This window comes from Nocardia sp. NPDC058633 (genome assembly GCF_042717045.1).
Lineage (GTDB): Bacteria > Actinomycetota > Actinomycetes > Mycobacteriales > Mycobacteriaceae > Nocardia.
Genome location: NZ_JBHXRA010000029.1, coordinates 1 through 41,488, shown reverse-complemented (window position 1 = coordinate 41,488; position 41,488 = coordinate 1). Strand labels below are relative to the sequence as shown.

The following is a 41,488-nucleotide window of genomic DNA, read 5'->3' as shown; positions in this document are numbered from 1 at the left end:
GCATCACGGCGACCACCGACGGCATCACCACCCCGTGCACCGGATCGACGAGCAACTTCGCCGCCTTCTACTGCCCGGCGAACAAGACCATCTACATGCCGATCAGCCAGCTGCAGACCGACCAGTTCCGCGACAACTGGGTCGTGTACCTGTCGGTGTTCGCGCACGAGTACGGCCACCACGTGCAGGCCCAATCGGGGATCCTGCGCAAGGCCAACAGCGAGCGAGTCGACGCGGGCGCCCGCTCGGCCAAGGGCCTGGAACTCTCACGTCGAGTCGAGTTGCAGGCCAACTGCTTCGACGGCATGTTCATCGCCTCGTCCAAAGGCGGCGGCTCGCTGTCCTCGTCGCAGGTCACGGTCGCCACCAGGGATTCCTACGGCCGCGGTGACGGCCCGGGCGACATGCGCGACCACGGTACCGCCGAGCACGGCGGCCAGTGGTTCGAAGTCGGCCTCGACCGCAACCTCACAGCCCAGTGCAACACCTTCACGGTGCCCGCCGGTGACGTGAACTGAGACGGTGCTGCTGTGCCGCACCGGTAGCTGTCGCGGCAGACGGGGAGCCGACCCCGTTCGCGGTGCATTGTCCATGTCCGTGCGTGATCAGTTGTCAGGTGATTGATGTATCCCCCGCCTCCTCCGCAGCCGCCCTACGGCAGGCCCGGGCCGCCGCCGTACGGGGGACAGATGCCGCCATACGGCGGGCAGATGCCACCGTATGGTCGGCCCGCGATGCCACCGCCCTACGGCAGGCCGCTGCCGCCGCCGTACGGCTATGCGCCGCAGGGGTATCCGCCGCCGCGTCGGGGCGGGTCGGGTGTACTCGGCGCGGTGCTGACGGTGCTGACCGTGTTCGGAGTCGTCGGGTTGCTGGTGGCCGCAGTGGTGCTGTCCGACCAGACCTCGCCGGGTACGGTCGCGAAGACGACCCCGCCGAGTTTCACCTACAGCTCCAATGCGCCTGTGCCGACCACGAACCCGACGACCGCGCGGGCCACGACCACCGCGCGCACCACCGCGCCGACGACGACCAAACCCGCAGGGCCGCAACCTGTCATCGCCCTCGGTCAGCATCCGCTGTTCAACAACGACGACGCGGGTCTGTCCAACATGGACTGCGATCTGCCGCGCTGGTCGACCAACGCCGCGGTGGCCAAGGCCTTCTTCGCAGCGGCGCAGGCGTGCCTGGATCAGATGTGGCGGTCGAACCTGGCCGCCGCGAATCTGCCGTTCAAGAGTCCGGGTCTGGTTGTCGCCGAACAGCCTTCGCAACTGTCGTCGCCGTGCGGCGGTTCCACCAGCGACGCGTTCTATTGCAGCGCCTCGAGCACCATCTACATGTCGACGGCCGGGCTGGTCCTGAACAACACCCCGTATCCACCGATGGAAGCGCTCTCGGTGTACGCCCACGAATACGGCCACCACGTCCAGGGGCTCACCGGCCTGCTGCAGGCCTCCTCGAACCAGCGCCGCGAGCAGGGCACGATGTCGTCGGGCGGGCTGGAGACCTCACGCCGAATGGAGTTGCAGGCCAGCTGTTTCGGTGGCATGTACATCGGTTCGTCGGAGGCCGGCGGTTCGTGGACCTCGCAGGAGGGCTATGCCGCGGTCAAGCACAACTACAACCGCGGTGACGGCAACGGCCGCCACCGCGATCACGGAACGCCCGACCACAACGGCAATTGGTACAACCAGGGCTATTCGAAGAATCGCAATTTCGAATGCAATACCTGGTTGGCCCCGGCGAACGAGGTCAGCTAGTGCCGTAGTGGCCTTCGCCGAAGCGGCGCGGGGAGGAGCCGTGAACGCCCTCCGCATAGGCGGTTTCGGCGTGCAGGGCGAAGTCGATGCCCGCGGTCTCGTCTTCCTTGCTCACGCGGAAGCCGATGATCTTGTCGATGCCCTTGCCGAGCACCCACGAGACCGCGAAGGCGTAGGCCGCGACCACCAGCACGGCCACGAGCTGCTTGCCGAGCTGGGCGAAGCCGCCGCCGTAGAACAGGCCGTTCACCCCACCGGTCATCACCTGGGTGGCCAGCAGGCCGATCAGCACGGTGCCCACGATGCCGCCGACGAAGTGCACACCGACCACGTCGAGCGAATCGTCATAGCCCGCTTTGTGTTTCCAGCCGACCGCGAACGAACACACCACACCGGCGGCCAAGCCGACCAGCATCGCGCCGAAGGTGCTCACCACGCCGCAGGACGGGGTGATCGCGACCAGGCCTGCCACCGCACCAGAGGCCGCGCCGAAGGTGGTAGGCCTGCCGTCGCGGACCTGTTCGACGATGAGCCAGCCGAGCATGCCGAGGCTGCCCGCTACCAGGGTGTTCAGGAAAACCGCTGCCGCGGCACCGGTGGCGCCGAGCGCGGAGCCCGCGTTGAAACCGAACCAGCCGAACCACAGCAGACCGGCGCCGAGCAACACGAACGGCAGGTTGTGCGGGCGCATCGCGTCGATGTTGAACCCGATGCGCGGCCCGAGGACCAGCGCCAACGCCAAGGCCGAAGCGCCGGAAGCGATCTCGACCACGAGGCCGCCCGCGTAGTCGAGCGCGCCGAAATTCAGCAGCCAGCCGTCGGGTCCCCACACCCAGTGCGCGATCGGCGCGTACACCGCCAGCGTCCACAGCGGAACGAAGACCATCCAGCCCGCGAACTTGGCACGGTCGGCGATGGCGCCCGAGACCAGGGCGGCGGTGAGGATGGCGAAGGTGAGCTGGAAGGTGACGAACAGCAGCTCCGGAATGCTGCCGCGCACCGAGCTCGGGTCGATCCCGGCCAGCGCGAAGTGCTCCAGATCGCCGATCAGGCCGCCACCGGCGTCGTCGCCGAAGGCCAGGCTGTAGCCGGCGACCAGCCAGACCACGGTGACCAGCGGGATCGCGATGAAGCTCATCATCAGCATGTTGAGCACGCCGGTAGAGCGCACCATCCCGCCGTAGAAAACGGCCAGCGCGGGCGTCATCAACAGCACCATGGCGGTGGCCGCGAGTAGCCAAGCAGTGGCCGCCGGGTCGATCGTTGCGGGCACGGTAACTCCTTTCACGCGTGGATGCGTTGCGAGAAAGTTACCGAACACTCGCCGTGGGTGCCGGTGCTAGCCCCGGTTTTCCTTCGCCAGGGCCCGTGCGCCGCGCTTGCCGGGAACGGGCAGGTCATCGCCGTCCGCGAGCCATTCCGCGGTGGTGAGCCAGCGGCGCTGGGCATGCGCGTCGGCCACGTCGAAGAAAAGCCGGCGGCCGCGATCGTCGCGCGCGTCGCGGGCGAGCACCGCCCAGCTCGGCGGCTTGCCCCGATCGGCGGTGTGTTCCACGACGAAGCCGGCGACCAGCTTGCCGACCATGTTGACCGGCTTCTGCGAGACCCGATTACCGTATTTGGCGGTGTGCCAGCGCCGCGCCGGGCACAGCGACCCCGGGCTCGCGTTGGACGCGATCCAGCCCGCGCGCTGGGCCCGTTCGATCAGCCACAGGTGCTTGACCGCCGACGGTGCGATCTCGCCCACCCGCTCGGCGATGAGCTCGCAGACCTCGGCATCGGCGAGGATGTCGCGCCTGGTGGGCCCGATATCGTGCTCGGTCCAGTGCGCGGCGGCGAGGCGGGCGAGGATGCGACCGAACTCGTCGATGCTGCGCTGGGCGCGACGGCCCAGCCGCTCGATCCGCTCGGCCTCGCGGCGCATCTCGTTCTGCGCGGTGAGCGTGCGGATGGCCGCCATGGTCGGCACCTGCCCGCGCTGGAGCAGTTGCAGGATGGCGTCGGCGGTCGCCGGGTCGGCCGCGGCCGCGACGGGTAAGGAGTCGCGTTTGATATCGAAGTCTTGGGGGCTGATCGCCCGGCTCAGTAGCCCGACCGCGGCGTTGTCGCCTGCGAAGTCGGTGTGGGCGAGCCAGGCGGTTGCGATGTCATCACACGACAGCACGGTGAAACGTTCCTCCGGTCGATGCGGTGGGGGAGCGATCGGTGCGCGAAGGTTGTGCCCCGGTCGGGATGAGGGACCGGCCGGGGTCACCAACCTGATGAAGGTTTGGCCACCGAAGTTGCCGAGATCCACGGTAGCCAGCCGCTTGCGCCGCTGTCACGACCGTTCATGCTTTCGTTACATCCAGATAGAAGCCGTCAACCGGGGAATTGGTTTGGATTCCTGTGGTAGCCAGTATCAACCGACTGTTCGGTGGGAAATTCGCCGCGTGTAAAGCAGTCGATAGCTCGACCGTTGCGCCCAATGGAACGCTTTGCACCTACGCTCCAGACCGCGGAATTCAATGTGATTTGGATCACAGTAGTATCAAGACTTCACTACCTCGTACGCGTGCAGTGCCAGCCGCCGATAAACCCTGTCGGACGCTCTCGGTAGCCTGTGGGTCGTGGCTCTGTACCGGAAGTATCGACCGGCGACATTCGCAGAAGTAGTGGGTCAGGAGCACGTCACCGACCCGCTGAGTACAGCGCTGGATACCGGCCGGATCAGCCACGCGTACCTGTTCTCGGGGCCGCGTGGGTGCGGCAAGACCTCGTCCGCGCGCATCCTCGCGCGCTCGCTGAACTGTGTGGACGGGCCGACGTCCACGCCGTGCGGTACCTGCTCGTCGTGTGTGGCGCTCGGGCCCGGCGGGTCGGGCAACCTCGACGTCATCGAGCTCGACGCGGCCAGCCACGGCGGTGTCGACGACACCCGTGAGCTGCGTGATCGTGCCTTCTACGCGCCCGCCGAGTCGCGCTATCGCGTGTTCATCGTCGACGAGGCGCACATGGTCACCACCGCCGGCTTCAACGCGCTGCTCAAGATCGTCGAGGAGCCGCCGGCTCATCTGATCTTCATCTTCGCCACCACCGAGCCCGACAAGGTGCTGCCGACGATTCGTTCACGCACACACCACTATCCGTTCCGCCTGCTGCCGCCGGCCACCATGCGCGGACTGCTCGGCAAGATCTGCGAGCAGGAGCAGGTACCGGTGGAAGAGGCGGTGTACCCGCTGGTCATCCGAGCTGGTGGGGGCTCGCCGCGCGACAGCCTGAGCGTGCTCGACCAGCTGCTGGCCGGTGCCGGACCCGACGGTGTCACCTACCCGCGCGCGGTCTCGCTGCTCGGCGTCACCGATGTGGCCCTCATCGACGATGCCATCGACGCGCTGGCCGCCGATGACGGTGCCGCGCTGTTCAACACGGTCGATTCGGTGATGGAGGCCGGCCACGACCCGCGCCGCTTCGCCGTCGACCTGCTCGAACGCCTGCGCGACCTGATCCTGTTGCGCGCGGTCCCCGACGCCGCCGACCGCGGCCTTGTCTCCGGCCCCGGCGACGTCATGGAACGGATGCGCGACCAGGCCGAACGCCTCGGCCCCGCCACCCTCACCCGCTATGCCGAACTCCTGCACGAGGGCCTCGGCGAGATGCGCGGCGCCACGGCCCCGCGACTGCTTCTCGAAGTGATCTGCGCCCGCATGCTCCTGCCCTCGGTCTCCGACACCGAATCGGCGACCCTGCAACGACTGGAACGGCTCGAACGCGGATTCGCCGGCGGATCGCTCCCAGGTCCGGCCCGCCCTGGCCCGGCGGCCGGTGAGTCACCCGCGCAACGTCCCGCCCCGCCTTCGTCGAGCGGTGAAAGCCGCCGCCGTGGCGCGGAACTCCTCGCCGCCGCCCGCGCCGAGAAGGAAGCGGCAGCCGGCGGATCATCGGTACCGGAATCCGCGAGAGCCGTTGTCGCGGAACGGAATATCGCCGCCCCGACCGCGTCGCCTGCTCCCTCGACTGCCGCCCCGGTCGTGCCGCCGGCCGCAGCGGCCCCTGCCCCCACGACCGCCGCCCCGGTCGTGCCACCGGCCGCAGCGGCCCCTGCCCCCACGACCGCCGCCCCGGTCGTGCCACCGGCCGCAGCGGCGCCTGCCCCGATCGCGTCGCCAGCCCCCGCGACCGCCGCCCCGGTTGTGCCGACGGCTCCTGCGTCGACCGCGCTCTCGACGCCCGCTACTTCGGACGCGACCGCACCCTCGGCGGCCGCAGCGCCCGCCCCGCGCGGGCAATCCGCACCGCCGACGCATTCGGCTGAGTCCGAGTCGCTCGCCGAATCCACACCACCCGCGCCTGCCTCACCACCCACGCAGTCCGCCCCTGCCGTGCAGCCGGCACCGCCCTCGCCTGCCGCGCAATCCGTGCCCGCTACGCCTGCCGGGCAGTCCGCTGCACCTGCCGAGCGGTCCGTATCGCCTGCCGCACAGGCAGAACAGTCCGCCCCGCTTGCCGCACAGGTAGAACAGGCCGCATCGGCCTCGCCTGCCACGCCGCCCGCGGCCTCCGAACCTGCAGCGCACTCCGTACCGCCCGCTCAGTCCGCGCAGACTGCCGTGCACTCCGCACCACCCGCACCACCCGCGCACTCCGCGACCGCCTCTACGTCAGCTGATTCCGGACGAGGTGCCCTCACCACACCCTCGGAAGATGTTGCAAACGAATCGCTTACGGCGGAAATCTCGCCGACGGCGGATGGCAGCCTCGCGCAGTCCCACCTCGGCGCGCGAGCGCACAGCCCTGGCGCTGAGCGGCCTTCCGAGACGCCCGCCGAAGCCGAACCACACCGCCGCGGCGCCGCATCGACGGTGACGCCGGATGCGGTCGCGCCGCGAACGGGTTCGTCGTCCCAGCCCGAAGCCGAACCGGCGGCCGGTCAGGGTGCGGCTGTCCCTGCGCGGGCCGAGCAGGTCGGCGCGGCGAAGCCGACGGCACCGGCTGAGGATCTGGTCGGCATCGTCGATGCCGCGTGGCCGGAGATCAAGGGACGGGTGCGCGAGTTCGGGGCCACGTTGCAGGCGTTGTTGTCGGGTGCGGCGGTCTCGCGCGTCGAGGGTGACGTGATCGTGTTCGCGCATCAGAGCGCGCCGTTGGCCCAGCGGTTGTCCGATCCGCGCAATATCGACGCGGTGCGTTCGGCGGTGCGGGCGGTACTGGGACGTGAACTGGATGTGCGGTGGGAGACCGGCGCGCCCACGCCGCGCCCAGCGCCCGCGGCCAAGGCCGGGCCCGCGCGGGGGTCGGGACTGCCGGAGAGCAAGCCCGCGGGGCGACCGAAGTTCTCGCGGCCGAGTCAGGCGGGGGGCAACCAGTCGTCGAACCGCGCCAACCGCCCGGCCGACGACGACATTCCACCGCCGGATTTCCCCGACTTACCCGACGATCCCGGCCCGGACGAAGGGTCGGAGTCCCGGTCCGGCGCCGATTCCGCGCGTAGCGCCGCCGTTCTCGCTCCGCCCACTCCGGAGGAGGAACGGGAGATGCTGGCCGCCGCCGCGGTGCCGGTGGCTCCGGGCGACCGGCAGGACCCGGACGAGGTCGCTCTGGCATTGCTACGTGAACAGTTCGGAGCAAAGAGTCTGGATGGTTGACAGCCACCGTCCGCACCGCGTTAAGTTAACCGGAGTTCGCACACCACGGTAGTATGAACGGGTGGCCGGAAACACCGGAGGGGCATGGTTCTATGCTCCGCTGGTGCTTGCCGGGATTTGTACGGCGCCGAGGCGATCGGTCATGGCGTTCGTGCGGCCACCGCACCCCAAGGAAGGAAACACTCCGATATGACCACAGAGGCCTACATCTACGAGGCCATCCGCACTCCGCGCGGCCGCGGCAAGAAGAACGGCTCGCTGCACTCGGTCAAGCCGATCGATCTGACCGTTGGTCTGGTCCAGGAGCTGCGCAACCGCTTTCCGAACCTCGATGAGGACCGGATCTCGGACCTGATCCTCGGTGTGGTGACTCCCGTCGGTGACCAGGGCATGGACATCGCCCGCACCGCGGTCACCATCGCCGGTCTGCCCGACACCGTCGGCGGCTTCCAGCTCAACCGCTTCTGTGCTTCCGGCCTCGAGGCCGTGAACCTGGCTGCGCAGAAGGTCCGCTCGGGCTTCGACGATCTGGTGATCGCCGGTGGCGTCGAGTCGATGTCGCGCGTGCCGATGGGCTCCGACGGCGGCCCCTGGGCGCTGGACCCGGCCACCAACTACGACGGCTACTTCGTGCCCCAGGGCATCTCGGCCGACCTGATCGCCACCATCGAGGGCTTCACCCGCGATGACGTCGACGCCTACGCGGTGCGCTCGCAGGACCTGGCCGCCGCGGCGACCACCGGCGGCTACTTCGCCAAGTCGATCGTTCCGGTCAAGGACATCAACGGCCTGGTCGTGCTCGACAACGACGAGCACATGCGCCCCGGCACCACGGCCGCCGACCTCGGCAAGCTGAACCCCGCCTTCGCCGGCATCGGTGAGATGGGTGGCTTCGACGCCGTCGCGCTGCAGAAGTTCACCTACATCGAGAAGATCAACCACGTCCACCACGGTGGCAACAGCTCGGGCATCGTCGACGGCGCCGCCCTGCTGCTGATCGGCAACGAGGACGCGGGCAAGGCTTCCGGCCTGACCCCGCGCGCCCGCGTCGTCGCGACCGCCACCTCCGGTGCGGACTCCACCATCATGCTGACCGGACCCACCCCGGCCGCCAAGAAGGCGCTGGCCACCGCCGGTCTGTCGATCGAGGACATGGACCTCGTCGAGATCAACGAGGCCTTCGCCTCCGTCGTGCTGAAGTTCCAGAAGGACCTGAACGTCCCGGACGAGAAGCTGAACGTCAACGGTGGCGCGATCGCGATGGGCCACCCGCTGGGTGCCACCGGCGCGATGATCACCGGCACCATGGTCGACGAGCTGGAGCGTCGCAACGGGCGCTACGCGCTGGTCACGCTGTGCATCGGTGGCGGCATGGGCGTTGCCACCATCATCGAGCGCGTCTGAAGCTCCCACCGACCTTCACTTTCTCACAGGAGAACGAAAACTTATGACTGACAACATCATCGGCTGGGAGAAGGACGCCGACGGCGTGGTCGTCCTCACCATCGACGACCCCAGCCAGGGCGCCAACACCATGAACGACGCGTACCTCGCGTCGATGAACGCCACCGTCGATCGCCTCGAGGCGGAGAAGGACGGCATCACCGGCGTCGTCATCACCTCGGGCAAGAAGACCTTCTTCGCCGGCGGCGACCTGAAGAACATGATGAAGGTCGGCCCGGACAACGCGGCCGAGGTCGTCAAGATGGTCACCGACGTCAAGGCTCCGCTGCGCCGCCTCGAGCAGCTCGGCAAGCCGGTCGTCGCCGCCATCAACGGCGCTGCCCTCGGTGGCGGCCTGGAGATCGCGCTGGCCACCCACTACCGCATCGCGGCCGACGTCAAGGGTTCGGCCATCGGCCTGCCCGAGGTCTCCCTCGGCCTGCTGCCCGGTGGCGGCGGCGTGACCCGCACCGTGCGCATGCTCGGCCTGCAGAACGCGCTGATGCAGGTGCTGCTGCAGGGTCAGCGTCACCGCGTCACCAAGGCCAAGGAAATCGGCCTGATCGACGAGGTCGTCTCCTCGGTCGAGGAGCTGCTGCCCGCCGCCAAGGCGTGGATCGCGGCCAACCCGGAAGCGGCCCAGCCGTGGGACAAGAAGGGCTACCGGATCCCCGGCGGCACCCCGTCCACCCCGGCCTTCGCGGCGAACCTGCCCGCGTTCCCGGCCAACCTGCGCAAGCAGATCAAGGGCACCAACATGCCCGCCCCGCGCGCCATCATGGCCGCGGCGGTCGAGGGTGCGCAGGTCGACATCGACAACGCGCTCACCATCGAGGGCCGTTACTTCACGAGCCTGCTGACCGGCCCGGTCGCGAAGAACATGATCCAGGCGTTCTTCTTCGACCTCAACCACATCAACGGTGGCGGCTCGCGTCCGTCGGTCGAGGATGTGCCCAAGCGTGAGATCAAGAAGATCGGCGTCATCGGCGCCGGCATGATGGGCGCGGGCATCGCCTACGTCTCGGCCAAGGCCGGCTACGAGGTCGTCCTCAAGGACGTCGAGCTCGCCAACGCCGTCAAGGGCAAGGGCTACGCCGAGGCCATCGAGGCCAAGGCGCTCTCGCGTGGCAAGACCACCCAGGAGAAGTCCGACGCGCTGCTGGCTCGCATCACCCCGTCCGCCGACGCGGCCGACTTCAAGGGTGTCGACTTCGTGATCGAGGCCGTGTTCGAGAACCCGGAGCTCAAGAACAAGGTCTTCCAGGAGATCGAGGACATCGTCGACGCCGATGCCCTGCTCGGCTCCAACACCTCCACCCTGCCGATCACCCTGCTCTCCGAAGGTGTGAAGCGCTCCGAGGACTTCATCGGTATCCACTTCTTCTCCCCCGTGGACAAGATGCCGCTGGTGGAGATCATCAAGGGCAAGAACACCTCCGACGAGGCGCTGGCTCGGGTGTACGACTACACCCTCGCCATCAAGAAGACCCCGATCGTCGTCAACGACAGCCGTGGCTTCTTCACCTCGCGCGTGATCGGTACCTTCATCAACGAGGCCATCTCGATGGTCGCCGAGGGTGTCGACCCGGCCACCGTCGAGCAGGCCGGTCTGCAGGCGGGCTACCCGGCCGCGCCGCTGAAGCTCAGCGACGAGCTGAACTTCACCACCATGCAGAAGATCTACAAGGAGACCTCCGCGGCCATCGTCGCTGCCGGTGGCGAGCTCAATGCCGCGTCGGCGAAGACCGCCGAGGTCCTCGACACCCTGGTCGAGAAGTACGACCGCAAGGGCAAGCTGGGCGGTGCGGGCTTCTACGAGTACGTCGACGGCAAGGCCACCGGCCTGTGGGACGACCTGCGCGAGATCTTCAACTCGAGCCGTGAGCTCCCGGAGGGTGTCACCTTCCAGGACCTCAAGGACCGGATGATGTTCGCCGAGGCCATCGAGACCCAGAAGTGCTTCGACGAAGGCGTGCTCACCAGCACCGCCGACGCGAACATCGGCTCGATCTTCGGCATCGGCTTCCCGGCCTGGTCGGGTGGCTCGCACCAGTTCATCGTCGGCTACCCCGGTGGCCAGGAGGCCTTCGTGGCCCGCGCCGACGAGCTGGCCGCGAAGTTCGGCCCGCGTTTCGAGGTTCCGGCCTCGCTGCGCAAGTAAGTAGGTAGTTCCCGGTTTCGCACCGGGCCGCACGCCCGTCACCTCACGAGGTGGCGGGCGTTGCTCGTTGTCAGCGCTTGGCGTAGTCGGCGAAGCCCTGCCAGTCCAGCATCACGCACGGCTCGTCGCCGACCACCCAGGCGTCGTGACCGGGGGCGGCGATCATGACATCGCCGGGGCCGAATTCCTGGCGCTCGCCGTCGTCCATCTCGACCACGAGCCGTCCGGACAGGCAGTAGCCGATGTGCGGGGCCTGACAGCTGTCGGTGCCGGCGATCGGCTTCACGTGCTCGCTCCATCGCCAACCGGGTTCGAAGACGGCGCGGCCGACCGGACCATCCTCGACATTGACCAGATCCAGACGACCTTTACCCTGCTCGAACGGCCGGGTTTCCTCCGGCGCGTCGAAAGTCATACGTACCAGCGCGGACATGACAACTCGCTTCTGCTCGGGTGATGAGCGCCCCATGTCGTGGTCCACCGCGTGGAGGCCAGCACGGCCCACGGCCGCGCCCACCGAGGAACCAATTCTTCGCCGATCCGCGGGAGGGTGCAAGACCTGGCTATGACGTGGGGCCTGCCCTCGGCGGAGCGCGCATCGGTGCTGTTCGCGCACAACAACTTCGCGTCGGAACACCGCACCCGACTGATCGCGCTGCTGTGCGCTGAACAACGATCGCCGACAACCGTTGCCGCCACAGCGTCGAATCTCCACCCGATAGATGCCGGATCGCGCTAGCTTGGATATGTGCGGTGAAGTCGGTGACGGACCCGTATGCCGACCGAAACGCCGGTGACGCCGATGGTGAGAGGTGGTCACATGGAGCCGGAGCAGACGCGTATGCGGCGCGGGCTGTCCGATGTGGCACCGGTGGGGCTGAATACGCAGCGGACGTTGGCGCCGGGGGTGCCCGACGAGGCGGTGATCGCGGATCTCGACGCCATGGGGCTTACGGGAGCCAAGGAGATCGGGCGCGGTGGGTTCGGCGTGGTGTATCGCGCGTTGCAGCCGGCGTTGGATCGTGTGGTCGCGGTGAAGGTGCTGTCCTCGGAGATCGATGTGGAGAGCCGAGAACGGTTCCTGCGCGAGGAACAGGCGATGGGCAGGCTGTCGGGGCACCCGAATATCGTCGATATCCTGCAGGTCGACGTGACCGAGACCGGGCTGCCGCTGATCGTGATGCCGTACTGCTCGCGGGGCTCGCTCGAACGTCTCATCCACGATCGCGGCCCGCTGACCTGGTCGGACACCCTGCGGGCGGGCGTGAAGCTGGCCGCGGCGATCGAGTCGGCGCATCGGGCGGGCATCCTGCACCGGGACGTGAAACCGGCGAACGTGCTGATCAGCGGCTACGGCGAACCGCAGCTCACCGACTTCGGCATCGCGCGCATTCCCGGAGGCTTCCAGACGTCGAGCAGCTTGATCACCGGTTCGCCCGCGTTCACCGCGCCGGAGGTGCTCAAAGGCAACGAACCAACCGTGCGCTCTGATATCTACGGGCTCGGTGCGACGTTGTTCGCCCTGCTCACCGGCCACGCCGCCTTCGAACGCCACGCGGGAGAGAAGGTGGTGGCCCAGTTCCTGCGCATCACCACCCAGCACGTCCCCGACTTGCGCGCCCAGGACATTCCCGACGACGTGGCCGCGGTGATCGAACAGGCGATGTCGCCCGAGCCCGCCGACCGTCCGGCTTCGGCCTACGAATTCGGCGACCTGCTGCGCGAAGTCCAACGCGCGCACGGCCAGATGCCCGACGAGATGGCGTTGCTCGACTCCACGGACATCACCGACGACACCCCGGAGGTCCTGAAGTCGGTCACCGGCCGCCGAAGCTGGCCGCTGACGTTGCAGCCCGCCGGCGCCTCGGTACCCATGCCGAGCACGACGACCGGCACCCTGCCGCCGACCGCCGCCACCAAATTTCGCCCGCCCACGCCCGCGCGCGAGCCGTTCCCCCGCCAGCGACTGCTCGATGTGTTGCGCGAGGGCGGGCGACGCCGACTCGCGCTGATCCACGCCCCCGCCGGCTTCGGCAAGAGCACCGTCGCCACGCAGTGGCGCGCCGACCTGGCCACCCGCGATATTCCGGTGGCCTGGCTGGGGGTCGACCAGAGCGACGACAGCGAGATCTGGTTCCTCGCCCACCTCATCGAGGCCATCCGCCGGGTGCGCCCCGACGTCGGCGCGGGCCTCGAACAGGTGTTGGAGGAGCGTCCCGCCGACGCGGTCGCCTATGTGATCGCCACCCTGATCGACGAGATCCACGCCAGCGGGCAGCCGGTGGTCGTCGTGGTGGACGACTGGCACCGCGTGCGCGACCCCGGAGTGCAACGGGCGATGGCGACCCTGCTCGACAACGGCTGCCACCACGTGCGATTCGTCATCACCAGTCGCGATCAGTCCGGTCTGCCGATCAGCAGGTTGCGGGTGCGCGACGAGCTGGTCGAGTTGGATGCCGCCGCGCTGCGACTCACCGAATCCGAGACCCGCCAGATCCTGGTGGAACGCAACGGTTTCGCGCTCACCGACGAGCAGGTCGAGCAGATCCACACCGCCACCGACGGCTGGCCCGCCGCGATCCAGTTGGTGAGCCTGACGCTGCGCGGGAAGGCCGACCCGGCCCAGTTGCTCGCCTCGCTCGCCGAGGGCGGGCACGGGATGCGGGAGTACCTGGCCGAGAACGTGCTCGACGCGCTGGCGCCGCAGCAGCTGGAATTCCTCATGGCGATCTCGGTGGTCGAGCGGGTGAACGGGTCCCTGGCCGGGCTGCTCGCCGACGTCACCGATGGTGCCGCGCTGCTGGAACAGGCCGAGCAGCGCGAGCTCTTCCTGCACCGGATCCAGCACGACCCGGGGTGGTTTCGCATGCAACCGCTGTTCGCCGAGCATCTGCGCGCCCGGCTCGACCGCGAGCATCCCGGACGGTCGAAAGTGCTGCATCGGCGCGCGGCTCGCTGGTACGCCGAGCATCAACTACTGCGCAAGTCGGTGGATCACGCACTGGCCGCGACCGATCTCAAACTCGCCGCCGACCTGCTCGAGAGCGGCGGCATGGACCTGATCGACGGTTCCAGGCTCGCCACGCTGCTCGGCAGCGTCTCGAAACTGCCTGTCCAGCAGGTGACGTCACGGTCGAAGCTGCTGATGGCGGTTGCCAGGGCGAATATGAACATGCAGCAGACCGGGACGGCGCGCAGCGCACTCGGCAGGCTCTCCAATCTGCTGGCCCGCAGTGTGCCCGGGGAGCCGGAACTGGCCGAAAATCGTCGCGTGGCAGCGGTACTGGATGCCGCCGACCGGGTGTCCCATGATGACACCGCCGAGGTGGCCGACAGTCTGGCCGACGTACTGAAAGAACCCGGCGACCTGCCCGACTGGACGGTGTCGACCGCCGCCAATCTGATGTCGTTCGTTCGGCTGTGCGAGTTCGACTTCGCTGCGGTGGCCGAGCTGCAGGATTGGGCCACCGACTATCACACGCGGTCGAAGGATCCGCTCGGTCCGGTGTTCGGCCTGTGCGCGCTGGGCGATGCCGCCTACGAGCAACTCGACATCGCCTCCGCCACCACCTTTTTCGAGCAGGCCTACGAGACCGCGCGAGTTCGGGCCGGTCCACGCTCGGACGCCGCACGCATCGCGGCCGCCATGGTCGGTGAATTGGCCTATCGGCGTGGCGATCTGGCGCTGGCCGATCGGCTGCTCGACGAGAGCCACGAACTGGTCACCCGGGTGGGCCCGGTCGACTTTCTCATCGCGACCTTCGTGAGCGGGGCCAGGGTGAAGGCGGCCCTCGGCGACCAGTACACGGCCTCGGCCCGCCTCGACGAAGGTGCGCGAGTGGCCGCGGAAAACGGATTGGCCCGCCTCGATGCCCACGTGCGGGCCGAACGGTCCAGGCTCGGATTCGCCACCGGCGACGACGATTTCGCCCCCGACACCTCGGGAAACGGCGCTCGGCGCAAGAAAGGCGCCGCCGCGCTGATCACCGAAGCCCGCGCCATCGCCGACATCCGGATCCTGTTGGCCGAACAGCGGCTGCGCGCGGACGATCGCGCCGCCCGCCACGCCAGGGTGATCTACGCGAAGACGCTCGAACAAGATCGCCCGCGAGCGGAATTGGACTCGACCCTTTTGCTGGCGGAGTGTCTGGCCTCGGCTGGGTGGGTAGGGGAAGCGACCGGTCTGGTACTGCCGGTGCTGCGCACCTGCGCCGAGCTGGGCTGGACCAGACCGCTGTTGGACGCCGGGCCCGGCGTGGTCGGCCTGCTGCACGTGGTGCGCACGCAATCCCATGACGGGCAGCAGCATCCGATCTTGCGAGACCTGCCCGGTGACTTCCTCGACGAACTACTGGCCTGATCGCGGCCCGGGCGCCCGGGCCGCGATCAGCGGATTACGGCTGCCACCACGGGCGCAACGGGACGTCCCAGGCGCCGTGGGAATCCAGCTTCACACCGAGCACGTGATGGAGCTGGATCACATTGCGCTGGAAGCCGAGTCGACAGCCCGCCATGTACAGCCCCCACACCTTCGCGGTGCCCTCGCCGACCTCGGCGACGGCCGCGTCCCAATTGGTGACCAGGTTCTTGCACCATTCGTGCAGCGTCAGCGCGTAATGCTCGCGCAGGTTCTCCTCGTGCAGCACTTCCAGGCCGACGTTCTGGATATCGGAGATGATGCGGCCCGAGCCGATCAGCTCGCCATCGGGGAAGACGTAGCGGTCGATGAAGTCGCCCGCCTTGGTGGTGCGGGTGTTGTCGTGGCGGGTGATGCAGTGGTTGAGGAACAGGCCGCCCACCCGCAGCTTGTCCTTGATGTAGCCGAAGTAGAACGGGTAGTTGTGCACGCCGATGTGCTCGGTGAGGCCGATCGAGGAGACCGCGTCGAATTCGCCCTCGGGGATGTCGCGGTAGTCGCTGTGCCTCACCTCGGCGAGCTCGCCGAGCCCTTCCTCGGCGATCTTCTGCTGCGCCCAGGCGGCCTGTTCGGCCGAGAGCGTCGCCCCGATCACCTTGACGCCCCGGCGTGCCGCGTAGCGAACCATGCCGCCCCAGCCGCAGCCGATGTCGAGCAGCCGGTCGCCTTCCTTCAGGCGCAGTTTCTCGAAGATCAGGCGGTACTTGTTCTCCTGCGCCTGCTCGAGGGTCCAGTTCTCCTCGCCGTACACCGCGCACGTGTAGGTCATCGACGGGCCGAGGACGTACTCGTAGAACGTGTTGGAGACGTCGTAGTGGTGGTGGATCGCCTCGGCATCGCGAGTCTTGGAGTGCCGCAACCCTTCCAGCGCGATCCGGCGCCAGCGCGGCAGCGTTTCCTGCGGCGGGGGAGCGATCGGCTTGAGCCGGTCCCAACCCAACGAGCGGGCGATGGTGACCAGCGACAGTGCCGAAGGACGATGGAACTTCATGTCCTGCATGGCTTTCAAGATGTCGTACGGGTCACCGGGGTGTACTCCCTCGGCGACCATGTCACCGGCGATGTAGGCCCGCGCCATACCGAGGTCGCCGGGGGCGCCTGCCAGGTAGTTGATGCCGCGTGGGGTCTTGATGTCGAGGGTGTAGGCAGCGTCCTCGGGGCCGGTCGCGCTGCCGTCGTAGGCGGTGAGCCGGACCGGGATGTCGCCGTCCACCAGCGTTTCGACGACCTCGGCGATGTTGAGCCTGGTCCCCAGTTCGGTCAGACCCGCGGGCCTGTCGGTTCGGTCCTTGAATGTCGTCACTTGCGTTGCACCGCCTTCGAATACAGATTCAGCAGTCGTTGGTCCGGGTCGTAACGGGTCTTCAGTTCGGAATAGGTGTCGCCGCCGTAGAGCTCGGCGAACTCGGCCTCGTCGTAGTAGGAATCCGAATAGAGCGACTTGTGTCCGTCGAACGCGGACACGATCTTCTCGATGGCGCGGTTGGCCGCCCCTTCCGGTTGACCTCGCTCGGTCGGCACCGCCGACCAGAATCCGACATTGACGTAGGTGCGCTGTGGTTCGAGCGGATACAGCGGCCACGGACGCGCATCGTCGGTGGCCGGCGCGTCGTCGAGCGCACGCAAGCGCAATGGGCACAACCAGATCGGCTCGATCGGTATTTCGCGCAGGAACCATTCGACGAAGTCGGCGGTGTGATGCACCGGCACCTCGATATCCTGCACGACCCGTTCCTGCGGTGGCTTACCCTTGCGGGCCTGCCTGCGGTCGTCGATGTGGTACTTGCGGTCGAGCGCGACCAGTTTCCAGTAGAAACTGCTGCGGCGACGCGACTTCGGCCAGAATCTGCGGATCTTCGGGTTCTGCGCGCCGAACGCGCGCGAGCACCAGAACCAGTCGGTGTCCCAGCGCCACAGGTAGTCGTGGATGGTCAGCCGGTCTCGTTTCACGCCGTCGGCGTGCTGCAGGGACCGGTAGAAGATGTCCATCCCGGTGTAGTCGCTCACCGGGCCGGGCTCGTCGGTCTGGCGGCCCAGAGTCAGGTAGCTCTCGTTCGCGCTGAACACCACACCGTCGATGTAGTCGACAGGTTCGTCCTCGAAACGGCGTTCGGTGACTATGCGGTCGAGTTCGGTTTCCAGTTCGCGCAGGTCGTGGAAGCGCACGTGCCGCAATTCCACGAACGGCAGCACGGGTTCGAGCTCGATCTTCAGCCGGACGGAGTATCCGAGCGTGCCGTAGGAGTTGGGGAAGCCGTGGAACAGGTCGGCGTGCTCGCCGGTCGGTGTCGCGGTGACGATCTCGCCGGATCCGGTCAAAATGTCCATTTCCAGCACGGATTCGTGCGGTAGACCGTTGCGGAAGGAGGTCGATTCGATGCCGAGGCCGGTCACCGCCCCGCCCAGGGTGATGGTCTTGAGCTGGGGCACCACCAGCGGCGCCAGCCCGTAGGGGAGGGTGGCCGCGACCAGGTCCTCATAGGTGGTCATGCCGGCGACGTCGGCCGTGCGGGCTTGCGGGTCCACCGCGATCACCTGGCCCAGGCCCGACACGTCGAGGCCGGGCGCGGTGGTTGCCGCCCTGGCCCGGAACAAGTTTGATGTCTTCTTCGCCAGTCGGATGACGGCACCGGGTGGGATGGCGCGATAGCTTTCCAGCAGTCGCTCCACACCCACCCGATGCGCGGCATATCCGGACTCGCGCGCGGCCGGTTCGTGACCAGCCCTACCCAAAAGACTCACTGCCACCCCATTGACGCTAGTACGACCCCGACCGCCGGGCCACCGGATACTCGCGCGCCGCGACAAAATGTCACGCACATGTTCCCGCGCCGTCCCAGCCTGGTCGGATGAACCGGCCGGCGACAGGGCAGGATGTAACCCGGTCGAGATATCGCCACACCCCCAGCAAGGAGTCAACAGTGGGACAGGTCAGCGCCAGCAGTTCGATCGTCGTCGCCGCGGATCCGCAGCGCACGCTCGCAGCGATCGGCGATTACGAGACGATCCGGCCGCGCATTCTTTCCTCGCACTACCGCGACTACAAGGTTGTCGAAGGCGGCAACGGCGCGGGCACCGTGGTGGAGTGGACGCTGCAGGCCACGGAGAAGCGCACACGCAACGTGCGCGCGACCGTGACGGTGGCGGATTCGGTTCTCACCGAACGCGACGCCAACTCCACCATGGTCACCACCTGGACCGTCACCGGAGACGGCACCGGCTCGAAGGTCACCGTCGAGACCACGTGGAAGGGCGCGGGCGGCATCTCGGGCATCTTCGAGGGCATCTTCGCCCCGCTCGGCCTGAAGAAGATCCAGGCCGAGGTGCTGGGCAACCTCGCGCGCGAACTGGCCTGAGCCGGGTTCGCGGAGTCGATCAGTCCTTGCCGATGTCGAAGAGATTTCCTTCGGGGTCGGCGAGGGTGGTCCACCGCATGCCGTATTCGTCGAAGTCGCCGATGTGCTTGCCGCCCAGGCGGAGCGCGCGCTCGATGTAGTCGGCCCACTGCGCTGTGTGGAAGTCCAGGTGGACCACATTCTTGCCGGGGGTCTTGTCGGGGACCTGGATGAACATCAGGATCGGGGCGAGGCCGGCGGATCTGCCGACGGTGGCGAAGAACGGCGACGCCTCCGGATCGACGGGCACGTCGAGTAGTTGTGCGTAGAACTCCGCCAGGGCGGTGGCGTTGTGGCAGTCCATGGTGATGTTCGCCAGGGCGACGGTCATCGGATGTCTCCTTCGCTGATCGGCCAGCACACTTCGGTGCGATAGGCGGCCGGGTTATCGGTCATGTCAGGTCCCACGAGGTAGCGCTCGCGGACCGGTTCGTCCGGCAGGGCGGCGCCGTGCTCGGCGACGTGGCTGCCGAGTGCGCCGTAGGTGCGGTCGAAGTCTTCGAACGGGCCCTCGTGCACGGCCACGGCGAAGTGGCGGGCCGGGAATTCGACAACCGCGAACCCGCCCGTCGGTACGAACTCCACGCCGGGCGGTAACGGCACGAATGCGGTGACCGCACCGTTGTCGTCGGTGAAGAACTCGTTCGAATATGTGGCTCCCGCAACACCTTCCGGGTTGACGCCCGACTCGAGCAGGGTCGTGTACAGCTGTTCGAACGCGGTGCCACACCAGTCGGCGATGCCGTCGCGCACCACCTTGTCGGTGACCGTGAGCGCCGTGAACGCCGACTCGATTCGGTAGTCGACCTCGATCGGCGGCGAGGGCGCGGTGAGCAGGGCACGCAGCGACACCACCACCTCGCGGGTGCGGTCCAACGCCGCTTCCATGCGGGTCAGGTGCGCCCGCAGCGCGGTATCGCGCTCGGTGGGATCGGCCGCGGCGAGCACCGTGCGGATCTCCGGTAGCGGCATGTCCAGATCGCGCAGGCGGCGGATCAGATGCGCCCGTTCCACCTGGTCGGTGGAGTATCGGCGATACCCGCTGCCCGCATCTACCGCAGCGGGCTCGAGTAGCTCGATCTCGTGGTAGTACCGCAGCGTCTTGACGCTCAGATGGGTGAGGCGGGCGAACTCGCCGATCGCCACGGTTGCTGTCATGAGGACCAGACAACACCCTCCAGCAGGTGGAGGGTCAAGAACCTGATCAGGCGGGCGTCAACACGAAGGAGGCGAGCAGTGGCCATGCGCCCTCGCGCCACCACGAATAGCCGAACCAGACGCCCGGGGTGATCTCGCGGATCTCGTCGTAGACCTGCGGGGTGGGGGAGGGCGCGTAGTTCAGTGCCCAGGCGGGGGCACCGTCGAGGATCGAGGGTGCGCGATAGACATCGGCCGGAAAGGCTTCGATTCCGGCGCCGGTGACCCGGTTGGTCAGGGAACCGCCGTCGGGTCCGGTGCGGAACACTTTGCCGATCCAGAGTGCGGGCGCGGCCGCTTCGAGTTGCGGCGGGCGTGTCACCCAGCCGTTGGTGAGCCCTGTCGCCACCGCGCCCGCCTGCGCGTCGCGGTAGATCTGGTCCTGCTGGGTGACGTTGCATCGGAAGCGCAGCGAATCAACGGTCACCGCGCGATTGCCGGGGTCGAGTACACAGCCGTTGCCGTAGTCGTTGATCCCGGTCGCGGGATCGGCCGATACGGCGGCGGGTGAGAGGAGAAGCAGGCTGGACAGGGATATGCCCAGGGCGGTCATCGATGCCAGGCGCGTACGGGATGCATTCATCGGATCTCCTTCAAGATTGCTGAATCATTGCCCTACCTAGGCTGATCGTATTCCCGAAGCCTCGGCGGAGCCATTCTTTCAGCGACTGTGCCCCGCGACTAGACTGGTTACGGCTCGCGGCCGAGCCCCGTACCCGACGCGCCCACACGGTTTCCGCCGCCTCGCACCCGAGGGCGAGACGGAACCCCGAAGGCGCAGTATCGTCGCTCGGGTGTGTGGCCCACAGGGCCGAAAATCCCGCGGCGCCAGCCGCCAGAAGACACAGGAGTGTTGTGCAGCCCGGTGATGGTCAGTTCGATATGCAGGCTCTGCTTGCCCAGGCTCAGCAGATGCAGCAGGCGGTGATGCAGGCGCAGGCCGAGCTCTCCGAGACCGAGGTGGCCGGTCAAGCCGGCGGCGGTCTGGTGCAGGCCACGATCAAGGTCAGCGGCGAGGTGATCGCGCTGACGATCGACCCGAAGGTGGTCGATCCCGATGATGTCGACGGCCTGCAGGACCTGGTCATCGGCGCGATCAACGACGCGATGACCAACGCCCAGCAGCTCGCGGCCGAGCGCCTCGGCCCGCTGTCGCAGGGTCTCGGCGGCGGTTCGATGCCCGGTCTGCCCGACTTCTGATGTATGAGGGTCCGGTTCAGGATCTGATCGACGAGCTGGGCAAACTACCCGGCGTCGGTCCGAAGAGCGCACAGCGCATCGCTTTTCATCTGCTGCAGGTGGAGCCGCCGGACATCGACCGGCTGCAGGCCGCGTTGCAGAAGGTGCGCGACGGCGTCCAGTTCTGCGTGTCGTGCGGCACCGTCGCCGATGGTGAGCTGTGCCGGATCTGTGCCGACCCCCGCCGCGACCGCACGATGATCTGTGTGGTCGAGGAACCCAAGGATGTGCAGGCGATCGAGCGCACCCGTGAGTTCCGTGGTCGCTACCACGTGCTCGGTGGTGCGCTCGATCCGCTCAGCGGTGTCGGGCCGGATCAGTTGCGGATCAGGGAACTGCTGACCCGCATCGGCAATCAGGACGACGGCGTCGATGTGAGCGAGGTGATCATCGCGACCGACCCGAACACCGAGGGCGAGGCGACGGCCACCTATCTGGTGCGGATGCTGCGCGATTTCCCCGGGCTCACCGTGACCCGGTTGGCCTCCGGGCTGCCGATGGGTGGCGACCTGGAATTCGCCGACGAACTGACCCTCGGTCGGGCGCTGTCGGGCAGGCGGACCTTGTAGGACCGCGCACGCGGGCGCGACGGCGGAGGTGGACGTGATCGCCGCCGGTCGCGCCCGCCCGAGGATCAGAGTTCGACGCGGGTCCAGGTGACGCCGTCGCCGGTGGCGGGCTTGCCGTTGGCCCACTCCCAGATGATGTCGGCGACCTGAGCAGGGTCGTCGAGGGTCGTGCCGAAGTGTCGGTCGGGGGCGCCGTCGCGATATTCCAGGGTGTAGGGGCCGCCCGGATCGCGGTAGGTCTGGATGTAGCGCTGTTCGCCCTGTTCGACGATCAGGTACGGATTGGGCGCGGCGAGCCCGGCCACCCAGTGGTGGGCCAGTTTCTCGGTGAGATAGGGGAATTCGCCCGCGCCACCGTGGGTGACATTGATCGGGATGTGTCCGGCCGGGTCGATGAGCCAGGTCAGCTGCGGATCGTAGACGGCGTAGCCGCGTGCGGTGGCGAGGTCGAAGAGCAGGTTGCGGACGAATCCGATGGCGTCGTACGGCGAGGGGATGTAGAGCGTGTCCCCGCTGGGGCCGCCGACGGAGTCGACGCTGAGGAACGAGTCGTCCACCGGTAGTTCGGCGTTGCGCGCGTTCAACTCGGCCGCGATCTCGGCGATCGATGCGGACTCGGTCAGGCCCTCCTGGGCGGCCAGGTACGCGTCGATCTCGTCGACGGAGCTGGCGACGCCGGACGGCAGCAGGATGTGGTCGTAGCTCACGGGTCCAACCCTACGGAAGTGGCACAGGTGGCCATCGATGTGGTCTGGGGGGCCGGGCTGTAACCGCGGTGTTTCGAAAGGGGTGCCGGTCGGGAAACTCCCCTTTCGTCGGCCCGCGCGGTGTCGGGGGTGTGTGGTCCACTTGGTGAATGGGCATCAAGGTGTCACTCGAGCACCGCACGGCATACTCCTTCGATCGTCTCGTCGAGGTGCATCCGCATGAAGTGCGGTTGCGTCCCGCACCGCATTCGCGGACCCCGATCGAGGCGTACTCCCTCGAGGTGACTCCCGCCGAGCACTTCGTCAACTGGCAGCAGGACGCGTTCGGCAATTTCGTTGCCCGCCTGGTGTTTCCGAATCCGACGAAGGAGTTGTCGATCACCGTGGGGTTGATCGCCGACCTCGAGGTCGTCAACCCGTTCGACTTCTTCATCGAGGATTACGCCGAGTACTTCCCGTTCGAGTACGACACCGCGCTCGCCGAGGATCTCGCGCCCTATCTGCGGCGCGTCGACGAGGCGGGTCCGGGCAGTGGCCCGGGGGAGTTGCTGCGCGAGTGGGCGCGAGCGCACCGGCCGCAGGGCCCGACCCGGGCCATCGACTATCTCGTCGAACTCAACTACGCGCTGCGCAACGCGGTCGACTACACCGTGCGGATGGAGGCGGGCGTGCAGACGCCCGACCACACTCTGCGCACCGCGCTCGGATCCTGCCGCGACTCGGCCTGGTTGCTGGTGGGCGTGCTGCGTGAGCTGGGGCTGGCCGCCCGCTTCGTCTCCGGCTACCTGGTCCAGCTCACCTCGGATGTGCCGTCGCTGGACGGTCCGTCGGGCCCCACCGCCGACTTCACCGACCTGCACGCCTGGACCGAGGTGTATCTGCCCGGCGCGGGCTGGGTCGGGATGGACCCCACTTCCGGCCTGTTCGCGGGCGAAGGCCACATTCCGCTGGCCGCCACCCCGCACCCCGGCGCCGCGGCCCCGATCACCGGGGCGACCGGGATCACCGAGGCCACCCTCGATTTCAGCAATGTGGTGCGCCGGATCCACGAGGACCCGCGAGTTACGCTGCCCTACACAGGTTCCCAATGGGAACGCATCATTGCCTCCGGTGCCGCGATCGACGCGCGGATGGCAGCGGCCGATGTGGGGCTCACCATGGGTGGGGAGCCGACCTTCGTCTCCATCGACGACCAGGTCAGCGCCCAGTGGACGACCGACGCCGACGGCAGGCACAAACGTGAGCGCGCCGTCGACCTCGCCGATCGCCTCCGCTCGATCTACGCGCCGACCGGCATCGTGCAGTATCGCCAGGGCAAGTGGTACCCCGGAGAACCGTTGCCCCGCTGGGAGATCGCGATCGCGTGGCGGGCCGACGGCGAGCCGATCTGGCAGCGGCAGGACCTGCTCACCGATCCGTGGACGCCGGTCGCGCAGCACACACCGTTGGCTGACGTTGCCGTCGAAACGACCGGGCCGTCCCATGCGAACGGCTACGCGCCGGCCGGTGCCGAGGTCGCGTCCGCGGTGGTCGCGCTGGGGTTGGCCGACGAATCAGGTGTCGACGCGGCTGATGAGGTGTCCGGGCCGGACGACGCGCTGTCGGTGCTCGCCGCGGATCCTCCCGCCGATACCGGCGCCGCCGACCTGGTCGACATGGTCGCGGTCTTCGACGTGCGTCGTCGGATCCGCGGTGACGAAATCGCCGCCGCAGTAGTCGCGTTGGGGCTTGCCGAAGACGAGCCCGTGCGCGGTGAGCCGAGCATCGACGGAGCCGAAGACGACTGTGGCGATGACGGCCATCTCGCCGAGGTGGCGGAGCCCGCTGTCGACGCGGGTGATCTCGAGGTGGTGGAGTTCGACGACGGACCTGCGCTGATCGAGGAACCCGTCGAGTTGGTCGCCGCCGAACACCGCCGTGCCGCGGAGAGCCAGCAGGCCTGCGCCGACGCCGGCGGCAACGCTCGCCCGGTGCAGCAGGAGAAGGTGTCGAAGACGTCGGTCCCGGCAGCCGAGAAGGCCAGGCCGGAACCGCGAAAACCACCGGCGAAGAAGAAGTCTCGCGGTAGTCGGCACCGGGATTCGGTCGGCTCGCCGCAGTCGGCCTACCCGCACATCCAGCTGACCCGCTCGCAGCCGAACAACGCGGCCGCCGGGGTGATCCCCGATCGCCTGCCCGCTGCCGACATCAGTGCGGCCAAGGCGTTGATCGCTGAGATCGCAGGCACCCTGCGGTTGCCGCAAGGTCAGGTGCGGCCCGCTTTCGAGGACCCGTTGGCGCGGTTGGCCGCGACAGTGAACGCGCCGTACGGGGATCCGCCGCCCGCCGATATCGACCCAGCCGAGGACTCACCCGAGGTGCGGCGGGTGTTGCTCGAGAGCCTGGAGGAGTCGGTCGATCAGCCGTCGGCGTATGTGCTGCCGCTTCATCGGCGGGCCGACGGCGCGGGTTGGGCCAGTGCCGACTGGCAGCTGCGCCGTGGCCGAGCCGAGGACGGACGCGGCCGGATCGTGTTGGCCGACGGTGATTCTCCTGCCGGACTTCGCCTTCCGATCGGGTCGGTGTCCTGGCACGCGCCGCCGATCCTGCCCGACAGCGACCCGCTCTACCAGCAACCGTTGCGTGCGGGACGGGCCGAGCCGCCCGCCGCGGTGGAACCCGCCGACTTCACCCCGACGACAGCGCTGGTCGCCGAGGTCCGGCAGGGGCGCCTGCACGTGTTCCTGCCGCCGGTCACCGAGCTCGACGATTTCCTCGACCTGATCGCCAAGGTCGAAGCGGCGGCGGTGGCGATCGGGCAGCCGGTGGTGCTCGAGGGCTACGCACCGCCGAGTGACGCGCGGCTGCACACGTTCTCGGTGACGCCCGACCCGGGCGTGATCGAGGTGAACATCATGCCGACCAGCTCCTTCGCCGAGCAGGCGCAGGTGTTGAACACCCTCTACGAGCAGGCCAGGCTCGCCCGGCTGAGCACCGAGTCCTTCGACGTGGACGGCACACACGGCGGCACCGGCGGCGGCAATCACATCACCCTCGGCGGGGTCACCCCGGCGCGGTCGCCGCTGCTGCGCCGCCCCGACCTGCTGGTTTCCATGCTCACCTACTGGCAGCGTCATCCGGCGCTGTCGTATCTGTTCGCGGGTCGCTTCGTCGGTCCCACCTCGCAGGCGTCCCGCGCGGACGAGGGTCGCGAAGGCGCGCTCTACGAACTCGAGATCGCCTTCGCCGAGGTCGCCAGGCTCACCGCCGAGCAAGCTCCCGGTCCCACACCGTACGAAATCCAGTCGGCCCCTTGGCATATCGACCGAGCGCTGCGCCATCTGCTCACCGATCTCACCGGCAACACCCACCGCGCCGAGTTCTGCATCGACAAGCTGTACAGCCCCGATTCGGCGCGCGGCCGTCTCGGCCTGCTGGAATTGCGCGGCTTCGAGATGCCGCCGCATTTCCAGATGGCGATGGTGCAGTCGTTGCTGGTGCGCGGCCTGGTCGCGATGTTCTGGGACAAGCCGCTGCGCGCACCGCTGATCCGTCACGGGGCCAACCTGCACGGCCGCTACCTGCTGCCGCACTTCCTGATGAACGACATCGCCGAGGTCGCCGCCGACCTGCGTGCGGCGGGCGTGGACTTCGACACCGCCTGGCTCGACCCGTTCACCGAGTTCCGTTTCCCTCGCATCGGCACCGCGATGATCGGCGAGGCGGAGCTGGAACTGCGCGGCGCGATCGAACCGTGGCTCACCCTCGGTGAACAAACCACAGGTCAGGGCACCGCTCGCTACGTCGACTCGTCGGTGGAACGGCTCCAGGTGCGCCTGGTCGGCGCCGACCGCGGTCGCTACGTCCTGACCTGCAACGGCATGCCGGTCCCGCTGCTGGCCACCGATAAATCCGATGTGCAGGTGGCAGGCGTGCGCTACCGCGCCTGGCAGCCGCCGAACTCGCTGCACCCCTCGATCACCGTCGACGCCCCGCTGGTATTCGACCTGGTAGATGTCGCGACGGGTATCTCCCGCGGCGGCTGCACCTACCATGTCGTGCACCCCGGTGGCCGCGCCTACGACGACGCACCCGTCAATGCCGTTGCCGCGCAGTCTCGCCGAAACCGGCGCTTCGAGGCCGCCGGACATACGGTGAACCCGATGGATCCCGCCGAACTCCGTGCGAAAATCGCGGCACAGGCGACCGATGTCGGCGCACCGGGCATCCTGGACCTACGCCGCGCGCGAACAGTGTGGGGCCGATGATGGGGAGGATCCGAAACTGCGGCACCGAAGTTCGGTAGCTCTGGGTTTTGCGGCCGTCCCGATCCTGGAGTGACGGAGGCAGCGCAGCGACTGACCGGAGGAGGGAAGAATCGGGACAATCGGGGCCGCAAAACCTCGCGGCGCCGGCCGCAAATAGACACAGGAGGCTCGGTGGCTCAGCGCGACGATGCGCAGCGGGGCGGGAATGGGCGGGGATCGGGCGTGCGCGCTCAGGTCGCCGAGCAGTTCGCGCGGTATCGGGCCGACAGCTCGGCGGGTGCGCGCTTCGACGAGTGCGGCAGGCCGACCACGGGCTACTACGACGAGCTGGTCGACGGGCGCGGACGCGTGCGGTCGATGTGGTCGGAGCTGTCGGCGGACTTCATCGATCAGGGCGTGGGCGGGATCGATCGGATCGATCACCGGGTGCGCAGGCAGATCGAGGACGACGGCGTCACCTACACCGAGGTCGGCCTCGGCGGCGATGACGACACCGCGATACCGCAACCGTGGCGCCTCGACCCGATTCCGCTGCTGGTTTCCGCCGAGGACTGGACCCGTCTGGAAACCGGGCTGGTGCAGCGATCGCTGGTACTCGACGAGGTACTCACCGACGTATACGGTCCGCGCCGGCTGCTGAACTCCGGTCTGCTCCCGCCGGAGGTGGTGTTCGGCAGTACCGGGTATGTGCGGGCCGCGCACGGCATCACGATCCCCGGCACCCACCAGCTGTTCCTGCACGCCTGCGACATCAGCCGGTGGAGCGACGGGCAGTTCCGGGTGCTGGCCGACTGGGCGCAGGCCCCCTCTGGCGCCGGGTACGCCCTGGCCGACCGTCGGGTGGTGGCTTCGGCCATTCCCGAAGCTTTCGAGCACGCCGGGCCGCGTCCGCTCAGCCCGTTCGCGCGGGCCATGCGGTTGATGCTCGAGGAAGCGGCGCCGGAGCTGGCCGACGGGGAAGAGCCGGTCGTTGTCGTGCTCAGCCCGGGTTCGCATTCCGAAACCGCTTTCGACCAGGCCTATCTCGCGCAGATGCTCGGGTTTCCGCTGGTCGAGAGCTCCGATCTGGTGGTACGCGACGGGGCGCTGTGGATGCGCTCGCTCGGCAGCTTGGAGCGGGTCGATGTGGTGTTGCGCCGCGTCGACGCGGAATTCTCCGACCCGCTGGATCTGCGGCCCGACTCGCGGCTCGGTGTGGTCGGGTTGGTCGAGGTGCTGCGCCGCGGGGCGGTGACGGTGGTCAACACCCTCGGTAGCGGCCTGCTGGAATCGCCCGCGCTGAGCCCGTTCCTGCCGCGAATCGCCCGCTCGGTGCTCGGCGAGGATCTGCTGCTCGACGCCACCCCTGCCTACTGGGGTGGCGACGACACCGAGCGCGCACACCTGGTATCGCACATCGGAGACCTGGTTATTCGCTCGGCAGTCGACGGTTCGACGATCTTCGGGCCGAGCTTGTCCGCGGCCGAGCGTGCCGACCTCGGCGCCCGGATCGAGGCCGAGCGGTGGAAGTGGGTCGGGCAGGAGCCCGCCGAGTTCTCGGTCGCGCCCGCGGTCGACGGCCCGGCGGGGTTGGCCCCCGCGCCGGTGGGCATGCGGCTGTTCTCGCTGGCCCGGCGGGGCGGATACACGGCGATGTCGGGTGGCCTCGGCCAGCAGCGCATGCGGCTGGAACCCACCCGCAGCGTGATCAAGGTGGCCGCCAAGGACGTGTGGGTCCGCGCGGCCCCGGCCACCGTGCCCGCGGTGAGCGCCGAAGCGCCGCCGGAGGAACGGTTGCGCAGGGCGGTACCGGTCGTCGAGGCGATCAGCTCACCGCGTGTGCTCAACGACCTGTTCTGGATGGGCCGCTACAGCGAACGCGCGGAGTCGGTGGTGCGCCTGCTCGCCGCCACCCACGACGTCTACCAGGACTACCGCTACCGACCATGGCTCGACGGCGCCGAGGCCCTGCCGATCCTCATGCGCGCCCTGTCGATCACCACGGGCACTGCCGCCCCACCGTCGGTGCTGCCCAACGGAATCGGTCATTCGGCGCCGTTGGCGACTGTGCGCTCGGTTGATACCCGGGCCGCGGAGACTTCGGACGCAGTTGGGGAACAGCGTGATTCGTCGATCCGCGCCGAGGCTGCGGCCGGCGGCACGGAGGGCGCGCCGCGCGACTCGTCGGACAATGTGGAGCCACCCGGAGTCGCTGTATCACAGCGAGAGTCGGTACCGGAAACGTTGACTCAACAGCCCGGTACGCCGGGTGCACCCGCAGCACCCGCTGGCACGTTCGGTGCTCCCGGCGCGGCCGGTGTTCCCGGTGCGGCCGGTGCAGACGGTGCAGACGGTGCGGCCGGTGCAGACGGTGCGGCCGGTGCAGACGGTGCGGCCGGTGCGGCCGGGCGGTCGGAGGATCCGGGCGGGTCCGCATCGGACCGGACGGAGTCGGCCGAGCAGGGTCGACTTGCGGCGCGGGATCAGTCCCGATCGGAGTCGGCAGCGCGCGACGCCGACGATCACGCGGTGGAGGCGCCGTGGGAGCGGGCGGGGACCAGCGCGCTGGCTCGCGCGTTGCGTACCACCGGTGTCACGCCCGATCGTGGGGCGGAGCCGGTGCCAGAGCCGGACCCGGTTGTCGTGCGATCGCGGCAATCGCAGGGTCAGTTCACCCATCGCGCGATGGATTCCAGTGGGCTGGAAGGGGTAGCCGCGCCGAGGGCGGTCGCCGGAGCCTCCGCGGAGGGGTTCCAGTACCTGGCCTCGCTCACCGGCGATCGTGAGCTGGCCGGGTCGTTGTCGTACGCGGTGGATCACTACGGGTCCGCCGCGCGGGCGGTACGCGATCAGCTTTCGGGTGATACCTGGATGATCGTCGGTGCTGTCGATCGCGCGCTGGCCGAATTCCGCGGAGCCAGTACCGAACAGGAGACGGCGCTGTCGGCGGTGCATTCGCTGACGCTGGCGGCGTTGCTGTCGCTGTCGGGGATCGGCGCGGAGTCGCTGGTGCGCGACACCGGCTGGTACGTCATGGACATCGGCAAGCGGATCGAGCGTGGGCTCGCGGTGACATCGCTGCTCAATGCCGCGCTCGGGCGCAAGAGTTCGGCCGAAGCGCAGGGAGTGGTCGCGGAGGCGGTGCTCACCGCGACCGAGTCGGCGGTGAGTTATCGCCGCCGTCACCGTGGTTCGGCACGCGTGGCCGCGCTGGCGGGACTGCTGCTGTTCGACGCGGGCAATCCGCGTTCGCTGATCTATCAGCTAGACCGCCTCGAAGCCGACTTCCAGGCGCTGCCGGGCGGTTCCGGCGCCTCGCGTTCACAGCGGCTGCTCACCGATGCTCAGCGCATGCTGCGCCGCGTCGACCCGGCCGACCTGGAACACACCGACGACAACGGTGTGCGGACCGAGCTGGTGGAACTACTGGAGGGGGTGCACTTGCGACTGCGCAAGCTGGCCGAATCGTTCGAAGCCACCAAACTCACTGTCCCGATGGGTATTCAGCCTCTCTGGGGCAACACGAGGCTGGTCGGATGAGCGCACGATCGGCGGCAGTACCCGGTGCCGACGGCGACCACGGGACGGTCGGATGACCCGGCGATACATGGTGGTGCACCGCACCACCTACAGCTATTCCGACGAGGTGACCAGTTCGTACGGTCGCGCGTATCTCACTCCGCGCGAATGCCCGGGTCAGCACCTGCTCGAACACGAGATCTATATCGACCCGGTGCCCTCGGACCGCTCGGTGGGCACCGATGTCTACGGCAACACCACGACGTATTTCCATGTGACCGCCGAGCATCGCAACCTCGAGGTGACCGGTGAGTCCCTGGTCGACGTCGACGGCGAACACCCGGCGAGCATGCCGGGTGTCGACATGGCGTGGGAGTCGGCGCGGCCGAGCACCGCCACCGGCCCCCTCGCCGTCGAATTCACCCTCGACCTGCTCCCACCCGAGATCACGCCCGACGTCGTCGACTACGCCGCGCGGAGTTTCCCACCGGGCAGGCCACTGCTCGAAGCGGTGACCGAACTGAACACCCGCATCCACGACGACTTCCAGTATCGATCCGGCTCCACCACGGTGAGCACCAGGGTGGCCGACGTGTTCGCCGCCCGCGAAGGCGTGTGCCAGGACTTCGCCCGGATCGGCGCGGCCTGCCTGCGTTCACAGGGCCTGGCTGCCCGCTACGTCTCCGGTTACCTGGCCACCGATCCGCCTCCGGGAAAGGAACGGATGGTCGGCGTCGACGCCACCCACGCCTGGGCCGCGGTCTGGCTGCCCGGTACCGACGACACCGATCGCACCGGCCGCTGGATCGCCTTCGACCCCACCAACGACCAGTTCGCCGACGAGCGGTACGTGACGGTCGCCTGGGGCCGCGACTACCAGGACGTTCCGCCGCTGCGTGGCATCATCTACACCGATGCCAGGCAGTCCACAATCAAGGTGTCGGTCGATGTAGCCCCGGTGGAGGTGTAGTCCGTGCGTGATTTCGTCTGTCCGAATTGTGGCCAGCAGCTGGCTTTCGAGAACTCGGTCTGCCTGTCCTGCCGCAGCGCCTTGGGGTTGAGCCTGAGCGAGCGGTCGCTGGTGGTCATCGGCGACCCGCCGGGCGACGAGGCGGTCGATCACGCGGCGGGCGTCGTCGACAGTTATCGTTTCCGCCTGTGCGACAACCTGCATGTGGCGCAGTGCAATTGGCTCGTCGACCTCGACGCCTCGGGTCCGGCGCTGTGTGTGTCGTGTCGGCTCACCCGGACCAGGCCCAACGATTCCGACACCGACGGCCTGGCCGCGTTCGCCGAGGCCGAGGCGGCGAAACGACGGCTGATCTTCGAGCTGGTCGAGCTGGGTCTGCCGATCGTCGGCCGTGACGAGGATCCCGAGCACGGGCTCGCCTTCGATCTGCTGTCCAGCCGCACCAAGGACGTGCTCACCGGCCATATCAACGGGGTGATCACCCTGGATCTGGCCGAGGCGGACGACCCGCACCGCGAGCAGTTGCGCATCGAGATGGCCGAGCCGTACCGCACGCTGCTCGGTCACTTCCGGCACGAGATCGGGCACTACTACTTCCCCGTGCTGGTCGCCGACGACGGCGCGCTGCAACGTTTTCGCGATCTGTTCGGCGATCCGTTCGCCGACTACCAGGCGGCGCTGGACCGCCACTACTCCCAGGGTGCGCCCAGCGGCTGGAACAGCGACTACGTCTCCTCCTACGCCACCATGCACGCCGCCGAGGACTGGGCCGAAACCTTCGCCCACTACCTGCACATCCGCGACACCCTCGACACCGCGGCGGCCTTCGGCCTCGCCCCCGCCGGTGCGACCCTGGATCGCCCACAGATCGGTCGCGCCGGGTTCGACAAGATCATCGAGCTCTGGCTGCCGCTGACCTGGTCGCTGAACATGGTCAACCGCTCGATGGGCCGCGACGACCTGTACCCCTTCGTGCTGCCCGAGCGGGTGCTGGAGAAGATGCGCTTCGTCCACGAGCTGTGCGCCGGCAGTCACGCGCCCCTCCCCGAGGGCGCCGCGCCGCCGATGTGACGCCTCGGCGATTTCGCTGCGACGGGCGTCACATCTGGCTACGCTGCGAGCTTGAGACCGGTGCGTCTCAATCCGGTCGGTACCTCGGCTCGGACTGCTCGACGAGAAGTGTGTGGCTATGAACTCTCCGCTGGTATCCGTCGGTCTGCCGTTGGCGCTGGCGGTGATCATGTTCGGCCTCGGGCTCTCGCTCACCGGCGCCGACTTCGCCCGCATCGCGAAGACACCGCGCATCGTCGCCATCGCGTTGGCCTGTCAATTGCTGGTGCTGCCGGTGATCGCGTTCGGGCTGGTGCTGCTGTTCGATCTGTCGCCGATTCTGGCGGTGGGCATGATGTTGCTCGCCGCGTCGCCGGGCGGGACGACCGCGAACCTGTTCAGCCACCTGTTCCGCGGCGATGTGGCGCTGAATGTGTCACTGACCGCGGTCAATTCGATCATCGCGGTCGTCACGGTGCCGCTGGTGACGAACTTCGCCATCGGCTACTTCGAGCCGTCCGGTGAGGACGGTTCCGTCGGTCTGCAGTTGAGCAAGGTGATCCAGGTGTTCGCCATCGTGCTGATTCCGGTCGGCCTCGGCATGCTGGTGCGCCGCTGGTCGGCGGAGTTCGCGAACCGGATGGACAAGCCGGTGCGGATCGGGTCGGCGATCACGCTGCTGCTGGTGATCGTGGGCACCATCGTCAGCGAGCGCGAGACGCTGACCAACTCCCTCGCCGACGTCGGCGCCATCACCGTCGTGTTCTGCCTGATCAGCCTGTCGGTCGGCTACTACCTGCCGCACCTGCTCGGCGTCGCCGACCGCCAGGCCATCGCCTGCTCGTTCGAGGTCGGCATCCACAACAGCACGATCGCCATCACCATCGCGATCAGCGTGCTCGACAGCACCGAAATGGCCATCCCCGCAGCCGTGTACGGCGTGCTGATGTTCCCGCTGGCCGCCCTCGTGGGCTGGCTCATCACCCGTCGGCAGGTGCGCTCCGAGGTCGCCGCCGAGTGAGTCGGGCGGGCTGCTGTGGGGTGACGAGCAGAATCGTCTTGCGCCGGTCTGCGTCATAGCAGGGAGCGTGGCGGAACAGTTCGATATTCACGACGCCAAGACGAACCTGTCGCGCATCATCGAGCGGGTGGAGCAGGGGGAGGAATTCGACCGAATCCTGGTCGCCCAGGCTCGTTGTGAGGAGCTGACTCTGGTCACCCGCGACCCGTATTGCCTCCGGTACGAGGTCGATTCGCTGCGCTGCTGACTCAGGCGCGCAGGCGCTCCTTGCGGAGCCGGTCCACCTCGGGGAGGTCGAGGGGAGCCAGGTCGGTGGCGGGGATGCCGAGGGCCTTGGCGATGAGGAGGTCGGCCAGTTCGGGGTTGCGGGCCAGGGCGGGGCCGTGCAGGTAGGTGCCGAAGACCGAGCCCTGCACCACGCCCTCGGTGCCGTCACCCACGCCGTTGCCGACACCGCGGGTCACGCGGGCGAGCGGGGTGGCATCCGAACCCAGAGTCGTTCCGCCGCGGTGGTTCTCGAACCCGGAAAGGGGAGCCTTCAGCCCGGGCACCAGGGGCGTGGTGGTCACCTCGCCGATGGAGCGCACCTTTTGGGGCGAGGTGGTGACGTCGAAAAGGCTGACGCCGTCCACCTTTTCGCCCGCCGAGGTCTCGTACCAGTTGCCGAGCACCTGGATGGCGGCACAGATGGCGAGGACGGGGGCGCCCTTGGCGGCGGCCTGCTGGAGGCCGGGGTACTTCTGCAGGTGGCGAGTGGCCAGGCGTTGCGCGGAGTCTTCCGCGCCGCCCAGGGTGTAGATGTCGAAGGAATCCGGGACCGGATCGGCGAGGGTGATGTCGATGACCTCGGCGTCGTAGCCCCGCATGCGCAGGCGTTGGCGCAGGACCAGGGCGTTGCCGCCGTCGCCGTAGGTGCCCATCACGTCGGGCAGGACGAGGCCGATACGGATCGTCGACTCGCTCACACTGTGTCCTCTCGGCATGCTCGGGCGCCCGCCGTGGTCACGCGGGTTGCCTCCTCCGGGCGCTGACCGATCATGCCATGGCCTCCAGGTCGCGGTTGAGATCGCGGAACGCGGTGTAGTTGGCCAGCACCTCGACGTGTCCGGCGGGGCAGGAGGCGATGGCGCGCACGGGATCCGGGATGAGCGTGTGCTCGACGCCGGCGTAGGTGAGGCGCACGGCGAGGTCGGTGGCGCGTTCGCCCGAGGCGACCACCTGCACACCTTCGAAGTGCTCGAAGCGCACGTCCCACAGCCAGGACAGATCCTCGCCGTCGGGCACCTGGCCGTTCACTGCGATCACCAGACCGGCCGAGGACGGCTCGATCATCGACAGCGCTTCCTGCCAGCCCGCGGGGTTCTTGGCCAGCAGCAGCCGCGCATCGTGGTCGCCGACGGTGACGGTGCGGTAGCGGCCCGCGATCTCACGCACGGTGCCGGTGGCATCGGTCGCCTTGACGGGCTCGGCGCCCATCGCCACCGCGGCGGCCACCGCTTGGGCCGCGTTGCCGCGGTTCGCGCGACCCGGCAGTGCCAGACGCAGGGGGGCGCGGAAACCGTCAGGGCCGCACAGATCTTCGCCCTCGAGCCACCACTGCGGTTGCGGGCGGTGGAAATCGGCGCCGGTGGAACGCCAGTTCTCGCCCTCCCAGACGATCGGCTCGCCGCTGCGCGGACAACTCGTCGCATCGACGGCCCAGCCGCTGCCTGCCGACACCCACACCACATTCGGATGGTCGTAGGCGATGGAGGCCACCAGCACGTCGTCACAGTTGGCGATGACGACCGCGTCGGGGTGACGCAGCAGCCCGGCACGCAGCTTGCGTTCGATCATGTTGATCTCGCCGACCCGGTCGAGCTGGTCGCGGCTGAGGTTGAGCAGCACCACGGCGGCGGGATCGAGCGCGTCGCTCACGTGCGGCAGGTGCAGCTCGTCGACCTCGATCGCGGCCAGTGCCACACCCGGGTGCAGGCTGAGCGCGGCCACGATGCCCGCGTCCATATTGGCGCCGTCGGCCTGGGTGGCGACCTCGCCGAGCGTGCCCAGCGCGGCGGTCGCCATCCGGGTGGTGGTCGACTTGCCGTTCGTGCCGGTGATCAGCACTGTTCGCCGACCGCGCCCGAGCTGCGTCATGATCGACGGATCGATCTTCAACGCGATCAGGCCGCCGATCATCGAACCCTTGCCGCGACCCGCCTTCTGCGAAGCCCACGACGCTGCCGCCGCTGCTCGCAAGGCCAAGCGCCCACGCACCGAGATGTCTGCCACGCCGCGAGTCTATGTGCGCGCTGTCCGGGCGCGCGTGCGGGAGCGGTGTGAGCTACGTCCGCATCAGGTCGGGTCGTCGAAAAGGTTGGGCAGACCCTGGGCATAGCGGTCGGCGTCGAGGATCCGCAGCGGCTCGAGCTCGGGGGTGCGGCGCAGGCGGAAACCGCGGCAGCGCTGCGCCGACGAGCCCGCCACGTCGAGTAGCGCGTTCACCGCGGCGCGGGCCGACTCGTTGGCGCCCTCCATCGTCGCCAGGTCGACATCGGTGCGCACGTAATCACCGGCGAGGAAAAGGTTCTCGATCGACCCGTGCGGCTCGGGACGGGCATCCCACGAGCCCGCGGTATTGATGAGCAACGGGTCGGCATTGGCGTTGCGACTGCCCTGCCAGGTGATGCCAGGATCGAGGAACCAGGAATGCACGTCGGCGGGGCGCAGTAATTGTTCGCGATCGTTGAGATGGCTGCTCAACTGCGCCCAGACTTCGCGGAAGATCTCCTCGTGGGTGCATTCGACAGCGGGTTTGCCGTAGAGCATCCCGGGTGAATTCCAGTCGGAAATGTCGACCGAGAGGCAATCGGCCACCGAGCCGTCGCCGAAGGACGGCAATTTTTCGGTCCACAACTGGTTCTGGCTGATCGAGGTGAGCGACCACGGCGAATCGATATAGGCCGTGTGCCCGCGCGAGATATGCAGTGGCACACGGAAATAGATTTGTAGTCCGTTCATCCAATCGACGAAGAGCCGTTCCGTCGCGGCGAGTTCGGGAGCCACGGCGAGCACCTGCGACGACCACAGTTTCCTGGCCTGTTCCACCGGCAGCGCCACCACGAAATAGTCGGCGTCGACGGTGCGCGCGCCACCGGCGTCGGTGATCCGGGCAGCGTGGATGCGCCGGTCGCGCACCACCAGTTCCGAAACCCGCGCACCGAGTTCGAAGCGCACACCGAGGCCACGCAGGTGCCGAACCCACGGGTCGATCCAGGCGATATTGGTCGCGTTGTCGAGCACCCGGTCCAGACCGCCGTCGTTGCCGACGCCGAGCGGGTTGCCGAGGAACTGTTCGCCCATGCTGCCGATGGTGCGGGTACTGGCCAGGTTCTCCTTGGCGGCGACCATGATCGACGTCAGCGATCTGGACACGACCGCGCGGAACTCGCGGGAACGCTCGTGCCCGCGCACGAATTCGTGCCAGGAGGTGTGCTCCCACTGACCGAATCGGCGGGCCTGGCAGCTGGTGTTGAACACCATCAGGCGATTCGCGAAGAACAGCCCTTCCTCGGGCGACATCCTGGAGGCGGTGGTGATGGCGCCCACCAGGGATTCCCGGATCGAATCCGGGGTCCTCGGCGTGGTGGCGCTGTCGCCGGACAGGGCGAGCACGATGTCGTCGCCGTCGCGGCGGGAGAACTTGGCCTCCGGCACGGTGATGAGGTTGTTCCACACGCCGTCGGCATTGTCGGCGAACGGAATTCGGCGCATCGTGTCGGGCAGATTCTGATAAAAGCCGGGGAAGAAGCGGAACCCGTGCTCGCCGGGCAGATCGGGCCTGCCGCCGCGGCCGGTGCCGGGCACGCCGACACTGCGCGCCTTGCCGCCCAGCGCCCGCGCCTCGTACACGGTGACCTCGAACCCGCGCTCGGCCAGTTCATGGGCGGCGGTCAGCCCGGCGACGCCGCCGCCGAACACGGCGACCCGACGGCTGGGGGGCGCGGCAGAACTCGGCGCTCCCGCCACGGCCCCCGCCGATATCACCCCCGCTGCGACCGTGCCACGAAGAAGGTTCCTCCGCGAAACGGGCCACCGCTGTTCCGCCATACGTTGTCCAGCTGCCTTGCTCGAGTATTGCTTGCGATTTGCTACCACTCTAGAGCGCGGCGAAGACCTGGCTGTATCGACCTGTGCGTCGTTCGCGAGCTCAAAACCGACCGGTCGCACGGAAACGCATCGGGCGACCGGTCACATGCTAGCCAGCGCTCGCGCGATCGTGGGTTGAAATCGCGCTCAGGCTCGCGCCAATTCGGGAGTGGGGGCGGGCGACGGGGTCGCGGCGAGACCCCGGCCGGTGGTCGCCGCGAAGGCACCCGCGATCACGACCACCCCGCCGATCAGCACGGCCACCGACGGCTGCTCGTCGAGGACCACCCAGGCCGCGGCGATGCCGACGACCGGCACGAGCAGCGACAACGGCGCCACCGTACCCGCGGGGTAGCGGCTCATCAGGTAGGTCCACAGGCCCGAACCGCACACCGTCGCGAGGACGGCGATGTAGGCGAGAGCCCCCAGCGCGGGCAGACCGTCGGCGGAGAACGCGGCGCCGATCGCGCGCAAGCCCGTTCCAGGCCCCTCGACAGCCATCGACAGCGCCAACATCGGCAACACGGGAACCACCGACATCCACAACGTCAGGTGCAGCGGGTTGTAGCCGGGGGAGTCGGCACCGGCCTGGCGGGCGCCGATATTGCCGAATGCCCAGCCGAGGCCGCCCGCCAGCGTCAGCAGTACCGGGAGCAGGGTGGCGTTGGCCATCCGGTCGGCGCCGATGATCACCATGCCGAGCACGGCGACCGCGAGTCCGGCGACCTGTACCGGCCGCAACCGCTCGCGCAGCAGTACCGCGCCGAGCACCACCGTGAACGGTGCGGACGACTGCAGCACCAGGGAGGCGAGCCCGGTCGGCATGCCGGTGCGCATCGCCGTGAACAGGAACGCGAACTGCAGGATGCCGAAGCCGGTGCCGTAGAGCAGCAGCCAGCGTGTGCGCACGGCGGGACGCGGGATGAAGATCAGCACGGGGATCGCGATCACGGCGAAGCGCAGTGCGACGAAGAAGAACGGCGGGAAGTGGTCGAGGCCGATGCGGATGGCCAGGAAGTTCAGGCCCCAGAGCACGACGACAGTCAGTCCGAGCAGGCGGTCACGGGAGGTCACGCCCCTATCGTGCGAGCCGCTAACGATCAGCACAATCGAATAAATGTGGACGAATAGCGTAGTTTTACTTCATGTTCTCGATCGAGAGATTGCGGATTCTGCGCGAGTTGGCCGACCGCGGCACGGTCGCCGCCGTCGCCGAGGTGCTGTCGATGACACCGTCGGCGGTGTCGCAGCAGTTGAAGGTGTTGGCCAGAGAAGCCGGGGTCGCGCTGCTCGAACCGGACGGGCGACGGGTGCGGCTCACCGACGCGGGGCAGGCGCTGGTGTTGCGAGCCGACGACGTACTCGCCGCGATGGAGCGAGCCGTCGCCGAGATGGCCCACTATCGGGGTTCCCCCCGCGGCCAGGTGCGGGTGGCGTCGTTCCCGTCCGGTGCCGCGTTGCTGCTGCCGCCCGTGCTCGCCGCACTGGCCGCCACCGGGGTCGAGTTGGTCGCCGGTGACGAGGATCTGCCGCCGAGTGAGGCGTCGAAACTGCTGGCCGACTACGACATCGTGCTCACCCACCGCGACGAACGCGCGCCCTCGCTGTCCGGGCCGCGGCTGTCGGCGCGGGTGCTGATGCGTGAACCGATCGATGTCGTCGTCGCGCGCGATCATCCGCTGGCCGGGCGCGCTTCGGTGCGTCCGGAGGAACTCGCCGACGAGACCTGGGTGAGCGTGCGCGGTGGGTTCCCGGTCGACGACGTGCTCGAGTCCATCGCCACCGTCACCGGGGTGCGGCCACGGATCGCGCAGCGGCTCAACGAGTTCCGAGTGATCGAAACGCTCGTCGTCTCCGGCTACGGTGTGGCGCTGATGCCGCGCTACGCCGTCGCCCACGCCGACCTGTCGGTGCTACCGCTGGCCGGGGTCCGTGCCGCTCGGATCTACGAGATCATCACCCGCCCGCAGGCGCACCGCAGCCCCGCGATCGCCACGGTGCTCGACGCGTTCGAGGCCGCGGCACGCGATGTGGTCGCACGGTGACACACCGCTCGTCGCTCGGCGGGTAGGCCGCTCGGTGGCCGCCTACCCCCAGCGATGCGCAGCGACAACAGAATTCGGTACTACGTCAGAACTGGCCCGGCTGGTACTGCTGGCCCGGGTAGGGCTGGCCCGGCTGATACGGCTGCTGCATCTGCTGCTGCTGTTGACCGTGGTAGCTGAAATCGTCGGCGACCATAGCGGCCAGTTCGAGCAGGGCCCGACGGGTCGGCTTGCTGACCAGTTCGAGGTCGATCTCGGCGCCCTCGGCCAGGTGATCGTCGAACGGGACGATCTGCACGGCCCTGGTGCGGTCGAGGAACAACTTGCGCAGCTGGTCCAGGTCGACCGTGGAAGCGCCACGCCGCGAGGCGTTCACGACGACGACGGTGCGTTCGACCAGCTTGGAGTAGCCGTGGTGATCGAGCCAGTCCAGCGTCGCCGAGGCGCTGCGCGCGCCGTCGATGGCGGGGGAGGTGACCAGCACCAGCGAGCTCGCCATGTCGAGCACACCCGACATCGCCGAGTGCATCAGACCGGTGCCGCAGTCGGTGAGAATGATGTTGTAGAACGACTGCAGGATGCCGATGGCCTTGCGGTAGTCGGCCTCGCTGAAAGCCTCCGACACGGCCGGATCCTGCTCGGAAGCAAGCACTTCCAGCCGACTCGGAGCCTGTGAGGTGTGCGCCCGCACATCCGAGTAGCGGGTGATCTGCTGATCTTCGAGCAGGTTGCGCACCGTCGAGCGGGTTTGACGCGGCACCCGGTGGGCGAGGGTGCCCAGGTCGGGGTTGGCGTCGATCGCGATGACGCGATCACCGCGCTGCGAGGCGAAGGTGGAGCCGAGACCGACCGTGGTGGTGGTCTTGCCGACGCCGCCCTTGAGCGAGAGGATCGCGATCCGGTAATCGCCGCGCACGGGCTGGTTGACCCGCTCACCGAGATCGCGGTAGACGACATCGGCCGCCGACTCACCCGGATTGATCACACCGCCGGACACCTTGTGCACAGCCTTGCGCCATCCGCTGCGCGGCGACTTGCGCGCCCGCTTGAGCAGATTCAGGTCGTTGACCGAATGGCCGGGCTGGCCGGGCCCCTGCATGTGCTGCGGCTGGAACGGCTGCTGCTGGGGCGGGCCGCCTGCCCACTGCTGACCGGGCGGCGGACCCGGCTGGCCCAGCTGGCCGGGAAACTGACCCGGTTGACCGGGGAACTGTCCTGGCTGCTCAGGCTGCTGACCCGGGGGCATCCCACCCGGCATCGGCTGCTGGTACATCGGCGGCGGCGGGGGCGCCCAGCTGTAGATGGGCTCGGACTGCGGCCCCTGCTCCTGGGCGGGGAACTGCTGCTGCTGTTCGGGACCGGGATACGGCTGGCCCTCGGCACCCGGATACTGCGGCGGCATACCGGGATGCGGCTGCTCGCCGGTCGCGTGCGGTCCGGGGTAGGGCTGTTCGGCGCCCGGCTGATTCGGCAGCCACGGTTGCTCACCCGGCTGCCCTGGCTGACCCGGCCAAGGTTGCTGCTGTTCGGGGCCGTTCACCATCGGCTGCGCGTCGTTGCTCTGGTACGGATCGGGCACCGAATACGGAGCGCCCTGCGCGAACTGGCCCGGCGGCGCGAAACCGGCCGGCTGGTAGACGGTCTGGTCGGCGAGGCCTGCCTGGCCGGGCTCGGCGACGGGCTGCTCACCGGTCGACGGATCGCTCGCCTCAGCGGTCGGCTCGGTGGTCGTGGCGGCGGGCTCGATGTCGTCCTCGGTCGCGGTCTGCACACCGGAGGGACCGGACGCAGCTTCGGACGCTTCAGCCGACGGACTCTGCAGCCACGGCGGCGAGGTCGGATTATGGTCGTTGTTGGTCACAGTTCCCCCACTTGCTCGCTGAACGAGCAGGAAAGCTCGGCGCTGAATATGCCCTAAAACGCTAACACGGTGTTTATTTGTGCGCTGGCGCGCACGTTGTCCGCGGCCCCGAGGGGCCGCCGGTCAGCCACCGTTGCTTGCTCCTTCGTCGCC

The 41,488-nt window shown here is 68.3% G+C and carries 29 protein-coding genes and 1 pseudogene; 16 read left to right on the top strand and 14 right to left on the bottom strand.

Annotated features, from left to right (window positions below; translation table 11 throughout):
- Both ACFWUR_RS28390 and ACFWUR_RS28385 read left to right on the top strand, forming a co-directional pair.
- Positions 1-518: neutral zinc metallopeptidase (locus ACFWUR_RS28390; RefSeq protein WP_378910894.1), on the top strand; the 518-nt coding region annotated here is incomplete at its 5' end.
- A 192-nt stretch (positions 519-710) separates the two neighbouring features.
- Entirely contained in the window at positions 711-1,763 is a 1,053-nt protein-coding gene (locus tag ACFWUR_RS28385) for a neutral zinc metallopeptidase (protein WP_378910893.1), read from the top strand.
- Here the strand turns inward: ACFWUR_RS28385 and ACFWUR_RS28380 are convergent.
- Positions 1,756-3,036 carry an ammonium transporter gene (locus ACFWUR_RS28380; RefSeq protein WP_378910892.1) on the bottom strand — a complete coding sequence of 427 codons (1,281 nt, stop codon included), beginning with the start codon at positions 3,034-3,036 and terminating at the stop codon, positions 1,756-1,758. The two genes, ACFWUR_RS28385 and ACFWUR_RS28380, sit on opposite strands and share 8 nt — an antisense overlap.
- Positions 3,037-3,102: 66 nt before the next feature.
- A complete protein-coding gene (locus ACFWUR_RS28375) occupies positions 3,103-3,927 on the bottom strand; it encodes a hypothetical protein (RefSeq protein WP_378910891.1) in 825 nt (274 codons plus the stop codon).
- 445 nt (positions 3,928-4,372) lie between these two features.
- On the opposite strand from ACFWUR_RS28375, the pseudogene ACFWUR_RS28370 reads away from it, so the two are divergent.
- From ACFWUR_RS28370 to ACFWUR_RS28360, 3 genes and pseudogenes are all read left to right on the top strand, one after another.
- Positions 4,373-5,995 (top strand): annotated as a pseudogene (locus ACFWUR_RS28370) (DNA polymerase III subunit gamma and tau); the annotation flags it as partial.
- A 1,581-nt stretch (positions 5,996-7,576) separates the two neighbouring features.
- Complete coding sequence (locus ACFWUR_RS28365) at positions 7,577-8,791, top strand: acetyl-CoA C-acetyltransferase (RefSeq protein WP_378910890.1); 1,215 nt, start codon at positions 7,577-7,579, stop codon at positions 8,789-8,791.
- 43 nt (positions 8,792-8,834) lie between these two features.
- The gene (locus tag ACFWUR_RS28360) at positions 8,835-10,991 is read left to right on the top strand and encodes a 3-hydroxyacyl-CoA dehydrogenase NAD-binding domain-containing protein (protein ID WP_378910889.1); all 2,157 of its coding nucleotides are present in this window, start codon (positions 8,835-8,837) and stop codon (positions 10,989-10,991) included.
- A 70-nt stretch (positions 10,992-11,061) separates the two neighbouring features.
- Here ACFWUR_RS28360 and ACFWUR_RS28355 read toward each other — a convergent pair whose 3' ends face one another.
- A complete protein-coding gene (locus ACFWUR_RS28355; protein WP_378910888.1) occupies positions 11,062-11,424 on the bottom strand; it encodes a cupin domain-containing protein in 363 nt (120 codons plus the stop codon).
- A gap of 387 nt (positions 11,425-11,811) precedes the next feature.
- Here ACFWUR_RS28355 and ACFWUR_RS28350 point away from each other — a divergent pair, with 387 nt between their 5' ends.
- Positions 11,812-15,351 carry a protein kinase gene (locus ACFWUR_RS28350; RefSeq protein ID WP_378910887.1) on the top strand — a complete coding sequence of 1,180 codons (3,540 nt, stop codon included), beginning with the start codon at positions 11,812-11,814 and terminating at the stop codon, positions 15,349-15,351.
- Between the two features lie 34 nt (positions 15,352-15,385).
- Here the strand turns inward: ACFWUR_RS28350 and ACFWUR_RS28345 are convergent, their stop codons facing one another.
- Entirely contained in the window at positions 15,386-16,711 is a 1,326-nt protein-coding gene (locus tag ACFWUR_RS28345) for a class I SAM-dependent methyltransferase (RefSeq protein ID WP_378910886.1), read from the bottom strand.
- Positions 16,708-18,150: an FAD-binding oxidoreductase gene (locus ACFWUR_RS28340; protein WP_378910898.1), complete on the bottom strand. Its 1,443-nt coding sequence runs from the start codon at positions 18,148-18,150 to the stop codon at positions 16,708-16,710. The genes ACFWUR_RS28345 and ACFWUR_RS28340 overlap by 4 nt, the downstream gene beginning before the upstream one ends.
- Positions 18,151-18,329: 179 nt before the next feature.
- Between ACFWUR_RS28340 and ACFWUR_RS28335 the strand changes: the two genes are divergently transcribed.
- Entirely contained in the window at positions 18,330-18,764 is a 435-nt protein-coding gene (locus ACFWUR_RS28335; RefSeq protein ID WP_378910885.1) for an SRPBCC family protein, read from the top strand.
- Between the two features lie 19 nt (positions 18,765-18,783).
- Here ACFWUR_RS28335 and ACFWUR_RS28330 read toward each other — a convergent pair whose 3' ends face one another.
- From ACFWUR_RS28330 to ACFWUR_RS28320, 3 genes are read right to left on the bottom strand one after another with little or no spacing between them, the layout of a single operon-like run.
- Positions 18,784-19,134 carry a VOC family protein gene (locus tag ACFWUR_RS28330; protein ID WP_378910884.1) on the bottom strand — a complete coding sequence of 117 codons (351 nt, stop codon included), beginning with the start codon at positions 19,132-19,134 and terminating at the stop codon, positions 18,784-18,786.
- A complete protein-coding gene (locus tag ACFWUR_RS28325; RefSeq protein WP_378910883.1) occupies positions 19,131-19,961 on the bottom strand; it encodes a MerR family transcriptional regulator in 831 nt (276 codons plus the stop codon). Before ACFWUR_RS28325 ends, ACFWUR_RS28330 begins: the two co-directional genes overlap by 4 nt.
- 46 nt (positions 19,962-20,007) lie before the next feature.
- Positions 20,008-20,583 carry a hypothetical protein gene (locus ACFWUR_RS28320; protein WP_378910882.1) on the bottom strand — a complete coding sequence of 192 codons (576 nt, stop codon included), beginning with the start codon at positions 20,581-20,583 and terminating at the stop codon, positions 20,008-20,010.
- A gap of 272 nt (positions 20,584-20,855) precedes the next feature.
- On the opposite strand from ACFWUR_RS28320, the gene ACFWUR_RS28315 reads away from it, so the two are divergent.
- Both ACFWUR_RS28315 and recR read left to right on the top strand, forming a co-directional pair.
- Entirely contained in the window at positions 20,856-21,200 is a 345-nt protein-coding gene (locus ACFWUR_RS28315) for a YbaB/EbfC family nucleoid-associated protein (protein ID WP_378910881.1), read from the top strand.
- A complete protein-coding gene (recR, locus tag ACFWUR_RS28310; RefSeq protein ID WP_378910880.1) occupies positions 21,200-21,808 on the top strand; it encodes a recombination mediator RecR in 609 nt (202 codons plus the stop codon). The genes ACFWUR_RS28315 and recR overlap by 1 nt, the downstream gene beginning before the upstream one ends.
- A gap of 65 nt (positions 21,809-21,873) precedes the next feature.
- Here the strand turns inward: recR and ACFWUR_RS28305 are convergent, their stop codons facing one another.
- A complete protein-coding gene (locus ACFWUR_RS28305) occupies positions 21,874-22,515 on the bottom strand; it encodes a hypothetical protein (protein WP_378910879.1) in 642 nt (213 codons plus the stop codon).
- Between the two features lie 149 nt (positions 22,516-22,664).
- On the opposite strand from ACFWUR_RS28305, the gene ACFWUR_RS28300 reads away from it, so the two are divergent.
- The 6 genes from ACFWUR_RS28300 (at position 22,665) to ACFWUR_RS28275 (ending at position 33,548) form a co-directional block, all read left to right on the top strand.
- Positions 22,665-26,762, top strand: coding sequence for a transglutaminase family protein (locus ACFWUR_RS28300; RefSeq protein ID WP_378910878.1), 4,098 nt, complete (start codon positions 22,665-22,667; stop codon positions 26,760-26,762).
- 222 nt (positions 26,763-26,984) lie between these two features.
- Positions 26,985-30,281, top strand: a complete 3,297-nt coding sequence (locus ACFWUR_RS28295) for a circularly permuted type 2 ATP-grasp protein (RefSeq protein ID WP_378910876.1) — start codon at positions 26,985-26,987, stop codon at positions 30,279-30,281.
- Positions 30,282-30,333: 52 nt separating this feature from the next.
- A complete protein-coding gene (locus tag ACFWUR_RS28290) occupies positions 30,334-31,230 on the top strand; it encodes a transglutaminase N-terminal domain-containing protein (protein WP_378910875.1) in 897 nt (298 codons plus the stop codon).
- Positions 31,231-31,233: 3 nt separating this feature from the next.
- The gene (locus ACFWUR_RS28285; RefSeq protein WP_378910874.1) at positions 31,234-32,301 is read left to right on the top strand and encodes a putative zinc-binding metallopeptidase; all 1,068 of its coding nucleotides are present in this window, start codon (positions 31,234-31,236) and stop codon (positions 32,299-32,301) included.
- A 118-nt stretch (positions 32,302-32,419) separates the two neighbouring features.
- On the top strand, positions 32,420-33,301 hold the full coding sequence (locus ACFWUR_RS28280) for a bile acid:sodium symporter family protein (protein WP_378910872.1): 882 nt from the start codon (positions 32,420-32,422) through the stop codon (positions 33,299-33,301).
- A 67-nt stretch (positions 33,302-33,368) separates the two neighbouring features.
- Entirely contained in the window at positions 33,369-33,548 is a 180-nt protein-coding gene (locus ACFWUR_RS28275) for a hypothetical protein (protein WP_378910870.1), read from the top strand.
- Between the two features lies 1 nt (position 33,549).
- Here the strand turns inward: ACFWUR_RS28275 and ACFWUR_RS28270 are convergent, their stop codons facing one another.
- From ACFWUR_RS28270 to ACFWUR_RS28255, 4 genes are all read right to left on the bottom strand, one after another.
- Positions 33,550-34,266 carry a type 1 glutamine amidotransferase gene (locus ACFWUR_RS28270; protein ID WP_378910868.1) on the bottom strand — a complete coding sequence of 239 codons (717 nt, stop codon included), beginning with the start codon at positions 34,264-34,266 and terminating at the stop codon, positions 33,550-33,552.
- A gap of 70 nt (positions 34,267-34,336) precedes the next feature.
- The gene (locus ACFWUR_RS28265; RefSeq protein ID WP_378910866.1) at positions 34,337-35,572 is read right to left on the bottom strand and encodes a MurT ligase domain-containing protein; all 1,236 of its coding nucleotides are present in this window, start codon (positions 35,570-35,572) and stop codon (positions 34,337-34,339) included.
- Between the two features lie 63 nt (positions 35,573-35,635).
- Positions 35,636-37,390: an FAD-dependent oxidoreductase gene (locus ACFWUR_RS28260; RefSeq protein WP_378910865.1), complete on the bottom strand. Its 1,755-nt coding sequence runs from the start codon at positions 37,388-37,390 to the stop codon at positions 35,636-35,638.
- 186 nt (positions 37,391-37,576) lie between these two features.
- Complete coding sequence (locus ACFWUR_RS28255) at positions 37,577-38,503, bottom strand: EamA family transporter (RefSeq protein WP_378910864.1); 927 nt, start codon at positions 38,501-38,503, stop codon at positions 37,577-37,579.
- A 71-nt stretch (positions 38,504-38,574) separates the two neighbouring features.
- Between ACFWUR_RS28255 and ACFWUR_RS28250 the strand changes: the two genes are divergently transcribed.
- Positions 38,575-39,474, top strand: coding sequence for a LysR family transcriptional regulator (locus ACFWUR_RS28250; RefSeq protein ID WP_378910862.1), 900 nt, complete (start codon positions 38,575-38,577; stop codon positions 39,472-39,474).
- Between the two features lie 85 nt (positions 39,475-39,559).
- Here ACFWUR_RS28250 and ACFWUR_RS28245 read toward each other — a convergent pair whose 3' ends face one another.
- Positions 39,560-41,017, bottom strand: a complete 1,458-nt coding sequence (locus ACFWUR_RS28245) for an AAA family ATPase (RefSeq protein WP_378910896.1) — start codon at positions 41,015-41,017, stop codon at positions 39,560-39,562.
- Positions 41,018-41,488 lie beyond the last annotated feature (471 nt).

What these genes read in the sequence shown, in the direction of transcription:
- ACFWUR_RS28385 (WP_378910893.1), top strand. Translation starts at nt 711, where the DNA reads ATGCCACCGTATGGTCGGCCCGCGATGCCACCGCCCTACGGCAGGCCG.
- ACFWUR_RS28365 (WP_378910890.1), top strand. Translation starts at nt 7,577, where the DNA reads ATGACCACAGAGGCCTACATCTACGAGGCCATCCGCACTCCGCGCGGC.
- ACFWUR_RS28360 (WP_378910889.1), top strand. Translation starts at nt 8,835, where the DNA reads ATGACTGACAACATCATCGGCTGGGAGAAGGACGCCGACGGCGTGGTC.
- ACFWUR_RS28355 (WP_378910888.1), bottom strand. Translation starts at nt 11,424, where the DNA reads ATGTCCGCGCTGGTACGTATGACTTTCGACGCGCCGGAGGAAACCCGG.
- ACFWUR_RS28350 (WP_378910887.1), top strand. Translation starts at nt 11,812, where the DNA reads ATGGAGCCGGAGCAGACGCGTATGCGGCGCGGGCTGTCCGATGTGGCA.
- ACFWUR_RS28330 (WP_378910884.1), bottom strand. Translation starts at nt 19,134, where the DNA reads ATGACCGTCGCCCTGGCGAACATCACCATGGACTGCCACAACGCCACC.
- ACFWUR_RS28325 (WP_378910883.1), bottom strand. Translation starts at nt 19,961, where the DNA reads ATGACAGCAACCGTGGCGATCGGCGAGTTCGCCCGCCTCACCCATCTG.
- ACFWUR_RS28320 (WP_378910882.1), bottom strand. Translation starts at nt 20,583, where the DNA reads ATGAATGCATCCCGTACGCGCCTGGCATCGATGACCGCCCTGGGCATA.
- recR (WP_378910880.1), top strand. Translation starts at nt 21,200, where the DNA reads ATGTATGAGGGTCCGGTTCAGGATCTGATCGACGAGCTGGGCAAACTA.
- ACFWUR_RS28300 (WP_378910878.1), top strand. Translation starts at nt 22,665, where the DNA reads ATGGGCATCAAGGTGTCACTCGAGCACCGCACGGCATACTCCTTCGAT.
- ACFWUR_RS28290 (WP_378910875.1), top strand. Translation starts at nt 30,334, where the DNA reads ATGACCCGGCGATACATGGTGGTGCACCGCACCACCTACAGCTATTCC.
- ACFWUR_RS28280 (WP_378910872.1), top strand. Translation starts at nt 32,420, where the DNA reads ATGAACTCTCCGCTGGTATCCGTCGGTCTGCCGTTGGCGCTGGCGGTG.
- ACFWUR_RS28260 (WP_378910865.1), bottom strand. Translation starts at nt 37,390, where the DNA reads ATGGCGGAACAGCGGTGGCCCGTTTCGCGGAGGAACCTTCTTCGTGGC.
- ACFWUR_RS28250 (WP_378910862.1), top strand. Translation starts at nt 38,575, where the DNA reads ATGTTCTCGATCGAGAGATTGCGGATTCTGCGCGAGTTGGCCGACCGC.
- ACFWUR_RS28245 (WP_378910896.1), bottom strand. Translation starts at nt 41,017, where the DNA reads ATGGTGAACGGCCCCGAACAGCAGCAACCTTGGCCGGGTCAGCCAGGG.